The sequence below is a fragment of the Micromonospora acroterricola genome (assembly GCF_003172955.1).
GTDB lineage: Bacteria > Actinomycetota > Actinomycetes > Mycobacteriales > Micromonosporaceae > Micromonospora > Micromonospora acroterricola.
On the sequence record NZ_QGKR01000158.1, the window covers coordinates 1 to 56216 of the forward strand.

The following is a 56216-nucleotide window of genomic DNA, read 5'->3' on the forward strand; positions in this document are numbered from 1 at the left end:
CGGCCAGCCCGCGGGCGGCGGGTTCGTCGGCGGGGGCGTGGTGGGCGGCGGGGTGGTCGGAGGCGTCGTGCCGCCGTTGCAGGTCACCCCGTTGAGGGTGAACGACGTCGGCTTGGGGTTGCTGCCGCTCCACGCGCCGTTGAACCCGAGGCTGATGGACGCTCCGGTGGCGAGGCTGCCGTTGTAGGACAGGCTGCGCGCGGTGACCTGGCTGCCGGACTGGGTGAACTCGGCCGACCAGCCCTGCTGCACCCGCTGGCCGGAGTTCGGGAAGGTCCAGCCGAGGGTCCAGCCGTTGACCGGGTCGCCGAGGTTCTTGAGGGTGATGCTCGCGGTGAAGCCACCGGGCCACTCGTTCGTCGAGTAGGCGACGTCGCACTGGGTCGCGGCCTGTGCCGCGGTGACGGGGATCGTCACCAACCCGCCGGCGACCAGGACGCCCGCGCCGGCGAGCGCGAGGGTCCGGCGTGGGCCGGACAGCCTTCTCCACACATTCATGCCACTGATCTCCTTGGGCGAGACCGGGCCTGCGTACGGCCCGGCGAGACGGCCCGGTGGGCGTCCTGTACGGACGGCCGCCGGCGCCAACGGGATTCTTCGGGGGTGCCCGACCCGGACGGGCGGTGGTGGTGGACGACCAGCACGCGGCCGGTCGGTCGGCGGCGGGAACGTCGACCGGCGGACCGGTTGCCCTCGACTCCCTGCCTGCGCGGTGTGGCTCCCCGAACCGCGTGCGCCGATTCTTGCATGGGAGCGCTTCCATGGCAATGGCTCGATGCGTCGTGGCGTCGGACCTGGTCACCGGAGTCGGACGATACCTCCGAGTCGGCGCGAGCGACACGAGCGGACCGAGGCCGCCGGTACCGGACGAGCACAGCGGGCCGGCACGGTGAGCGCGTAACGCCCCGGGCCGCGTGGAACGCCGTGGCCCGCGCTCGACGCGGCGAAAGCCACGTACCACCCGTTCACCGCTTACCAGTGGTAAAGGTCAAAACGCGAATCTTTCCCTTCATAGTTCATGAAACGGTCTAACGTCGGTCTTAGCTCGGTTGTCGCCGGGCTCAGGACAACAGGGATGGAGTGACGCAGGTCATGGCTAAGAAGATGCTGGGGAAGGTCGTTGCGGGCGCCGCGCTGGGCGGCGCGTCGCTCCTGGTGTTCACGCCGGGGATCGCGTTCGCCGATGGGCACCACGACGGTGGCAAGGACCGTGACGGCAAGGTTTTCGCCAAGCCGCACGTCGTCAAGGCCGGCGAAGAGGTCAAGCTCCTCGAGATCTGCCCGGATCGCCAGGAGCACGCGTTCGTGTGGTCCAAGGTCACCGGCAAGGTCAAGCTCAAGCCGGTGCACGACGACCGTGGCGACGACCGTGGCGAGTGGCGCGAGGAGGAGAACTCCGGCCACGACGAGAACGGCAAGGACGAGCACGGCAAGGACGAGAACGGCAAGGACGAGCACGGCAAGGACGAGAACGGCAAGGACGAGAACGGCAAGGACCACAACGGCAAGGACGAGAACGGCAAGGACGAGAACGGCAAGGACCACAACGGCAAGGACGAGAACAGCAAGGACGAGAACGGCAAGGACGAGAACGGCAAGGACGACAAGGGCAAGGACGAGAACGGCAAGGACGAGAACGGCGGCCAGGGTGGCGGCGCTGCCGCCGACGCCTACGGCGACGAGAACCGCAAGGACGAGGACCGCAAGGACGAGGACCGCAAGGACGAGGACCGCAAGGACTGGAAGGCCGACGAGCACGGCCAGGAAGGCCGTGACGGCAAGGACGAGGACAAGAAGGACTGGGAGTCCAAGGACAACGGCTCGCACGAGTACGGGGACGAGCGCGGCTCGGACTCCAAGGACCACGACGAGTACGGCTCGGACGAGTACGGCTCGGACGAGTACGGCTCGGACAAGGGCTGGGAGTCCAAGGACAACGGCTCCGACGAGTACGGGGACGAGCGCGGCTCGGACTCCAAGGACCACGACGAGTACGGCTCGGACGAGCGCGGCTCCGACGAGTACGGCTCGGACAAGTACGGCTCGGACGAGTACGGCTCCGACGAGAACGGCTCCGACGAGAACGGCTCGGACAAGGGCTGGGAGTCCAAGGACAACGGCTCCGACGAGTACGGCTCGGACAACGGCAAGGACCGTGACGAGTACGGCTCGGACGAGCGCGGCGAGCAGGGCAAGGACCGCGAGGAGCGCGGCGACCACGGCAAGGACCGTGACGAGGACCGCTGGGAGCACAAGCGGGACTTCGTCTACTACGGCGAGGCCAAGGTCGACAAGGACGCCCGCCCGGGTCGCTACGAGCTCAAGGGCTCGTGCGGCGAGGGTGAGCTCGTCGTGCTGCCGCACGGCGGGGTCGACGGTGGTGACGGTGGCGCCAGCACCGGCACCGACCGTGGCCTGGCCACCGGTGGGGCGAGCCTGCTCGGCGCTGCCGCGCTGGGCGGGATCGTGCTGATGCGTCGTCGGCGGACCGATGGTTCGCTCGTCTGACGTGACGACGACACGGGCCGGCGGCCGTCACGGGAAACCGTGGCGCGCCGCCGGCGCGGTCGTCGTCGTCACCCTGGCCATGGTCGGCGCCGGCATGATCGGCGCCTCATTGCAGGACACGCCCGCCCCCCGCCCGCCGCAGCCGCTGGCTCAGGCCGGACCCGAGGTGACGGGCCCGGCGGCCACCGACGCCGACATCCCTCCGACCGGCGGGGAGGGAAACGTGCCGGCCGGGCTGGCGCGGTCCGCCCCGACCAGCATCGAGATTCCCCGGATCGGCGTCGACGCGACGATCATGTCGCTGGGCACCAACCCGGACGGCACCGTCCAGGTCCCCCCGCTGGAGCAGGCCGACCAGGCTGGCTGGTACGAGCCGGGCGCGAGCCCCGGCGAGACCGGCAACGCGGTCATCGTCGGGCACGTGGACTCGGCGAAGCTCGGCCCGGCCGTGTTCTTCGACCTCGGTTCCCTCGTTCCCGGCGACACCATCACGGTGCGCCGGGCGGACGGCCGGGCGGTCGCCTTCCGGGTCGACTCGGTGAAGTCGTACCCGAAGACGTCCTTCCCCACCGAGCTGGTGTACGGGCCGAACGACCGGCCCGGCCTACGGGTGGTCACCTGCGGCGGTCAGTTCGACCAGGCCGCCAAGAGCTACCCGGACAACGTGGTCGTCTTCGCCACCCTGGTGGAGTGACCCGCGATCACGAACGCGGTCCGGCCGGTCGGGGAAACCCGACCGGCCGGACCGCGTGCGGCGTGCCTCAGGCGGCGGCGGAGGTCCGTACCAGGGTGCGGATCTGGCGCAGCAGCACGGACAGGGCGGCGAGATCCGCCCGCGACTCGTCGAACTCCCCCATCGCCCGGCGGGCCCGGTGGATGGACGTGGCGTTCGACTGCTCCCACTGCTGCACCCGCTCGTGCGGCGGCAGGTCGTTCGGGGTGGAGTCGAGCACCTCCGCGGTGAGCGCGGCCAGCGCGGCGTACAGGTCGTAGCGCAGCGCCATCCGGGCCAGCGTCTGCCAGCGGTCCTCCCGCGGCAACAGGGAGATCTTCGACAGCAGCGAGTCGACCCGGAACAGGTCGGAGAGCACGAAGTAGACCGAGGCCACCTCGCCGACGTCCCGACCGCTGCGGGTCGCCGTCTCCACCACGTCCAGCAGGCCGAAGCTGTACATGAGCCGGGTCGCCCGCTCCGCGAGCTCCCGGGGCAGCCCGCGCCCGGTCATCGAGTCGATGTGCGCCGCGATGGCCTGTCGCTCGCTGCCGTAGAACAGGTCCTCCAGCCCCGGCAGCAGCCGGGCCACGCCGTCCCGCAGCCGGGCGATCTCGGCCGGCACGTCGATCGGCGAGCGCCGGTTGGTCACCAGCCAGCGCACCGCGCGGTCGAGCAGCCGGCGGGTGTCCAGGTAGACGTTGGTCTGCAGCTCCGGGGAGACCTTGTTGTCGAGCGCCTCCACCGCGTCCCACAGCTCGCGCAGCCCGAACACCTCGCGGACCACCACGTACGCCCGGATCACGTCGGCGGCGCTGGCCGCCGTCTCCTCGACCACCCGGAAGACGAACGAGATGCCGCCCCGGTTGATCGCCTCGTTGACCAGGACGGTGGTGACGATGTCCCGGCGCAGCCGGTGCCGGCCCATCCGGTCGGCGAACCGCTCACGCATGGGCGTCGGGAAGTAGTTGACCAGGACCTCGGTCGTCCACTCCTCGTCGGCCAACCCCTCGGTGAGGATCTCCCGCTCAAGGACGATCTTCACGTACGCGAGCAGCACCGCAAACTCCGGCGCGGTCAGCCCGGACTCGCTGCGGACCGCCAGCTCCTCGTCCGGTGGCAGCGCCTCCAGCGCCCGGTCCAACGCACCGGAGCGCTCCAGATCGTTGATCATCCGCCGGTGCACCGGGAGCAGCGAGGCGGCCTGGGCCTGGGCGTTGTTGATCGCCCGAGCCTGGTCGTAGTTGTCCCGCAGCACCAGCTCCGCGACCTCGTCGGTCATCTCGGCCAGCAGCTTGTCCCGGTCGGCCGTGGTCAGTTCCCCGTCGGCGACCGCGGTGTTCAGCAGGATCTTGATGTTCACCTCGTGGTCGGAGGTGTCCACCCCGGCCGCGTTGTCGATGAAGTCGGTGTAGATCCGACCACCGGTCAACGCGTACTCGATCCGGCCGAGCTGCGTCCAGCCCAGGTTGCCGCCCTCGCCGGCCACCCGGCAGCGCAGGCTGCGCCCGTCCACCCGGATCGCGTCGTTGGACTTGTCGCCCACCTCGGCGTTGGTCTGGCTGGACGCCTTGACGTAGGTGCCGATGCCGCCGTTCCAGAACAGGTCGACCGGCGCGGTCACGATCGCCTTCATCAACTCCTGCGGCGACATCTGCGTGACGTCGTCGTCCAGACCGATCGCCGCCCGGACCTGCGGCGTGATCGGGATGGACTTGGCGGTACGCGGGAAGATGCCGCCACCGGCCGAGATCAGCTCCGGGTTGTAGTCCTCCCAGGAGGAGCGGGGCAGGTCGAACAGCCGCCGACGCTCCGCGTACGAGGTCGCCGCGTCCGGGTCCGGGTCGAGGAAGATGTGCCGGTGGTCGAAGGCGGCCACCAGCCGGATGTGCTCGGAGAGCAGCATCCCGTTGCCGAACACGTCGCCGGACATGTCGCCGACGCCGACCACGGTGAAGTCCTGGGTCTGGGTGTCCAGGCCCAACTCCCGGAAGTGCCGCTTGACCGACTCCCAGGCGCCCCGGGCGGTGATGCCCATCCTCTTGTGGTCGTAGCCGGCCGATCCGCCGGAGGCGAACGCGTCACCGAGCCAGAAGTTGTGGGCCACCGAGATCTCGTTGGCGATGTCGGAGAACGTGGCCGTGCCCTTGTCCGCCGCCACCACCAGGTACGGGTCGTCGCTGTCGTGCCGGACCACGTCGTCGGGCGGCACGATCTGCCCGCTGACGATGTTGTCCGTGACGTCCAGCATCGCGCCGACGAACTCCTGGTAGCAGGCGACCGCCTCGTCCCGGTCGCCCGGCTTCTGCTTGAGCACGAAGCCGCCCTTGGCGCCCACCGGCACGATGACGGTGTTCTTCACCATCTGCGCCTTGACCAGGCCGAGCACCTCGGTGCGGAAGTCCTCCCGGCGGTCGGACCAGCGCAGCCCGCCCCGGGCCACCGGCCCGAACCGCAGGTGCACGCCCTCGAACCGGGGCGAGTAGACGAAGATCTCGAACTTCGGCCGCGGGGCCGGCAGGTCCGGGATGGCCTGCGGGTCGAGCTTGAACGCCACGTACGCCTTCGGCCGTCCGTCGGCGCGCCTCTGGTAGAAGCTGGTCCGCAGGGTGGCCTCGATCAGCGTCAGGTACGAGCGCAGGATCCGGTCCTGGTCGAGGCTGGCCACGTCGTCCAGCGCGCCCCGGATCGTCTCCACCAGCTCACCGCTGCGCTGCTGACGCTGCTCGGTGCTCATCTCGCCCGGCGCGAACCGGGTCTCGAAGAGCTCCACCAGCAGCGCCGCGAGCTTCGGGTACGCGATGAAGGTCTGCTCCATGTAGTCCTGCGAGAAGACCGTGCCGGCCTGCCGCAGGTACTTCGCGTACGCCCGCAGCACCACGACCTGTCGCCAGGTCAGCCCACCGCGCAGCACCAGCTCGTTGAGCCGGTCCACCTCGGCCTCGCCTCGCCAGGCCGCCGCGAACGCGTTCTCCACGTGCGGGCGCACCTCGGCCAGCTCGTGGTGCCCCTCGGGCAGCATCAGGCCGAAGTCGTAGAGGTACACCCGGCCGTCGATCCGGTCCACCTCGTACGGGTGCTCGTCGACCACCCGGACGCCGAGCGAGTGCAGCACCGGCAGCACGGCGGAGAGCATCATCGGCTCGCCGTACCGGTAGACCTTGAACCGGACGTCCATCGCCTCGGCCAGGTCCGCACCGGGCACCCGGGTGCCGGGCCGGGGCGCCAGCTGCTTGCGGAACAGGTGCATCTCGAGCTGGCCGGGCTCCTCCAGCAGCTCCAGCTTGGCCAGGTCCTTCATCGCCTCGTACGGCGTGTGCCCGTCCTTGTAGCCCTCCGGGAACGCGTCGGCGTACCGGGCGAAGAGGTGCTTGGCCTGCTCGTCGCCGAGCTTGCGCTCCAGCACCAGCCGGTAGTCGTCGTCCCAGAGCCGGGTCGCGTCGGCCAGCTCCTCGGCCAGCAGGTCGGCGTCGATGTCGCCGGGCGGCCGGGTGGGGTCGGTGCGGACGATGAAGTGGACCCGGGCCAGCATCGACTCGGTGACCCGGGTGGTGTAGTCCACCCCGACACCGTTCAGCTCACGCAGCAGGATGTCCTGCATCCGTAGCCGGTTCTGTGTGGTGAACCGGTCCCGGGGCAGGTAGATCAGGCAGGAGATGAACCGCCCGTACGCGTCGCGGCGCAGGAACACCCGCAGCTGCCGGCGGCCGGCCATCCGCAGCACGCCGATCACCGCGTGGTACAGGTCGTCGGTCTTGATCTGGAACAGCTCGTCGCGCGGGTACGTCTCCAGGATCTGGATGAGATCCTTGCCCGAGTGGCTGCGCCGGCTCAGGCCGGAGCGGTCCAGCACCTCGGCCACCTTGCGGCGCACCACCGGCAGCTCCCGGACGCTGGTCCGGTACGCGGCGGTGGAGAACAGCCCCAGGAAGCGCCGCTCGCCGATCACCTCGCCGGCCTCGTTGAAGATCTTGAAGCCGATGTAGTCCAGGTACGCGGAGCGGTGCACGGTGGCCCGCGAGTTGGCCTTGGTGATGATGAGCAGGCGCTTCTCCAGCACCTTCTCGTGGGCCTCCGGCGTCATCGACGACAGCGACCGGGCCTCCGGGGAGTCCGAGCGCAGGATGCCCAGACCGGTGCCGAGCACCGCCTCCAGCGCCTTGCCGTCGACCGGGGCGGCGCCTTCCGGGCCGGGGGCGTCCACCAACCGGTACTCCCGGTAGCCCAGGAAGGTGAAGTGGTCCTGGGCGAGCCAGCGCAGCAGCTCCACCGAGTCGGTGATGTCCTTCTCCGGCACCGGTGGACGGTTGTCCGAGGTGCGTGCGGCGGCCAGCTCGTCGGCCAGGGCCAGGGCACGCTGGCGCATCTTCGGCCAGTCCTCCACGGCCTCCCGCACGTCGGTGAGCACCCGCTGCAACTCGCGGCGCAGACGCTCCCGCTCGGCGGCGTCCCGGACCGGGTCGATCTCGATCCGCATCCAGCTCTCGACGATGTCGCCGGCGATCGCGTCGTCCGGCTCCACGTCCGCGGAGACCTCGGTGAGGCGGCCCAGCGGCTCGCGCCGGACGACCACCAGCGGGTGCACCAGCAGGTGCACGTCCAGGTGGTACGAGTTGAGCAGCGCGGTCACCGAGTCGACCAGGAACGGCATGTCGTCGGTGACGATCTCGACGACCGTGTGGTGCTGGTCCGCGTGCGGCTCGTGGATCCGCAGCTTCAGCTCGCCGGGCACCCGCTGCTGGGCGAGGTCCCGGTGGGCGCGGGCCGCGTCGAGCATCTCCTCCGCCGTGAAGCCGACCAGTTCCTCGTCCGGGGCGAACCGCCAGAAACGGCCGACCAGGGTCGCCACGTCGTGGTCGTCCCCGGCGAGCGCGACGGCCTGGGCCACCAGACGCTCCGCGTTGGGCACCGGCTCGTCGAGCTCGGCGTCCTCCACGTCGTCGGCCAACGCCTCTGTCGGCAGGCCCAGATCGTAGATTGTGTCGATGCTCGACCCGGTCAGCCCGGTGACTCCCGTGTCGAGCCGGCCGTAGCCGTCCCCGTCGGTCGCCGAATCGAAGCTGTCGTCGTCCCGGCCGGAGTCATCCTGCCGGAGGTCGGGTTCCGGTTTGATCGCCGGACGCCGGTCCATCGGTGCCACTCCCCTCGACCCACCGCGTTGTGGGTCACTCTGCCGCCCAGCCTAGGCCTACCGATCTGCGCCTTCGTCGGTGGACCACTGGCCGGACGTCCGGATCGGGACTTTGTCCTTTCACCCGTTGCGGGTCCGAGGTTGGCCGGTTGCGGGATACCCCGCCTCGCGATGTTCATCACACCGGCCTGGTCCGTCTTTCCGCACGTCGGGCGGCAGCACGGGACGTTGGGGACGGCCTTCGCGTACTACCGTTGCGGGGCAGTTCCGAGATCGGAAGGACCCGTCCATGCTCCTGTCGTACCCCCGGCCCCACCGGCCGAACCATCGGCGGTGGGTCGCCGCCCTCACCGCGAGCGTGCTCACCGCCGGCGTCCTGGCCGGCTGCTCGGGCGACGACGGGCCGCAGCGTGACGTCGACGCCTTCCTCGCCGGCTGGCGCGGCGGCGACCTCCAGGCCGTCGGCCTGGTCGACACGACCGGCGGCAAGCTGCCGTCCGCCGACGTGATGCGCGAGATCAAGGAGCTGTCCGGCGAGCTGGCCGCCACCCCGCCCACGCTGACCCGCCGGGGCGAGCCCAAGGTCACCGCCGACACGGCGACCGCGACCGTCCACGTGGAGTGGACGCTGCCCGGCGACACCCGCTGGGCGTACGACCGGGAGGTGCGGCTCACCCAGGGCGACGACGACCAGTGGCAGGTCATCTGGGAGCCCCGGGTGGTGCACGAACAGCTCACCAAGGGCGATCGGATGGCGCTGCGCCGCGACACCGGCCCCCGGGCCGGGCTGCTGGACGCCGCCGGAAAGCCTATCGTGGCACCCCGCCCGGTGATCCGGGTCGGCGTGCAGCCGAGCGAGGTCACCGACATCAGGAAGCTGGTCAAGGACCTGGACGCGGCCTTCAAGGCGATCCGCCCGGCGCTGGTCCCGGCGGTCGACCTGACCGACCTGCCCCAGCGGGTCTCCAAGGCCGAGCCGGGCGCCTTCGTCGAGGTGGTGACGCTGCGCGAGGACGCGTACCGGCAGATCAAGCCCCGGATCTACGACCTGCCCGGCACCAAGTTCCAGGCCGACAAGCTCGACCTGGCACCGACCCGGGAGTTCGCCCGCGCGCTGCTCGGCTCGGTCGACCCGGCGCAGGCCGACGACCTCGCCGCGCACCCGGACCGGTACGCCGCGGGTGACCTGGTCGGGCACGGCGGTCTGCAGGGCCGATACGACGAGCGGCTGCGCGGCGCCCCGGGCCTGACCGTGCTGGTCGAGCGCCCCGCCGAGGACGGCAAGCTGGCGCCCACCGGCACCGAACTCTTCCGCCGGGAGCCGCAGCCGGGTCAGCCGTTGAAGACCACCCTGGACGTGGCCGCCCAGAACGCGGCCGACGGGGCGCTGCGCGCCGAGCCGCGCCGGTCCGCGCTGGTGGCCGTGCGGATCAGCGACGGTGCGGTGCTCGCCGCCGCGAACGGCCCCGGGCCCGCCGGGGAGAACCTGGCCTTCAACGCCCAGGTGCCGCCGGGTTCGACGTTCAAGATGGTCAGCACGCTGGGCCTGCTGGACCGGGGCGCGGTCACCCTGGACGGCCCGGTGGCCTGCCCCAAGACCTTCACCGTGGACGGTCGGTCGTTCAAGAACTCGGACAACTTCGAACTCGGCTCGGTGCCGTTCCGCACCGACTTCGCGAAGTCCTGCAACACGGCGTTCGCCGCGCTGGCGCCGAAGCTCGGTGGCGACGGTCTGGCGGCCGCCGGCCGGGCGCTGGGCCTGGAGGGGCAGTGGGACCTCGGCACGGACGCCTTCACCGGCAAGGTGTCGACGGGTGGCAGCCCCGCCGAACAGGCCGCCGCCTCGTTCGGGCAGGGCACCACGCTGGTCAGCCCGCTGGCAATGGCCGGTGCCACCGCCACGGTAGCCCGGGGTGCCTTCATCCAGCCGAAGCTGCTGATCGACCCGGCGCCGGCCAAGCCGGCCACGACCGACGGACCGCTCAAGCCGCAGTCGGTCGAGGCGCTGCGGACGATGATGCGCGAGGTGGTCACCGCCGGCACCGGCAGCGCGCTCAGGGACGTGCCGGGCGGCGAGGTGTACGGCAAGACCGGCACCGCCGAGTACGACAACAACCCGGCCCACACGCACGCCTGGTTCGTGGGCTGGCGGGGCGACGTGGCGTTCGCCGTGTTCGTGGAGAAGGGCGGCGCCAGCACCGCCTCGGCCGTCCCGATCGCCGAACGGTTCCTGCGGGCCCTCCCGGCCCGCTGACCGCTGATCCGCCCCGAGCCCACTCTCCCCACCCTCTCCGGCTCCGGTGAGGGTGGGGTGGGGTTAGGCCGTGTCGGCGTTGGGGTGGTCGGTGGTGTCCGCGGGTCGGCGCAGCAGGCCGGGGCCGGCCGATGCGGGTGGGCCGACCGGTTCCCGTTCGACCGGGGTCGCGACGCCCACCGGCTCCGAGTGCACCGGCGCGAGGGTCCCGCCGGGCTCAGGGTGCACCGGGGAGAGCGTGCCGAGCGGGTCCGGGTGCGTCGGGGCGAGCGTGCCGGGCGGCTCCGGCTCGGTAGGGGCAGGGACGACGCGTGGCAGCCGGCCCGCCGACGGGCGGACGCCGGACGGCCCGGTGTCGGCGGGCGAACCGGCGGCGACCGGGATGTCGAGCGCGGCCGCACCACGGAACTGCGCCTCGTCGCGGGACGCCGGACGCGATCGGTCGGGCTGTTCCGGGGCGACCGCGGGGCGGCCGTTGCCGCGGCGCGCGGTGGGTGTCGGCCGGGCCGACAGCAGGCGGGGCGGCACCGCCTCCGGGGCGGTGACCGGGGCCAGGCCGGCCACGACGGTGTTGACGATCTCGGCGGCGTAGGAGCCGTCCGGGTCGTAGTCGGGGTCGAAGACGGTCAGCTCGACGCCGAGGCAGTGCGGGGTGTCCACCAGGCCGGCGAGCAGGATCTCCAGCTCGGCGAAGGCGATCCCGCCCGGGTCCGGCGCGTCCACGGCGGGCATCACCGCCGGGTCCAGCACGTCCACGTCGATGTGCACCCAGTAGCCCGCGCAGTCGGCGAGCTGCTCGTGCGCCCACTGGGCCGTCCGGGCGGCGCCCTCGGCACGCAGCGCCGGCACCGGCCGGGTGACGATCCCGGCCGCCTGGAGGTCGAGGCGGTACTCGTCCTGCGCCCGGATGCCGAGCACCACCACGTCGATGTCGCGGAAGTAGGGCCGGCGCCCCTCCAGCGCGGCCAGGTCGGCCTGCCCACGCCCGGTGACCAGGGCCAGGTCCTCGCCGGCCGCCGCGCCCACGTAGGAGGCGTTGCCGGGGTGCCGGAAGTCGGAGTGCCCGTCCACGAAGACCAGCCCGATGCGCCCGCCGACCGCCTCCCCGAGGCGGTGCATGGCCAGCGCCGAGCCGAGCAGCACCGAACAGTCGCCGCCCAGCACGACCGGGAACTCGCCCCGGTCGATGATCGAGCCGATCCGCTCGGCGAGCGCCAGCGAGTAGTCGGCGATCTCCCGGGCGTGGCACACCCCGTCGCCGGGCCGCCAGTCGCCCGGGTCGTACCGGGGTGCGGTCAGGCAGCCGGCGTCACGGGCCCGCAGCCGGGCCAGCAGGTCGTGGTCGCGCAGCGCGCCGGGCGCCTTGGCGCAGCCGGGGACCGAGGTGGACGTCGGCGGCCGCAGACCGAGATTTGTCGGCGCGTCGAGGACGGCGATCCGGCGCATCATGAGCTCCCGTCCTCGGTGGTCGGGCGGGCCGGCCGGAACGCCGGCCCGCGCTGGCGTGCTACGAACTCAGAACAGGGCGCTGGCCAGGGCCCGGCGCGCCGAGGCGACCGCCGGGTCGTCCGGCCCGGCGATGCTGAACAGCGAGACCAGGTGCTGGCGGACCGTCTCGCGGTCCTCGCCGGCGGTGCGCCGGACCAGACCGACGAGCCGGGAGTACGCCTGCTCGGCCATGCCGCTGAGCACCTCGATGTCGGCGGCCAGCAACTGGGCCGCCACGTCGTCCGGGGCGCTCTCGGCGGCGGCCAGCGCGGCAGCCGGGTCGGCGCCGGCGACCCGGCGGGCCACCCCGACCTGGGCCAGGCCCGCCTCGGCGGCGGCGTCCGCCGGGGAGTCGGCCAGGATCTTGCGGTACGCCCGCTCGGCGGCGTCCAGGTCACCGCTCATCAGCGCGTCGTCGGCCTCGTCGAGGCGCGGGTCCTCCGGCTCGGCGACGGCCACGCCACCGGCCTTGAGCACCGCCTGGATCCACTGGCGCAGCTGGGCCTCGGGGACCACGCCGGAGAAGGCGTCGATCGGCTGGCCGCCGACCACCGCGTAGACCATGGGGATGCCCTGGACCCGGAACATCTGGGCGATCCGCGGGTTTTCCTGCACGTCCACCCGCGCCAGCACCCACGTGCCGCCGCTCTCGGCGGCCAGCCGCTCCAGCACCGGGGCGAAGTCGTCGCTCTCCGGGAAGCCGGCCGCGCCGAAGAAGACGATGACGGGCATGGCCATCGACCGTTCGAGGACGTCGGCCTGGATGGTGGCCTCGGTGACGTCGACGATGGCGGCGTTGGCGCCGGCGCTCGGCGCGCCCGGACTGCCGGCGGCCGGGCCGCCCTGCGGGGGTGTGCCGGGGCGGGTACTGGCTGGTGCGGGGCCGCGCAGCGTGCTGAGGTCGACCGCGCCGCGGGTGAAGATCGACGAGGTGATCCGTGGGTCGCTCATGGTTACCTAGTCTCGCACGTGAGCCCGCGATCTCCGCTCACCCGCAACTCCGACGTTGCAACTCTCACCCCCACCGTCCGGCGGCGTCCCCGACCCCGCGACCGTGCGCTTTCTGCCTCCGTGAGGCGCCTCTGCGGCGTCTGTCGGGGCAGCGAGCGCACGATCGACGGGAGGGTCGGGGGACGGGCTCAGAAGCGGGCCGGTTCCCGGTAGGTGCCCCACTCGGCGCGGAGGGCGTCGCAGACCTCGCCGAGGGTGGCTTCCGCGCGGACGGCGTCGAGCATGGCCGGGATCATGTTCTCGTCGGTACGGCTGACGTCGACCATCCGGGCGACCGCCGCGCGGACGGCGGCCTCGTCCCGGGCGCTCTTGCGCTCGGCCAGCACCCGGCGCTGCTCCAGCTCCACCTCGTGCGAGATGCGCAGGATCTCCAGCTCCTTGGCGACCGTCCCGGTGTGGCAGTTGACGCCGACGATCTTCTTGTCGCCCTTTTCGAGGGCCTGCTGGTAGACGAAGGCCGACTCGGCGATGTGCCCGGTGAACCACCCGTCCTCGATGCCGCGCAGGATGCCGGACGTCATCGGGCCGATCTGGTGCGGCCCCTCGCCGCCGAGCTGCCTGATCCGGGCGAAGATCTCCTCCGCCTCGGCCTCGATCTTGTCGGTCAGCGCCTCCACGTACCAGGAGCCGCCGAGCGGGTCGGCTACGTTGACCACGCCGGTCTCCTCCATCAGCACCTGCTGCGTACGCAGGGCGATCTCGGCGGACTCGTCGGTGGGCAGCGCCAGGGTCTCGTCCAGCGCGTTGGTGTGCAGCGAGTTGGTCCCGCCGAGCACCGCCGCGAGGGCCTCGACGGCGGTGCGTACGACGTTGTTGACCGGCTGCTGGGCGGTCAGCGACACCCCGGCGGTCTGCGTGTGGAACCGCAGCCAGAGGGCCTTCTCACTGGTGGCGCCGTAGACGTCGCGCAGCCAGCGGGCCCAGATCCGGCGGGCGGCGCGGAACTTGGCGATCTCCTCGAAGAAGTCGAGGTGCGAGTCGAAGAAGAAGCTCAGGCCGGGCGCGAAGACGTTGACGTCCAGCCCGCGGCTCAACCCCAGCTCCACGTAGCCGAAACCGTCGGCCAGGGTGTACGCCAGCTCCTGGGCGGCGGTCGAGCCGGCCTCGCGGATGTGGTAGCCAGAGACCGACAGCGGCTTGTAGCGCGGGATCTCCCGGGCGCAGTACTCCATCAGGTCGCCGATCAGGCGCAGGTGCGGCTCGGGGTCGAAGAGCCACTCCTTCTGCGCGATGTACTCCTTGAAGATGTCGGTCTGCAATGTGCCGTCCAGCTTGGACAGGTCGGCGCCCTGCCGCTCGGCGGCGACCAGGTACATGCAGAAGACCGGCACGGCCGGGCCGGAGATGGTCATCGAGGTGGTGACGCCGGCCAGGTCGATGCCGTCGAAGAGCGCCTCCATGTCGGTGGCGGTGTCGATCGCGACGCCGCAGTGGCCGACCTCGCCGAGCGCCTGGGGGTCGTCGGAGTCGCGGCCCATCAGGGTCGGCATGTCGAACGCGACCGAGAGGCCACCGCCGCCGGCGCCGAGGATCATCTTGTAGCGCTCGTTGGTCTGCTGGGCGTTGCCGAAGCCGGCGAACTGCCGGATCGTCCAGGTCCGCCCGCGGTAGCCGGTCGGGTGCAGACCCCGGGTGTACGGGTACTCGCCCGGCCAGCCGATCCGTTCGAAGCCCGGGTACGCGCTGCCCTCCGGCGGCCCGTAGACCGGGTCGACCGGCATCCCGGAGAGCGTGGTGAAGTCCGCGTCGCGCTTGCGCGCGGCGTCGTACCGGGCCTGCCAGCGTGCCCGTCCGGCGTCGATCTCGTCGGCGTCCATGCGCAGGGCTCCTCCTTGGGTCCTCGACTGCACGTCGAGTGTAGAGCCCTGGCCTGAACGATCGCTAAGTAACGTCGTACCGGTGGGTAACCTGAGCTGCGCCGACGGTCAGCCGACCGGCGCCGCCGGCCCGCCCATCGCCACGTCGTCGACCCGGATGTTGACCTCGTCCACCCGCAGCCCGTACGCCTCGACCGCCTCGGTGACCCGGGCCCGCACCTGCCCGGTGATCTCCGGCACCGGCTGACCGGCCTGGATCACCAGCACCAGGTTGACCACGGCGGCGTCCCCGGTCACGTGGGCCGAGCAGCCCCGCCGCGCGTCGCCCACCTGGTCCAGCCCGACCCTGTCGAGGACCGAGTTGAAGAACCGGGCGACGTCCCCACCCAGCTCGGCCACCCCGGGCACCGCGCGCGCCGCCGCCACGGCGATCTTCTCGATCACCTCGTCGGAGACCTGGGTCGTCCCGCCGGCCACCGCCGACACCGTGGTCAGCTCCCGCGTCGCCTCGTCACTCACGTCCCGCTCCCCGCCCTCATCCACGCTGCCGTCCTCCGGCCGGCCCCCACCGCCGTGGGGCGGTGCGAGCCTAGAGGATGCCGGGGTGCCGGGGTGTCCCCGGTGGAGGGTCAGCGGGCGAGCTGGGCCAGCAGGGTGTCCGCCGCCGCGTAGGGATCCTGGGCGCCTTCGGCGACCCTGGCGGCCAACGTCTGCAGCTCGGTGCCGTCGCGTAGTGAGCCGATCCGGGCGCGGAGCACACCGAGCGCGATCGCCTCGATCTCGGCCGCGGCTCGTGCCTCCTGGCGGCGGCGCAGCTCACCGTGCTCGACCAGCCAGCCGCGGTGCTTGTCGATCGCGGCGGCGATGTCGTCGATGCCCTCGCCCCGCGTGGCGACGGAGCGGACCACCTGCGGCCGCCACTGCCCCGGGCCGCGCTCACCGAGGGCGATCATGCCCTGGATGTCGCGGACGGTGGCGTCGGCGCCGTCCCGGTCGGCCTTGTTGACCACGAACACGTCGGCGATCTCCAGGATGCCGGCCTTGACCGCCTGGATCGCGTCGCCCATGCCGGGGGCGAGCAGCACCAGCGTGGTGTCCGCCAGCGAGGCGACCTCCACCTCGGCCTGCCCGACGCCGACGGTCTCCACCAGCACCACGTCGCAGCCGGCGCCCTCCAGCACCCGGACCGCCTGCGGCGTCGCCGCGGACAACCCACCGAGGTGCCCTCGGCTCGACATGGACCGGATGTAGACGCCAGGGTCGGTCGCGTGGTCCTGCATCCGGACCCGGTCGCCGAGGATCGCCCCACCGGTGAACGGGCTGGACGGGTCGATCGCCAGCACGCCGACCCGATGCCCGCGTGCCCGCAGCGCCCGGACCAGCTCGTTGGTGGTGGTCGACTTGCCAACCCCGGGCGAACCGGTCAGCCCGACGACCTGGGCCTGCCCGGCGTACGGCGCGAGCGCGGCCGCGATGTCCGGCAGCAGCTCGTCACCGTTCTCCACCAGCGTGATCAGCCGGGCCACCGCGCGGGGGTCGCCCGCGCGGGCCCGCTCGACCAGCAGGGGTACGTCCCGGGTCCGGCGCACCGATGGCGCGCCGGCTGCCGGAACGTGCTCGACCGCTTCGCTCACTGGTTGGTCTCAGCCTTACCCGGAACGTGGATGATCAGCGCGTCGCCCTGGCCGCCACCGCCGCAGAGCGCGGCCGCGCCGGTGCCGCCGCCGCGGCGCTTCAGCTCCAGCGCGAGGGTCAGCACCAGCCGGGCGCCGGACATGCCGATCGGGTGCCCCAGCGCGATCGCGCCGCCGTTGACGTTGACCCTGTCCGGACTGATGCCCAGGTCACGGGTCGACTGCACGCCGACCTGGGCGAACGCCTCGTTGATCTCGATGAGGTCCAGGTCCTCCACGCTCAGGCCGCCCTTCTTCAGGGCGTGGTTGATCGCGTTGGACGGCTGCGAGTGCAGGGAGTTGTCCGGGCCGGCCACGTTGCCGTGCGCGCCGATCTCGGCGAGCCAGGTCAGACCCAGCTCCTTGGCCTTGGCCATGCTCATCACGACCACGGCGGCCGCGCCGTCGGAGATCGGCGAGGAGCTGCCGGCGGTGATGGTGCCGTCCTTGGCGAAGGCGGGACGCAGCTTGGCCAGCGACTCGACGGTGGTGTCCGGGCGGATGCCCTCGTCCTCGCTGATCACCAGCGGGTCACCCTTGCGCTGCGGGATCACGACGGGGGTGATCTCGTCGGCGAAGTGCCCGTTCTTCTGGGCGGCGGCGGCCCGCTGGTGGCTGGCCGCGGCGAAGGCGTCCTGCTCCTCGCGGGAGATGCCGTGCCGGGCGCCGAGCCGCTCGGTGGACTCGCCCATGGAGCAGCAGTCCCAGGCGTCGCTGAGCCCGTCGTGCGCCATGTGGTCCTTGATCACCACGTCGCCGTACTTGTAACCGGTGCGCTGACCGAGCAGCAGGTGCGGGGCGTTGGTCATCGACTCCATGCCGCCGGCCACCACGATGTCGAACTCGCCGGCCCGGATCAGCTGGTCGGCCAGGGCGATCGCGTCCAGGCCGGAGAGGCAGACCTTGTTGATGGTCAGCGCCGGCACGGACATCGGCACGCCGGCCTCGACCGCCGCCTGCCGGGCCGGGATCTGGCCGGCGCCGGCCTGGAGCACCTGCCCCATGATCACGTACTGGACCTGGTCCGGGCTGACGCCGGCGCGCTCCAGCGCCGCCTTGATCGCGATCCCGCCGAGCTTCGTGGCCGGGAGGTCCTTGAGGTTGCCCAGCAGCCGCCCCATCGGGGTCCGCGCGCCGCTGACGATCACCGAAGCCATGCCTGCCTCCGAGGGGGGTGCCGAGCTGTACGCCTTAACGATTGTTCGGTCAGACTAGCGCCATGACTGAGAACTCCCCCGCCGAGCCCGGTGCGGACTACGTCACAGACATCGGCCTTCGCAAGATTGACCACGTCGGGATCGCCGTGGCCGACCTGGACGCCGCGATCGACTTCTACCAGCGGACCTTCGGCATGCGGTGCGTACACACCGAGACCAACGCTGAGCAGGGCGTCCGGGAAGCGATGCTGGCCGTCGGGCCGACCACCGAGGGTGGCTGCGTGCAGCTGCTCGCCCCGCTCACCCCGGAGTCGACGATCGCCAGGTTCCTGGACCGCAACGGGCCGGGCTTGCAGCAGGTCGCGTACACCGTGACGGACATCGACGCGGCGTGCGCCGCGCTGCGGGCGCGGGGGATGCGGCTGCTCTACGAGACCCCACGGCGCGGCACGGCGGACTCCCGGATCAACTTCGTGCACCCGAAGGACGCCGGCGGCGTCCTTGTCGAACTCGTCGAACCCGCCGCCGCCCACTGACCCGCCGAACGCCCGCACCACCCCGCATCGCCACGCACCACCCCACAGCGCCGCGCGCCCGCGCCCGCGCCCGCCGTGCACCGTCAAGATCCGCACAACATCAGGGTTGTAGTGGCCTCCGCCGCCCGCGAGGCCACTACAACCCTGTTATTGCTGCCACCGCGCATCGCCCAGCGCGCGCCCGCGCACCGCACCGCCCACCGCGCTGCCCGGGCCCCGCGCTGCGCCGCGTGACCCCCTGGGCCGGTCAGGCGAGCGCGTGTCTGCGCGGTTGACGGGGTGGCCGGACACCTTCACGCATCGGCGGATGCAGTTTTTCACAGAGGGCTTCCCGGCCTAGCTACCGTTCAGTAACGTCCCGGCCCACAGGAGCGCGACCGGTGCCGGATGTGTCGAATGCCGACATGGCGGTCGTGCCCACCGGCGCCGACGATGGCAGCACCCGGGCCCGTGCGGGTGCGGACGAACCGGAGGTCACCGTGCAGGACATCCTCGAAGCGATCATGGCGGCGGAGGAATCGAACGATCCGGACCGCGAGCTGGCCGGCGTGGCCGGGCTGCCCGTGCCAGAGACCTACCGGGGCGTGGTCGTCCGCGCCGAAGAGGCACGGATGTTCGACGGCATGGCCACCCGGGACAAGGATCCCCGCAAGGCGTTGCACGTGCAGGAGGTGCCGACGCCGGAGCTGGGGCCGGGCGAGGCGCTGGTCGCGGTGATGGCGAGCGCGATCAACTACAACACGGTGTGGACCAGCATCTTCGAGCCGCTGCCCACCTTCAAGTTCCTCCAGCGCTACGGCCGGGTCTCCGAGCTGACCCGCCGGCACGACCTGCCGTACCACGTGGTCGGCTCGGACGCGGCCGGCGTGGTGCTGCGCACCGGCCCCGGGGTGACCCGCTGGGCCGCCGGCGACGAGGTCGTCGCGCACTGCCTCTCCGTCGAGCTGGAGGACGCGGCCGGGCACGACGACACGATGCTCGACCCGCAGCAGCGGATCTGGGGCTTCGAGACGAACTTCGGCGGGCTGGCCGAGCTGGCCGTCGTCAAGGCCAACCAGCTGATGCCGAAGCCGCGGCACCTGACCTGGGAGGAGGCGGCCAGCCCGGGGCTGGTCAACTCCACCGCGTACCGGCAGCTCGTCTCGCACCACGGCGCCAACATGAAGCAGGGCGACGTGGTGCTGATCTGGGGCGCGTCGGGTGGCCTCGGCGGGTACGCCACCCAGATGGCGCTGAACGGCGGCGCGATCCCGGTCTGCGTCGTGTCCTCCCCCGAGAAGGCCGAGCTGTGCCGCCGGATGGGCGCGGAGCTGGTCATCGACCGGGCGGCGGAGGGCTTCCGGTTCTGGAAGGACGAGGAGACCCAGGACCCGGACGAGTGGAAGCGCTTCGGCGAGCGGATCCGCGAGCTGACCGGTGGCGAGGACCCGGACATCGTCTTCGAGCACCCGGGGCGGGAGACGTTCGGCGCGAGCGTCTACGTGGCGCGGCGCGGCGGCACCATCGTCACCTGCGCGTCCACGAGTGGTTTCCAGCACCAGTACGACAACCGCTACCTGTGGATGCACCTCAAGCGGATCGTCGGCAGCCACTTCGCCAACTACCACGAGGCGTGGCAGGCCAACCGTCTGGTCGCGCTCGGCAAGGTGCACCCGACGGTGTCGCGCACCTACCCGCTGGAGCAGACCGGGCAGGCCGCGTACGAGGTGCACCGCAACGCCCACCAGGGCAAGGTCGGGGTGCGCTGCCTCGCCCCGACCGACGGTCTGGGCGTACGTGACGGGGAGTTGCGGGCCCGGCACGAGGACGCGATCAACCGGTTCCGGGGGCACTGACCGGGCCGCCGGCCGGACGGGCGAGCCTCGGACGGCCAATGCGGTGAACGGCCATTCTTCTTCCGACGCCAATTGCGGGATACCCACCAGGATCGAACAAAGGGCCACGGGCGCGTCCCGTGGCCCTTTTCCGCGTCACGCTGCGTGGCGTCCGACCCGCCCGGGACCTGCCAAGATCGCCGATTGGTCCGGCCTCGCCGAGAGCGGGAGTTGACCATGTAAAGAGGACACGAAAGCTTCGTACCGCTCTTGCGAAGCACCCTGGGGCGTCTGCCAGTATGTCCCAATGCCCCAGCAGCAGTCCTCCCCTCTCGCGTTCTTCGATAACGCGAACTCGCAGCCAGATTTCACCGTTGGCCTGCGCGGATACAACACCCACCAGGTCGATGACTTCATCGGCCGGATGACGGCCGCGCTGACCCAGTCCGAGCAGGCCCGTGCCGAGGCCGAGCAGCGGATGAACGACGCCCAGCGTCGGCTCCGCCAGGCAGAACAGCGCATGAGTGCGCTGGAGCAGAAGCTCACCGACACGAACAAGCAGCTCGAGGAGAACAGCCGGCCCACCCTCTCGGGGCTCGGCACCCGCGTCGAGCAGATCCTCCGGCTCGCCGAGGAGCAGGCCAACGACCACCGCAACGAGGCCAAGCGCGAGTCGGAGGGCATCCTCTCCGCCGCCCGCCTCGAGGCCCGTGAGATCACCGACAAGGCCCGCGCCGAGGCCGCCGCGATGAAGGCCAGCGCCGAGCGCGAGGCCGGCAACCTGCGCACCGCCGCCGAGCGCGAGGCCGCCGAGGTCCGGGTGCAGGCCCGCCGCGAGGCCGACACGCTGCGCGCCGACGCCGACCGCGAGACCAAGCAGCTGCGTACCGTCACCGCGCACGAGGTGGCCGAGCTGAAGTCGACCGTGGAGCGGGAGGTGGCCACCCTCCGGGCCACCGCCGAGCGGGAGATCACCCAGCAGCGGGCCAAGGCGGCCCGTGAGGCCGAGGAGAAGCGCGCCGAGGCGACCAAGCTGCTCACCGACGCGCGGGACAAGCGCGACAAGGACCTCCAGGCCCTGGAGCTCCAGCTGGCCGAGCGGCGCGAGAAGTCCGAGCGCGAGGAGTCCGAGCGGCACGCCGCCCAGGTGGCGCAGACCCAGAAGATGGTCAGCGAGGCCGAGCAGCGGGCCCGCGCCGCGCAGGAGCGCGCCAAGGAGATCGAGCAGCGCGCCGAGGCCCGCCGGGTCGAGTCGGAGCGCAGCGCCAACGAGACGATCGACAAGGCCAAGGCCCTGTCGGAGAAGACGCTCCACGAGGCCAAGGCCGAGTCGCAGCGCCTGCTCACCGAGGCCCGCACCGAGGCGGAGCTGACCACCCAGGCCGCCCGCCGCGAGGTCGAGGACCTCACTCGGCAGAAGGACGCGGTCACCTCGCAGCTCGGTCAGATGCTCTCCGGGCTCGCCGGCATCGTCCCCGGCGTTCCGGCGGCAGCGAAGTCGGAGACCAAGCCGGAGGCCAAGAAGGCCGACGGCGGTCAGGAGCGGGTGACCGCGGAGACCGCCGGCTGACGCGAGGCGTCAGGTCGGGGCATCGACGGCGCGAGGTGACACCGGGTGACCGGTGTGACCTCGCGCCGTATGCGTTTCCCACCTCGTGACATCCGGTGTTCCAAACCGAGTGAAGTAGGTCCCACAAGGGGCGTCCGTATCGCCCCAGCAGGGGCCGATGCGTGTGAGGATGGGGGCATGTCGCACGGCGAGGAACTGTTCGCACTCGGCGGGGACGTGACCACGGAGCCCAGCTTCGAGTCCGCTCTGCGGGGTTACGAGAAACGACAGGTCGACCGGTACGTGGCGCGTGCCGAGCACGAGATCGCCACCCTCGCCGCCGAACGAGAGCAGGCCTACACACAGATCCACAAGCTCGCGGGTCAGGTCGAGGTGCTCCAGCGCGACCTCGCCCAGGTGCGCAAGCAGATGAACGTGGTCGACCGGGCCTCGTTCCGGCACCTCGGCCCGCGGGTCGAGTCGATCCTCACCCTCGCCGAGGAGCAGGCCGAGCAGATCGTCTCCGCCGCCAACGAGGAGATCGACGCCCGTCGCGCCGCCGCCGAGCACATCATCGAGGAGGCGCGGGAGCAGGCCGCCCGGGCACTGAAGGACTTCGAGATCGCCCTCGCCGCGCGGCGCGCGGAGGAGGAGCGGCACACCACCGCCCGGCGCGCCGAGGCGGAAGCGGCGCTGCGGTCGGCCAAGGAAGAGTCGGCGAAGCTGCGCAAGACGGCGCAGGACGCGCTGGAGAGGGCCCAGCAGGAGGCCACCCAGCTGCGGGACACCGCCAAGGAGATCCACACCCGGGCCCAGCAGGAGTCCACCAAGCTGCGCGAGTCGGCCCGCGAGGCGCTGGCCACCGCCCGGCAGGAGGCCGGCGAGCTGCGCGAGGCCGCCAAGGAGGTGCACGCCAAGGCCCTCCAGGAGGCCAAGCGGCTCACCGACACCGCGACCGAGGCGGGCCGGGCCACGCACGCCAAGGCGCAGCAGGAGGCCAAGCAGATCATCGACGACGCGTCGATGGCGGGCCGGGCCACCCGCGCCAAGGCACAGCAGGAGGCGGAGCGGCTGGCCACGCAGGCCGCCGAGTCCGCCAAGCGCAACCGCGCCGAGACCGAGTCGTACGTGCAGCGGATGCGCAGCGAGACCGAGGCGTACGTGCAGCACGCGCGGGCGCAGACCCAGCAGGAGCTGGGCGCGTGGCGGGCCGGGGTCGAGCAGGAGGTCAACTCCCGTCGGGAGACGGCCGACCGGGAGCTGGCCCAGCGGCGGTCCGCCGCCGAGCAGGAGTTCGCCAAGCGCCGCGACGAGCTGGAGAAGCAGTACAAGGCCCGCCTGCAGGAGTTGGAGACCGGGTTCACCAGCCGTCAGGAGGAGCTGGAGAGCACCTTCAGCGGTCGCCAGCAGGAGTTGGAGACGGGCTTCACCTCGCGCCGCGACCAGTTGGAGAGCGAGTACACCACTCGCAAGAACGAGCTGGAGACCGAGTACACGACCCGCAAGACCGAGATCGAGCAGGGCGCCGAAGCGATTCGCCAGGCGGCCGAGCAGGACGCGCTGACCATGCGACGGCTGGCCGAGGAGGAGGCCGCCGAGCTGCTGAGCCGGGCCGAGACCGAGTCGGGCGACAAGCGCCGCAAGGCCGACGAGCACGTGGCGGCTTCCCGCCGCCAGTTCGAGGAGTACGCGGCCACCACCCAGCAGCACCTCGCCACGACCCAGCAGCACCTGGCGGCCACCCAGCAGGAGGCGGCGGCCGGCCGGCAGCAACTCGCCCAGGTGATGCTGGAGATCGCCCAGGCCCAGCAGCAGCTCGCCGACCTGCGGCAGGAGACCTGGAAGTCGCGGCAGGAGTCCGACGAGCTCCAGCGGCAGATGGCCGAGCTGCGGTTGCAGAGCACCGCTGGCCCGACCGTCAGCGCGCCGGTCGCTGACGGCGGCCCGGCGGCGAGCGCGCCGGCCGCGGGGGCCGACGGCCCGACCGCGCCTGCCGAGGCGACCTCCGAGGAGGATACGGCGGCTGCCGGCGCGGGCGCGGCGACCGGCCTCAAGGCACGCCCCGCCGACGCCCCGCAGCCGGCGAACGCCGAGGCGGAGGGCGCCGGCCAGCCGACGACCCGGCCGGTCGCCGAGCGGGTGACCACTGTCGACGGCGGGACGGCCAGTGCCGGGGTGGACGGTGAGCCGACCGTGGCCGCCGTTCCGGGCGAGGGTGGCCGGGGGGCCAAGCCGACCAAGATCACCAGCACCGGCGAGAGCGGTAAGCGGCCCACCAAGCCGACCACCGACGAGCGCAGCGCCAAGCCCAGCAAGGTCACCGTCGAGAAGGAATGACGGCACCGGCGCCGGCCCGCGCGCACGAGCCACAGCAATCTTGGACAGTTTCCGTTCGCCGGTGACGGCAACTGTCCAAGATTCTCAGTGCCGCGCGACGTCACGGGTCACGGTGGGGGCGGGTCGATGATCGGGCGGCGGAACGGACCCCACGCCACGAAGCGTTCGAACAGCTCCCGGGGCGTCGGCCCGTCATAGGGGTTGAGCTGGTACAGGTCGTGCGCCGCCTCGTGGTACAACCCGGCGAGGTAGATGGTGAGCGCCGCCGGGTCCGCGTCGAACTCCGCCTTCAGCAGCAGCCGGGCCTCCGCGCACGGCCACGGCCGGCCGTCCGCCCGGCAGCACCACATCGGCCGCAGCGGGGTGTGCGGCGTCCGGTCACCACAGGGTCGGGGATGCGCGGGGTACGGCCCGAGCCGCGGCTGCGGCAGCCCGGACCATGGAGTACGCGCCCGCCCGGGTGGACTGGCGCCCGGTGAGCAGCCGGTGGACGACCTCGGCGGCGACCCGACAACCAGGGACGACCGGCGGCCGGCACGGCTGGAGCTGGGCATGGGTTACCTCCTCGACGGGAAACGGGCGCACGCCGGGTGACGGCGGGACGGGCGCGTGGACCGGAACAACCGGCCACGGACCCGGTACGTGACAGTCTGCTGAAGTCACCACTACGGTCGGAAGGCGTCGGCGCGTATGGCGGCGTGGCTGCGTTGGTGGCCCGACCCGCCGGGCCGGCCGGTGGAGACGAATCCCGATCTGCGGAGGCACTGTGGAAGGCGACGCCGCGCCGACGGCCGACATGATCCGCGCCCAGCTACGCCGGTTGCGGACCGCCGCCGGGATGAGCCAGGAGGAGTTCGGCCGGCTGGTGCACTACTCCGGCTCCATGGTTTCCGCGCTGGAGCTGGGGCAGCGCCCACTGGACCGGCTCTTCCTGGCCCGCGCCGACGAGGTGCTGACCACCGGCGGTCTGCTGGTCCACCTGCTCAGGCTCGCCGAGCGGGACGGCCAACCGAGCTGGTTCCGGCCCTGGCTCGACGCCGAGCGCAGCGCCCGCCAACTGCGCTGCTTCCAGCCCACGCTGATCCCCGGCCTGCTCCAGACCGAGAACTACGCCCGCGCGGTCATCCGCTGCGACGACATGCTGAGCGACGACGAGGTGGAGCGCCGCGTACACGCCCGGCTGGACCGACAGTCGCTGCTGGCCCAGCCGGATCCGCCGCAGTTCGTCGCGGTCGTCGACGAGTTGGTGCTACGGCGGGCCGCGGAAGACGTCCGGGGCCTGATGGTCGAGCAGATCACCCACCTGGTCGCCAGCCTGGAACGGCCGCACGTCAGCTTGCACGTCATTCCGGCCGAGGTCGGGCTGCACGTCGGCCTGTCGGGGCCGTTCAATCTCGCCCGGGGTGCGGACGGCGGTTGGGTGGGGCACATGGAGCACCAGATTGACGGCCTCGTAGTCGATGGCGACCATGAGGTGGCCACGCTGCTGGCTCGCTGGGAGATGATCAGGAATGGCGCCCTGTCCCGCCGGCAGTCGACCGAGCTGATGAAGGAAGTTGTGACCTCATGGACCTGACCGGTGCTCGTTGGCGCACGTCCAGCCGCAGTGGCAACGGGGAGTGTGTCGAGGTGGCGGACAATCTGCCCGGGGTGGTGGGCGTGCGGGACAGCAAGGATGCGACCGGCCCGGTGCTGGTCTTCGCGCCGGCCGCCTGGCGGGCGTTCGTCGCCGTCGCCCGTCGACCCACCGCCTGAGCCGGGAGGTCCCTGGTGCCGCAGCAGGGCCCGCCGGCCGACGACCCGGACGCGACAACGGGTCCCCCGCCGACCGATCCCCCACCGACCGATCCCCGGCCAGCCGAGACGCCACCAGCCGAGACGCCACGCCCCGTGCCGATCCCGGACGCGGACGTCGACCCGGACGAGCCGCCGGCCGTCCCGTCCGGGAAGTTCGGCACGCCGGGGCGTCCACTGCGGCGCAGCAGCTTCCTGCTCGGCTTCACCGGCGCGCTCGGCGTGCTGCTGGCGTACACCCTCTATCTGGGGATTCGCAACGCCGGCGGCATCCTGGTGCTGGTGGTGATCGCGCTCTTCCTCGCGGTCGGCCTCTACCCGGCGGTGGCCCGGCTGCGCCGCTGGGGGCTGCCCCACGGCCTGGCGGTGGCGGTCGTGGCGCTGACCGTGGTGCTGCTGCTCTGCGGCGGCGTGGTGGCGCTGGTCCCGCCGATCGTGACCCAGTCCGGGGAGTTCGTCGACCAGCTGCCCCGCTACGTCGAGGAGCTGCAACGCAACCCGACGGTCAACGACCTGGTGGAGCGGTACGACCTGGTGGAACGGGCGCAGGGGGCGGCCAACGCCGACACCGTGGGCCGGGCGCTCGGTGGGGTGCTCGGCGGCGCCCAACTGATCTTCGGCACGGTGTTCCGGACGCTGACCGTGCTGGTGCTGACCATCTACTTCCTGGCCTACTTCAACCGATTGCGCTCCCTGGGCTACGCCCTGGTGCCGCGGTCGCGGCGCGAGCGGGTGCAGCTGATCGGCGACGAGATCCTGGCGAAGGTCGGGGCGTACATGGTGGGCGCGCTGAGCATCGCGGTGCTGGCCGGCGCGACCACGTTCGTCTTCGCGCTGATCGTCGGGCTGCCGTACCCGTTCGCGCTGGCCGTGGTGGTCGCGGTGACCGACCTGATCCCGCAGATCGGCGCCACCCTGGGCGCGGTGGTCGTGAGTCTGGTCGGCTTCGCCACCGACCTGCCCACCGGCATCGCCTGCGCGGTCTTCTTCCTCATCTACCAGCAGGTGGAGAACTACCTGATCTACCCGAAGGTGATGCGGCGCTCCGTCGAGGTCAACGAGGTGGCCGCCCTGCTGGCCGCGCTGCTCGGGGTGGCGCTGCTGGGCGTGGTGGGCGCGCTGATCGCGATCCCCACGGTCGCCGCGCTGCAACTGATCCTGCGCGAGGTGGTGCTGCCCCGCCAGGAGACCCGCTGACCGCCCCTCGGGTCAGTCGGCCTGGCCGGCGAGCGGGCCGGGGACGGGTGTGTCAGCGAACGACGCCACCGTCCGGTCGGCGTACGCGCTGACGTCACCGGTCTCCATCGGGCCGTCCCAGGTCGTCGGCAGCGGCACCGTGACGGTCGGGTTCACCCGGCGGACGATCTCGTCGAGCACCGTCTCCGCGTCGCCCACCCAGAGGTGCTTGGCGTCCGGCACACCCACCACCTCGGCCTGCGGCACCGCGGCGAAGCGCTCCCGGGCCTCGGCCGGGCGCAGGTAGTCGTCGAACTCCGGCACCAGCGCCACCAGCGGGCGACCGGAGCCGGCCCAGGTGGCCAGGTCCTCCGGCGCCGAGAAGCGCAGCGGCGGGGAGAGCAGGATCGCGCCGGCGATGGCCGGGTCGCAGCCGTACTTGAGCGCCAGGTCGGTGCCGAAGGACCAGCCGACCAGCCAGATGTTGGGCAGCTCGGCGAACTCCGCGTACTCGATGGCGGCGGCCACGTCGTAGCGTTCGCCGACGGCCGCGTCGAAGGCGCCCTCGCTGGTGCCGCGCAGGCTGCTGGTCCCCCGGGTGTTGAACCGGAGCACGGCCAGGTCGGCCAGCGCCGGCAGCCGCCAGGCCGCCTTGCGGAACACGTGGCTGTCCATCATCCCGCCGTGGGTGGGCAGCGGGTGCAGGCAGACCAGGGTGGCCACCGGCGGCCGGTCGGCCGGCAGGGCCAGCTCGCCGACCAGCCGCAGACCGTCGGCGGTGTGCAGCTCGATGTCCTCCCGGCGACCGGGCAGGATCGACGACGCGCGGATCGGTGTGCTCACCCCTCAAGTCTGTCCCGAAGTCGCCGCCGCCGCCCGCCCGGGCGCGAACAGCGTGATCCAGGTCGCTCAGCCGTGCCGCGGGGCGCCCCGGCCGCGCTGCACCGCCGGGCCGCGCCGCTCCCGGGCGCGCCAGCAGCCGCTGTGCCAGTGCCGCCGGTCGGTCAGGTCGCCCAGGCCGTCCGCCGGCCAGGCCACCAGGTGCGCCACCCCGGGCCGGATCTCCTGGTCACAACCCGGGCAGCGGTACGTCTTGACCGACGCGCCCGCGCCGATCCCGCGTACCTGCCAGGCGCCGTCGGTCCACTGCTGCACCGAGGCGACGCCCTGCCGGACCCGGTCGGCGTCCAGGTTGGCGTTCTCGTCCCGGCGAGGGCGGTTACGACGGGGGCTCACAGTCACCAAGCGTACGGTCCGCCGGGCGGGACGGGCCGGGGCGGTCACCAGCGCAGCACGAGGACCGCCCCGGTGCGGCCGGTCGGCGACGTTGTCGGTGGCCAGTTCCCGGTTCGACCGGGGCGCCGCCAGGAGATGCAGACGCCGTCGGCACCCTCCGGCGTTGACCGGTCAGCGGTGCGAGTGGTCGCGGAAGCCCCGGCGGGTCTTGCGGCCCAGGTAGCCGGCGGTGACCAGGTGCTCCAGCAGCGGCGCGGGCGCGAAGCCCGGCTCGCGCAGCTCCAGGTACAGCTCCCGCTGGATGGCCAGCGCGACGTCCAACCCGACGACGTCGAGCAGCTCGAACGGGCCCATCGGGTAGCCGCAGCCCAGCTTCATCGCGTGGTCGATGTCGTCGGCCGTGGAGTAACTGGCCTCCAGCATCTTCACCGCGTCGTTCAGGTACGGGAAGAGCAGCGCGTTGACGATGAACCCCGACCGGTCGCCGCAGACCACGCCGGTCTTGCCCAGCGCGGCGCAGACCGCCCGGGCGGTCGCGGTGGTCTCCGGGGAGGTGCGGATGGTGCGCACCACCTCGACCAACGGCATGATCGGCGCGGGGTTGAAGAAGTGCAGTCCCACCACGTCGGCCGGCCGCTGGGTGGCCATCGCCACGTCGATCACCGGCAGCGACGAGGTGGTGGTCGCCAGCACCACGCCCGGCTTGCAGATCTCGTCGAGGCTGGCGAAGAGGGCCTTCTTCACGCTCAGCTCCTCGACGACCGCCTCGACCACCAGGTCGACGTCGGCGAGGTGGTCGAGCGTGGCCGACCAGCTGATCCGGCCCAGCGCGGCGTCCCGGTCGGCCTCGGCGAGCTTGCCGCGCACCACGCCCTTGTTCAGCGAGGTCTTCACCGCCTCGCAGACCTTCGCGGACTTCTCCGCGCCCCGGGTCACCGAGACGACCTCGTAGCCGGCCTTCGCGAAGACCTCGATGATCCCGGTGGCCATCGTCCCGGAGCCGACCACGCCGACCTTCGCGATGGCCCGCGCGCCGTCGGCGAGCGCAGCCTCCGTGGCCAGCGGCGTCGCCTCATCCGGTACGACCACCGGGGAACCCGGCCGCTCGTAGGTGTAGAAACCCCGACCGGACTTCCGGCCGAGCAGCCCCGCCGTCACCATCTGCTTGAGCAGCGGCACCGGCGCGTGCCGGCGGTCCCGCCCGCCGCGCCGGTACATGGTGTCCAGGATCTCGTACGCGGTGTCCAGGCCGATCAGGTCCATCAGCGCCAGCGGGCCCATCGGCAGGCCACAGCCGAGCTTCATGGCGGCGTCGATGTCCTCCCGGGTCGCGTAGTGCGACTCGAACATGCCGACCGCGTGGTTGAGGTAGCCGAAGAGCAGCGCGTTGGCGATGAAGCCGGCCCGGTCGTTGATGGTGACGTCGACCTTGCCGAGCCGGGCGCAGAGCGCCTCCACGTCGGCGACCACCTCGGGGGCGGTGACCACGGTGCGGACCACCTCGACCAGCTTCATCACCGGCGCCGGATTGAAGAAGTGGATGCCGATCACCTGGTTGGGCCGGTGCGTGGCCACCGAGATCTCGGTGACGCTCAGCGACGAGGTGTTGGTGGCCAGGATCGCCTCGGGCTTGCAGACCCGGTCGAGCTCGGCGAAGATCCGCTGCTTCAGGTCCAGGTGCTCGGGCACCGCCTCGATCACCAGGTCGACCGAGTGCAGGGCGTCGAGCCCGACCGCGAAGTGCACCCGGCTGAGCAGCGCGTCGCGGTCCGCCGGGTCGAGCTTGCCCTTGGCGACCGCCCGGTCGGTGGAGCCGGTCAGGGTCACCCGTCCGCGCTCCACGGCCGGCTCGGAGATCTCGACCGCCACCACGTCGATGCCGTTGCGGGCGAAGACCTCCACGATGCCGGCACCCATGGTGCCCAGCCCCACCACACCCACGGTGCTGAACTCGCGCGCCACGACCGGCCTCCCCAGACACTCCGCACGGCCACTGAACGGCCGCTAAGGTTATGCGCGCGAGTCTGCCACGTGACGTTCGGTTGTCGAGACGCCGTGGCATATTTCACCCACGACGCCGCCGGGTGCCGGGCTGGCCAAGCCCGCCGGTCAGCTGGCCGGGACGGTGGTCAGGGCCAGCAGCTCCGCGACGAACTCCGCCGGGCGCTCCAGGTGCGGGCTGTGCCCGCAGCCGGGCAGCACCACCTCGTGGTACGCGCCGCCGGCCTCCGCGTACCGCTCCAGCACCGCCCGGGTCTGGCCGACCATCGGCTGTGGCGGGCAGTCCGCCTCGCCGGGCCATCCCGGCACGACACCCAACGAGCCCAGGTACGCCAGGTCGAACAGCGAGGTGTCCGACACGATCACGTCGGCGTCGCCGCGTACCCAGGTGACCGGGGGCTTGTCGGCGACGGCCACCAGCTCGTCGGCGAGCCGGAACCACGTCGGCGCGAGCGCGTTGAGCACTCCCCGCTCCCCCGGCGCCATGCCCGGCCAGTTCGGCGAGGACGTGGCGGTGCCCGGGTAGTTGTCGTCCCCGGTGGCCGTGGAGAGCAGGCTGTCCAGCAGCAGCTCCTCGTCCTCGCTCAGCGAGGCCGGATCGGCCACATAGGCCGCCCGCAGGACGGCGCGCGGGCTGGTCTGCGCATCGCTGCCGCGGTCACCGGCGGCGAGCCGGGCGACGAAGTCCGGGTTGGCCGTGCCGGCGCCGGTGCCGGCGAAGTCGGGCGTCGTCGGCGTACCGGCGAGGTCGCGGGTGCCGCCGAAGCCGTACGGGGAGACCGGCGCGGCGAGCAACAGCGCACCCACCCGGTGCGGGTGGTCGACCAGCAGTCGCATCGCCACACCCCCGCCGAGGGAGTGCCCCACCACCACCGGGCGGGCGTCGGCGGCGCCGAAGAGTGTCGGGTCGTCCAGGAGGGCGGCCACGTCGTCGGAGAAGTCCCGAAGGCCCCGGGTCGCGTCCACCGGGGCGGCTTCGGAGGCGCCGTAGCCGCGCAGATCCGGGGCGATCACCCGCAGCGTCGGCGGCAGCCGCCGGACCAGCGGCTCCCAGAACAGCGCGGACGAGCAGTTGCCGTGGATCAGCAGCACCGGAGTGCCGTCCGGCGGGCCGGCCACCCGTACCCCCTGGGTGATGCCGTTCGCCGTCACCGTGCGCTGCTCGGTCTCCATCCGCGGCATGCTGCCACGCCGGGCCGCGCCGGTCCAGGTGCCCGGCAGCCACCCGGTGTGAGGCCCGATGTGGTCGACCGCCAGGAGATCTGTCCCCGCGTCCGGCGCCCGGCCACCTGCCGGACGCCGGCGGTGGGTCAGCGCCGCGCGGTGGGCGGCGTGGCCAGCGGCAGCGGCAGCGTCGGCCGGACGTCACGCCGGGACGGGCCGAAAAGGAGCCCGACCGGGTCGGTGTGGGCCAACCCGGGGTCGAACAGGCGCAGCTCGGTACGGCCGAGGCGGATCACGTCACCGTCGGAGAGCCGTTCCACCTCGATGATGCGGCGGTCGTTGAGCCACGTGCCGTTGGTCGAGCCCAGATCGCGCAGCGACGCGCCCTCCGGTGCCAGCCACACCTCCGCGTGCTGCCGGCTCAGATGCGGGTCGTTGATGACCACGTGGCCGGTCGGCGCCCTGCCGATCACCTGCGGCTCGGCCCGCAGCCGAAAGCTCGCTCCGCGCATCGGCCCACCCGCGACCGTCAACAGCGGCATCAGTTCCGGATGTTCCTCCATGGACAGTCGCCCCTCCACCCCACACCGTCACTCCGCGCGTCAGCCTGCCATCAGACGGTAATCGTCAATACCGACCGGCCGGTCAGCTCCTCGCCACCTCCCGGCCACCTCCCGTTCGACGGTTCGGGCGGACGGAATCCGGCGCAGAGCCCTGACCTGCCCTGATCAACGAGTGGGCGGGCCGGAGCGACTTCCGTCCTGGCGGCCCGAATAGCTCCCTACCGGCGAGTAATCTTCGGGTCTAGACTTCCGCCATGACGGCTGTGCATGTCCCGGGCAACCCGATCATCGAGGCGGGCCGACTGGTGTCCACCAGCCCGGCCACCGGCGCCGAGGCCGGTCGCCTCCCGATCGCCACCGACGCCGACGTACGGCAGGCCGTCGACACCGCCCGCGCCGCCGGCGAGTGGTGGGCCGGGCTCGGCTTTACCGGCCGTCGCGCGCGGCTCCTGCGCTGGCGGGCCCTGCTCGCCAAGCGGATCGAGCAGCTCGCCGAGCTGGTGCACGTCGAGGGCGGCAAGCCGGTCGCCGACGCCATCGTCGAGATCGTCACCGCGATCGAGCACATCGACTGGGCAGCCCGCAACGCCGGCCGGGTGCTCGGCCCCCGCCGGGTGCGGTCCCGGCTCATCCTCGCCGAGTTCTCCGCGAACCTCGAATACCAGCCGTACGGCGTCGTCGGCGTGATCGGGCCGTGGAACTATCCGGTCTTCACCCCGATCGGCTCCGTCGCGTACGCGCTGGCCGCCGGCAACGCCGTCGTGCTCAAGCCCAGCGAGTACACGCCCGCGGTCGGCCAGTGGCTGGTGGACAGCTTCGCCGAGGTCGTACCCGAGCACCCGGTGTTCACCGCCGTGCACGGGCTGGGCGACGTGGGCGCGGCGCTGTGCCGTTCCGGGGTGAACAAGCTGGCCTTCACGGGCTCCACCGCCACCGCCCGCAAGGTGATGGCCGCCTGCGCCGAGACGCTGACCCCGGTGCTGATCGAGGGCGGCGGCAAGGACGCCATGATCGTCGACAGCGACGCGGACCTGGACGCCGCCGCCGAGGCGTGCGTCTGGGGCGGCATGACCAACGCCGGCCAGACCTGCATCGGCATCGAGCGGGTGTACGCCGTCGAGCCGGTCTTCGACGCGTTCGTCGACAGGGTGGTGGCTCGCGCCGGCCGGCTGACCGTCGGGGCGGAGGGCGCCGACATCGGCCCCATCACCATGCCCGGCCAGGTCGACGTGATCCGCCGCCACATCGAGGCCGCGGTCAGCTCCGGCGGGCGCGCCGTGCTCGGTGGCCCCGGCGCGGTGCAGCCGCCCTACGTGCACCCGACCGTGCTGGTGGACGTACCGGAGGAGTCGGCCGCCGTCCGCGAGGAGACCTTCGGGCCGACGCTGACCATCAGCCGGGTCCGCGACGCCGACGAGGCCGTCGCCCGCGCCAACGCGCTGTCGTACGGCCTGGGTGGTTCGGTCTTCGGCCGGCGACGTGCAGTGGCCATCGCCCGGCGGCTCCGCTCCGGGATGACCTCGGTCAACTCCACCCTGACCTTCGCCGGGATGTCGACCCTGCCGTTCGGCGGGGTGGGCGACTCCGGCTTCGGGCGGATCCACGGCGAGGACGGCTTGCGCGAGTTCGCCCGGTCCAAGGCGATCACCCGCCGGCGGGCCCGGTCGCTGCTGCCGTCGATGACCTTCGAGCGGACCCCGGCCGACGTCGCCCGGCTCGTGAAGGCCATCAAGGTCATGTACGGAAGGTGAGTGTCGGATAACCGATCTCCAGGCGGATAGGCGCATCCACATGTTTATACGCAGTGTTCGCGGCGGTACATTGCGTTAAATGGGCCCTAATCGATTGCGCTACCGGCTTGTCGACAGTGACCAGTCGTGGAGCGCTCGGCAGCGGCGGCGTCGCTCCGACTGGCTGGCCAGCACGTTCCCCGAGATCGGGGGCATGCACGTGGTCGACCTCGGCGGCCGCCTCGGCACCTGGACCCGCGCCACCATCCGCCCCGCCCGGGTGACCGTCGTCAACCTGGAGCAGCCGCCCGCCGTCGTGCCGGACTGGGCACGCGTCGAACGGGCCGACGCCTGCGACCTGCCGCCGCACATCGTCAAGGGTGACTACGACCTGGTCTTCTCCAACTCGGTGCTGGAGCACGTGGGCGGGCACGAACGCCGGCTGCGCTTCGCCGCCTCCGTCCGCTCGCTGGCCGACCGGCACTGGGTGCAGACGCCCTACCGCTACTTCCCCATCGAGCCACACTGGATCGCGCCCGGAATGCAGTTCCTGCCGGTCCGGCTCCGCACCGCGCTCGCCCGGCGCTGGCCGCTGGGCCACAAACCGACCCGCAGCCACGACGCCGCCATCCACCAGGTGCTCTGGACCGAACTGCTGGACCGCTCGCAGATGCGCCACTACTTCCCCGACTCGCGGATGCTCATCGAGCGGGTGGCCGGCCTGCCCAAGTCGCTGATCGCGGTGCGGACCGGGGCGTGAACCGTCAGAAGAGGGTCAGCTCGTCCTTCTCGATGCCGCGCAGCTTGTCGTAGTCCACGACCACGCACCGGATGCCCCGGTCGGCGGCGAGCACCCGGGCCTGCGGCTTGATCTCCTGCGCGGCGAAGACGCCGGTGACCGGGCTGAGCAGCGGGTCACGGTTCATCAGCTCGAGATAGCGGGTGAGCTGCTCCACCCCGTCGATCTCACCGCGGCGCTTGACCTCGACCGCCACCGCGCCGGCGTTCGCGTCCCGGCAGAGCAGGTCGACCGGGCCGATCGCCGTCATGTACTCACGGCGGACCAGCGTGTACCCGTCACCCAGGACGCCCGGGTTGGCCGCCAGCAACTCCTGGAGGTGCGCCTCCACCCCGTCCTTGCGCAGGCCGGGATCCACACCCAGCTCGTACGAGGTGTCCTGGAAGATCTCCTCCAGGGTGATCCGCAGCTCCTCGCCAGCCTTGTTGACCACCCGCCACACGCCGGGGGCCTCCTCCAGCCGACACGGCGGGCTCATCCAGTTCAACGGCTTGTACGCCCGGTCGTCGGCATGAATGGACACCGACCCGTCCGCCTTCACCATCAACAACCGGGTGGCCGGCGGCAGGTGAGCCGAGAGCCGTCCGACATAGTCCACCGAGCACTTCGCAATGACCAACCGCACCCGACGAGGGTAGCCGAGCACCCACCGCTGGCCAGCGAGCGGCACTGGCGCGTCGATGCGATGCTGAGACGGTGTTCGAAGTCCTCACCGGCACGGGTCTCGCCGCCTCGGCGGGCCTGAACGCCTACATACCCCTGCTCACCCTCGGTCTGCTCGCCCGCTACACCGACCTGATCGACCTGCCCGGCGGCTGGACGTGGCTCGGCAACGGCTGGATCATCGCCATCCTGGCCGTGCTGCTCGCCGTCGAGATGGTGGCCGACAAGGTGCCGGTCGTCGACCACATCAACGACATGGTGCAGACCGTGGTCCGACCGACCGCCGGAGGGCTGGCCTTCGGCGCTGGATCGTCGTCCGAGACGGTCACGGTCAGCGACCCAGGAAGCTTCTTCTCGTCCCACCAGTGGGTGCCGGTGGTCGCCGGCGTTCTCCTGGCCTTCGGCGTACACCTGCTCAAGTCCGCCGCGCGGCCTGTCATCAACGCCACCACCGCCGGGTTCGGCGCCCCGGTGGCCAGCACCGCCGAGGACGCCACCAGCGTGGTGGTCTCCCTGGCGGCGATCATCCTGCCGGTGCTGGTGCTCGCCTTCCTGGTCGGCCTGGTGGTGTTCGTGTACTGGTTCCTGCGCCGGCGCTCCGAACGTCGCCGGGAACGCGAGGCAGCCCGGGCCGCCGGCTTCCGCGTCTGAGAATCCGCTGGCGAGCGGCCCGCCGGCCGATCTCGCCAAATATGCCGCTGGCCGGCACCCCGGGTGAGGGGTGCCGGCCAGTGGCTGTGCTGCGGTTTTTGTGGGTCAGCTGTTCCAGTGCTGGGCGACGAGGTCGGCAGCCTGCTGCTCCCACTGGGCGTAGGCGTCGGGGTAGGCCGAGACCTGCACGGTCTGCGCGGCGTCGGTCAGGGCCATGTCCTGCCACCCGTCAACCTGCTTCAGGCCCTTGAGGAACGCGGTCGTCGAGTACTCGGGGTCGGTGATCTGCTCCGGCGTACCCCAACCCGAACTCGGCCGCTGCTGGAACAGGCCCAGCGAGTCGTGGTCGTTGCTGTCGCCGAGGTGGCCCAGGTTCTCCAGCTTCGACTCCTGCAGGCTCGTCGCGATCGAGATCACCGCGGCCCGCTCGGGCAGGCCGGCCTTCTTCGTCGCGGCGATGATCGCCTTGACATTCGCGGTCTGCTCGTCGTTGAGGTCGATGTGCGACTGCGCACCCTGCGTGCCGTGCGGAATCAGCTTGCCCATGTCCGGTTTGTCAGCCTGCACCGCCACGGCGACGGGCTTGCCCTCGACCGTAGGGGTGGCGGCGTGGGCGGCGACCGGACCGGCGAAGACACCACCGGCGAACGCCAGACCAGCAACAGACAGCATGCTCTTACGAATAAACGTGTTCATGGGGGTTGCTCCTTCGGGGGTAGACACCCACACGCCTGTTCAGGGGAACGGCGTCGCGGATGTGAGCACCTCGTCCGGCGCTTCCAAACAAAAGGGAAAGTCTTCGGGGTCGGCGGCCTACGGGCGGGGGCCTCGTGGCGCCGGGTCCATGTGTAACGACCTGCGGGCCGGGCTCATTCCGGGGTTGGCCCGTCCATCGGCAGCCGGTCGAGCGGGCGTTGGCGCGGTCGGTCAGGGATCTGCAACGACCGCCGGGCCGGGGTCATTCCGGGGGTCAGCCCGTCATCAGCACCCGTCGGGCGGCTGCTGGTGCGGTCGGTCAGGGATCTGCACCGACCGGGCGGCCGGGGTCATTCCGGGATCGGCCCTTGTGCGGTCGTTCGGGGATCTGCAACGACCGTGTGCGGCTCGCATTGCAACCCTGGGGGGCGGCTGGCGAGGCGCCGTGGTCCTGCGATCGTCAGGGTATGTAACGACCCCGCGCCGGCCACGATTCCACCGCAGGGGTGCAGCCAGTCACAGGCCAAGAACACCGATACCAGACACCGGTCACCGATCACGGGACCGGTCAGCGATCACCGATCACCGGCCAGCGATCACGGACCGGGACGGCCGGACCGCCGGACGACGGACCGACCGCCGATACCGGTCACCGGGCAGCGGGCAGCGGGCAGCGGACACCGGACACCGGACACCGGGCAGCGGGCAGCGGGCAGCGGGCACCGGGCACCGGGCAGCGGACACCGGACACCGGACACCGGACACCGGGCAGCAATACCGGACATCATGGGCCGGACCGCCCCCGGTCCCGATGCGACACCTAGCCGGCTCGGCGGCGATCGACTCGGTATCCCTGCGGGGTATCCCCCGACGCCCGGGGACACCGCGACTTCACGGAAACCGCGTCGATCACCGCGAACAGGTACTCCGGGCCCGAGGTCGACAACCGCCCGATACCTCACAGGCATATTTATGCCTCACAGGTATCACAACAACAACCGGAACATGCCCAGCACCTCGGCACCGGTCAGTCGGGTCAGGCGGGAGCGAACCCTTGCCGGCACGGCACAGGAGCGCCCGGAGCCGGGCACGGCCGACCCCACCCCGCAGGAACCCCCGAACCGAACCCCGCAAACCCAACGACCCGGGCGCGCCGACGTCGCGTCGATGGTCGCGCTCGACCCTTCGAGGGCCCGCGCAGCAGCCCGCCACCCGACCGGACGGCACCAACGAACCCCACCAAAGGAAGCAACAACAGCATCGAAGGCGGCCCGCCGCAGAGCCGGAGGGAACGCAGTGAGCGACACCGGCACCGGCGGGAGTTACCCTGACACCATGCAGGCCGTCTCCCCCAGCACGACCGGCGTGGCTTTCCTGGCCCGCCCGGGTCGTCCTGCCGTGGTGGCGCGGACGCTCGCCGAGCTGGCCGGCCCCACCCGGGGCGTCGTGGAGCTGCCGGTACGGCTGATGTGGAACGCCGAGCGCACCTTCGACCTCGGTGACCCCGATCAGCTGCTCTGGATGTACGAGAACGTGCTGCGGGAGACGAATCGCGCCGAGGATCTGCGCGCCCTGATCAACGGGCGGACGTTGCGCCGAGTGTGGCGGCTGCTGAACCTGCCTCGGGGCGTACGCCAGGCGTGGGAGAGCCGGCACCGGGGCCTGCGCGCGGCGTGACGGCACCGCACCTGCACGAGTTCTACCGCGAGGTGGCGCGGGTGGCGCTCGGCGCGGCCGGGCCGTACCGGTTCGTGCTGGGCGGCGGGGTGGCGTGGGCCGCGCACGGGTTGGTCGCCCGCCCCACCGAGGATGTGGACCTTTTCGCCGACGTGGAGGGTGCCGCCGCGGCGGCTTCGACCGGGGTACGCGTCGCGTTGGAGCGCGCCGGGTTCACCGTCACGGACGCGGACCCGGACAACGACCTCGCCGACCTGTTCGACGGGTACGGCCGGGACATGAAGGACTTCGTGGTGAGCCGCGACGGGCGGCTGATCCGGCTCAGCCTGGCCCGGCTGGACCGGCAGCAGAGCCCGGTGGTGATGGACCTCGGCCCGGTGATGGACGTGCGTGACCTCGTGGCCAACAAGGTCGCGGCGCTGGTCAACCGGCGGGAGGTTCGGGACTTCATCGACGTGGCGGCAGCCCTGGAGCACTACGACGTGACCGAACTGCTGGAGCTGGCCCGGCAGGTCGATCCCGCCCTGGATCCGGCGGACGTGCGGGCCGCCGGGCGGTACCTGGACCGGCTGTCCGACCAGCGCTTCGGCCGCTACGGACTGAGCCCCGTCGACGTCGCCCGGGTCCGCCAGCGCCTGGCGACCTGGCCGCGCTGACCCGTCCGCTGAGCGCGCGGGTCGACCGGTGCGGAGCGGAACCTCCGGGGCTGGCGTGGCAGGCGTGACGTTAGGTGGTTATGGTGCGCGAGCGCCCACGAGGTGCGTCCACCCCCATGGAAAGGCACGTCATGACCTCTCCCTCCGGCCCGTCGCGTCGTCAGGTGCTCGTCGCCGCGGCCGCGGCGGCGACCGCCCCGCTGATCGCCGCCGCTCCCGCGCAGGCGGCCGGCGCGGCCCGGTCACGCACCTGGGACCTCACCCTCCTGGGCACGTCGGACACCCACGGCAACGTCTACAACTGGGACTACTACCGGGACGCCGAGTACGACGACAGCAAGCACAACGACATCGGCGTCGCGAAGCTGGCCACCCTGATCAACCAGATCCGCGCCGAGCGGCGTGGCAAGGCGACGCTGGTGCTCGACGCCGGCGACACCATCCAGGGCACGCCCCTGGCCACGTACTACGCCAAGCAGGAGCCGATCACCGCAACCGGGGAGAAGCACCCGATGGCGCGGGCGATGAACGTCATCGACTACGACGCCGTGACGCTCGGCAACCACGAGTTCAACTACGGGCTGCCGCTGCTGGACCTGTGGATCCGCCAGCTCGGCTTCCCCGCGCTGGCCGCCAACGCCATCAACGCGAAGACCGGCAAGCCGGCCTTCCTGCCGTACGTCATCAAGAAGGTCTCCCTCGGCTTCGCCGCGCCGACCCTGCGGGTCGGCATCCTCGGCCTGACCAACCCCGGCGTGGCCATCTGGGACAAGGGCAACGTCGAGGGCCGGCTGCGCTTCGACGACATGGTCGCCACCGCCGCGAAGTGGGTGCCGATCATGCGGGCGCGCGGCGCCGACATCGTGCTGATCTCCGCGCACGGCGGGGACAGCGGCACCTCCAGCTACGGCCCGGAGCTGCCCAACGAGAACCCGGTGACGCTCATCGCCCAGCAGGTGCCGGGGATCGACGCGATCCTGTTCGGCCACGCGCACAACGAGGTGGTCGAGCGGTTCGTCACCAACGAGCGGACCGGCGCGCAGGTGCTGCTCTCCGAGCCGTCGAAGTGGGGCCAGCGGCTCACCCGGATGGACTTCACCCTCGCCCGGGAGCACGGCCGGTGGACCATCACCAAGAAGGCCGCCAGCATGCTGAACACCAACACGGTGGTCGAGGACCCGAAGGTGCTCGCCGCCGTCCGGGCCCAGCACCAGAAGACCGTGGCGTACGTCAACCAGATCGTGGCCCAGGCCACCGAGGAGATGTCCACCGTCGAGTCGCGGTACAAGGACACCCCGATCCTGGACTTCATCAACCACGTCCAGGCCGAGGTGGTCACCACGGCGCTGGCCGGCACGCAGTACGCCGACCTCCCGGTGCTGTCGCAGGCCTCGCCGTTCAGCCGTACCGCCGTCTTCCCCGCCGGGGACGTGAAGATCCGCGACGTGGCCGGGCTGTACGTGTTCGACAACACCCTCGAGGCGGTCGTGCTCAGCGGCGCCGAGGTGCGCGCGTACCTGGAGTACTCGGCGAAGTACTTCCGCACCCTCGCGCCGGGCGCCCCGGTGGACCCGGAGCAGATCAGCGACCCGTCGGTGCCGGACTACAACTACGACGCGATCTCCGGCCTGGACTACGACATCGACATCTCCAAGCCGGTGGGGCAGCGGATCACCCGGCTGGTCCTGCCGGGCACCGACACGCCGGTCGCGGACAACGCGCAGTTCGTGGTGGCGGTGAACAACTACCGGCGCAGCGGCGGCGGCAACTTCCCCGGCATCGTGAAGACGCAGGTCTACAACGAGCAGCAGGAGATCCGCCAGCTGCTCATCGACTGGGCGCAGGCCAAGGGGACGATCAACCCGGCCGACTTCTTCCAGCCCAACTGGCGGTTGGTGCGCGAGGGCGTGCCGGTCTTCTGACCGACGGGTGCCGGTCAGCGGACCGGCCCGTACCGGGACGGGCCGTGGGTGGCGACACCCGCGGCCCGTTCCGCGTTCTCAGCCCTGAACGTTCCAGCGGACCGGATCCTCAACCTTCTCCGGGCGGTCACGCCCCGGGTCGGTCTCGGTCAGCTCGACCCGCTCCTCGGGAGGGACGGCGGTCGGCAACTCCCCGAACCGGATGTGGCGCAGGAACGCGTACTCGTCATCGGTGAACGGCTGCTCGGCCATCGGCTCACCCCCTGCTCCCCCTCATTGTCCGACGACCGGGCCACCGAGCGCCACCGGTCCGGTGCGGCGTTCTCGTTTCGTGCGGACGTCACGTCGCGTAGAGCATCCTAGGATCCTGGGCGAAAGAAAGATCGGGGCTGGACCGCAAGCTCCGACGCGGGTCGGGGTGGGCTACCGGCGGGGGTCGGGCAGCCTATTCAGCACCGCGAGCGCCGCCCGGATCACTCGCCGCGACAGCATCTCGTCGAAGCTCGCCCGGCCCTGGCAGAACTGGACGAACATCCGCCACCCGAGCGGGGTCGCCAACAGGGCATGGAAGGCCTCGGGGCGGCGGCTGAACACGTCGAGCAGCCGATATCCCGCCCGCATCGACGGCACCAGACGCTCGGCCACCGCCCGCTCGTACCCGGCCAGGTCGCCGTCGGCGACCGCCGCCCCGGCCAGCTCACCGGAGCGCAGCGCGAAGCTGATGCCCTCCCGGCTCCACGGCTCCAGCAGGCCGGCCGCGTCCCCCACGACCAGCACCCGCCCGTGCCGCAACGGCGAATCCTCCTCGCGGCAGCGGGTCAGGTGACCCGAGTCGTGCTCCGCCGGCAGCCCGCTGAGTCCCAACCGGTCGACGAAACGCCGCAGGTAGTCCCGCGTCCCCTCCCCCGCGCCCCGGCCGGCGATCACGCCGACGGTCAACCGGTCGCCCTTCGGGAAGACCCACGCGTAGGAGCCAGGCATGGCGCCCCAGTCCAGCAGCAGCCGCCCCCGCCAACGCTCCTGCTCGGCGGGCGGCACCGGCACCTCCAGCTCCAACCCCAGGTCCACCTGCCGGTACCGGACACCCACGTGCCGGGCCGTCACCCCCGAGGAGCCGTCCGCGCCGATCACCGCGCGGGCGGTGAGCGTCGTACCGTCGGCCAGCCGCAGGCGTACCCCCTCGGGATCCTGTTCGATCGCGCGGACCGCGACCCGCTCGCGCATCCGCGCGCCGGCGGCGACCGCCGCCGCGCGCAGCCGATCGTCGAACTCCTCGCGGCGCACCATGGTCACCACCGGACTGTCGTGCCGGCGGGTGAACTCACGGCGCCCGTCCCGGGTGAACGTCACCCGGTTCACCCGGTCGTGCGCGGGCACCTCGATCCGGTCCCGCACGGCGGCCAGCGAGGTGCCGATCAGACCACCGCCGCAGGTCTTGTAACGCGGGTGCTCGGCCCGCTCGACGACGAGGGTGCGGACGCCGGCACTGGCGGCGGCGTGTGCGGCGGAGAGCCCGGCGGGGCCGGCGCCGACGACGACGAGATCCCAGACGATCACTGGTGCAGCCTAGGGCACCGCCCGGCCGCCGGCCCTGTCGCGACGCGTGCTCCGGGCCTGCTCGACCCCCCGATCGGGTGGGCATCTTCGGTCACACAGGGGGTAACCGGCGCAGCGCAGCCGCCTGCGTGGAGGCGGACGAGCGAAGGAGGACGTCATGCAGCAGGTGCAACTGTCGGAGGTCGAGCAACGGGTGTACCAGGCGGTCACCGCGCTCGAAGCACGCGGACAGGTGCCGTATCCCGACGTGATCGCGGAAGAGTCCGGGCTGACCGAGGAGCAGATGGACGCCCCGCTGCACCTGCTCACCGAGAAGGGCCTGCTGCACCGCGAAGACTCGCCGATGGCGGGCCTCGACTTCGGTCCCCGGTTCTGCGCCCGCCAGATGGCGTGACGCGCGGCACGACGCGCGACGATTCGCCTCCCGGCGGCCGGGGTAGCGGTCAGACATGATGATCGACGGTCAACGGGGGGCACGATGAGTGCGGCGCGCTCGTCGCAGCCGGTTGACGCGGCGGAGAACCGGCGACGCTGGCAGGCCGTCGGCGTCGGGCTGGTCGCCGCGTTCATGACGCTGCTGGACGTGAGCATCGTCAACGTCGCCGTGCCGTCCATCGACCGTGCGCTGCACGCCTCACCGAGCGATCTGCAGTGGATCCTCTCGGGGTACGCGCTGACGTTCGGCCTGGCGCTGGTGCCGGCGGGTCGCTTCGGCGACGCGCGTGGCCGGCGCAACGCCTTCGTCTTCGGCATCGCGCTGTTCACCGTGACCAGCGCGCTCGCCGGTCTGGCCAGCTCCCCCACGTGGCTGGTCGCCGCCCGCCTGCTTCAGGGCGCCGCCGCCGGCGTGGTCAACCCCCAGGTGATCGGGCTGATCCAGCAACTGTTCCGCGGGCCGGAGCGGGCCCGCCCGTTCGGGCTGCTCGGCGCCACCATCGGCATCTCCACCGCCATCGGGCCGCTGCTCGGCGGTCTGCTCATCGCCATCGGCGGCGAGGAGCACGGGTGGCGGTGGGTCTTCTTCGTCAACGTGCCGGTGGGCATCCTCGCGGCGATCCTCGGCTGGCGGCTGCTGCCCGGCCGCCCCGAGGGCCGTCCAGACCAACGCCGGCTCGACCCGATGGGCGTCCTGCTGCTCGGCGTGGGTGTGGTGCTGATCCTGCTGCCGCTGGTGCAGGAGCAGCAGTGGCGGACCCCGTGGAAGTGGGCGCTGATCCCCGCCGGCCTGGCGGTGCTGGTCGCCTTCGGGCTCTGGGAGCGGTGGTACGGGCGACACAACGAACCGCTGTTCGACCTGCGGCTCTTCACGTTCCAGTCGTACACCCTGGGGTCGCTCATCGCGCTGGTCTACTTCGGCGGCTTCACCGCGATCTTCTTCATCTTCACGCTGTTCCTGCAGAACGGCCTCGGCTACAGCGCGCTCGTCGCCGGCCTGGCCGTCACCCCGTTCGCCCTGGGCTCGGCCGCCGCCTCCGTACTGGGCGGACGGATCGTCAACCGCTTCGGCCGGCCGCTGGTCGCCGTCGGCCTGCTCGCCGTGGTCATCGGTCTGGCCGGAACAGTGGTCGCGCTGCGCCTCGCCCCGGACGTTCCAGCGCCCTGGGTCACCGCCGGCCCTCTGCTCGTCGCCGGCATCGGCAGCGGGCTGGTGATCGCCCCCAACCAGACGCTCACCCTCGCGGAGGTGCCCATTCCGCAGGCGGGCAGCGGCGCCGGCATGCTCCAGACCGGTCAGCGAATCGGGGCCGCCGCCGGCATCGCCGCCGTCGGCTCGATGTTCTTCTCCTCGCTGGCCGACAACCACGGCAACTGGACCAGGGCCTTCGAACAGTCACTCACGCTCGCCGCCGCGATCATCGCGCTCGCGCTGATCGCCGCGCTGATCGACATCCTGCGTACCCGCAATCACAACCGGGCCACCCCCGGTCGCGACGCGACACCAGGCGGCGGGGCCTGATCGACTCGGTATCCCTGAAAGCCGGGTATCCCCCGCCCCGGGACACCGCGACTTCACGGGAACCGAGTCGACCACCGCGAGATGGCGCTCCCGGGCCGAGGTCGACAATCAGCCTGATACCTCACAGGCATCTTTATGCCTGTGAGGTATCGCGACAACAACCGAGACATGCGCGGCGCCCCGGACCGGTCAGGGTGCTACGGCGTCGTCGGCGCCGGCGAGGTAACCGGCGGCCTGGAGCTCGAACAGCTCCCGGTAGAGGCCGCCGGCGGCCATCAGGTCGTCATGGGCGCCGTGCTGGACGAGCCGACCCCGCTCCAGGACGAAGATCCGGTCGGCGTGCCGGACGTTGGCCAGCCGGTGGGTGATCAGGACGACCGCCCGGTCCGGTCGGCGGCGCAGATGCTGGAACAGGGCGTGTTCCGCGCGGGCGTCCAGAGCCGCTGACGGCTCGTCACAGATCAGCAGGGCGGCGTCGCGGTAGAGGCCGCGGGCGGCGACCAGCCGCTGCCACTGCCCCCCGGACAACTCGTGGCCGTCCTTGAACTCCCGGTCGAGCAGGGTCTCGTAGCCGTGCGGAAGGCCGGCGATCATGTCGTGGGCGGCGGCCGCCGCGGCCGCGTCCTGCACACTGGGACCGGACCGCTCCGGCGGGCGGTCGTGCCGGCCAACGCGGATGTTCTGCCCGGCGGTGAACGGAAACTTCCACCACTCCTGCGTCATCACGGCCACCTGCGCGCCGACGGCACGCGGGTCCAGCTCGGCGGCGTCGACACCGTCCCAACGGATCACCCCGCCGGTCGGCCGGTACAGCCCCGCGATCAGCTTGGCGAGGGTGGTCTTGCCGGAGCCGTTCTCGCCGACGAGCGCGATCACCTCGCCCCGCCGGACGGAAAGGCTGACCCGGTCCACCGCCGGCGCGTCGGTGTCCGGGTAGCGCAGGCTCACCTCGTCCAGCTCGATCACGTCGACACCGTCGACCGTCTGGTCGCCGCCGATCGACGCCCGGGTCCGGGCGCGCTCCAGGAAGTCCCGGTAGTCCTGGTAGTAGAGGGCATCCTCGTACAGCGAGTTGGTGGCGACGACCGCCACGCCCAGGCTGGTCCGCGCGGACTGCAGGGCCAGCATCGCGGTCGCCGCGGCGGCGAGGGCCACCATGCCGCCCAGCAGCAGGCCGCCGAGGACCGCGTACACCCCGAAGGTGGCCAGGCCCGCGACGGACGCGCCCACGACCCGCGTGCCGGTCTGCGCGCGGACCAGCCGGAGCTGGGCGCGGGTCTCCACGGCCATCACCGCCCGGTACTCGGCCAGCAGGAAGCCACGCATCTGGTACGCGCGGACCTCGGCGGCGGTGTGCCGGTTGGCCATCAGGTGGGCGAGCATCCACATCCGACGCTGCCGGGTGATCCGGGCGAGCATCGCCAGATACTCCCGGCGGGCGATCCGAACCGCGGTGGCCGCCTGCGGCACCGCCGCGAGCAGCAGGAACGGCAGCAGCAACGGCTGGATGACGGTCACCGCGACCGCGGTGGCGAGCATGCCGACCACGCCGGTGACGAGGTTGACGGTGTGGTCGACGATGTACGCCGCCTCGCCCATCCCCCGGTCGCGCACCCGGTCCATCTCCTCGGCGAACCCGGCGTCGTCGAACGCGGCCAGGTCGACCGCGGTGGTCGCCTCGAACAGCCGCAGCTCCACCTGGTAGTTGATCTGCGGAATCAACCGGGCCTGGGCCCAGCCGGCCGCGATCGTCAGGCCGCCCCGTGCCGACACCGCCGCGGCGGCCACGATCAGCGCCGGCAGGGCCGACCGGATCCGGTCCGGGGTGGGACCACCGGCGAACAGCTCGCGCAGCACGCTGGTCGTGGCGAGCAGGCCGAAGGTGGTCATCACGCCGGCGGCGACGTTCAGGCCGATGGAGGCGACGGTGTCCCGGCGGCTGGTGGCCCAGGCGAGCGACACCGCCTCGCGCACCAGCCGGGGCAGCCGGCGGGCCACCGCCCAGAAGCTGGTGTGCGCGAACTGCCTCGCGTGGTGCATTCAGACCGGGTCCTCGAGCTCCGGCAGCATCGTGCCGGAGCTGGGCTCGCCCGGCTGGTCGTCGGCCTGGGCAGCGGTGCGCTGGCGGGCCATGGACTCCACGGGCCCTCCTCCGGGACGGATGCACGGACGCCGCCCGACAATACTTGCCGCGACCGGCCGGTGTCTGCACGTAATCGGCGCGTCGCGACGCCACCACGGTCAGGGCGACGGTCACGGCACCGGCCGCCAGAACGGCTGGGCAGAACCCGGCGTCAGGACGGCTCCTGGCCTTCGGCGACCGGCAGCAGCACCCGGAAGGTGGTCCGGCCGGGCTCCGTCTCCACCCGGATGTCGCCGTGGTGCTTGTGCACCACGATCCGGTACGAGATGTCCAGCCCCAGCCCGGTGCCCGCGCCCACCGGCTTGGTGGTGAAGAACGGCTCGAAGATGCGCGGACGTACCTCCGGGGGGATGCCGGGACCGGTGTCGGTGATCTCGACCGCCAGCAGCTCGCCGACGCGCCCGGTGCGGACGGTCAGCACGCCCTTCTCCCCCATGGCGCCCAGCGCGTTGTCGATCAGGTTCGTCCACACCTGGTTCAGCTCGGCGGCGTACGCCGGGACCGGTGGGAGGCCGCGGTCGTACTCGCGGACCAGCTTGACCTCGGCGGGGATCTTCCCCTTGAACATCACCAGCGTGGCGTCGAGCAGGTCGTGCACGTCCACCACGCGGTGCGGCGCCCGGTCCAGCTGGGAGTACTGCTTGGCAGCGCCGACCAGCCCGGAGATCCGGGTCACCGCGTCGCCGATCTCGCGCATCAGCAGCTCGGTGTCGACGGTGTAGGTGAGCCAGCGCACCGCCGCCTCCAGGTCCGCCGGGCCGACCGCCTCCTTCACCCGCCCCAGCCAGGCCGCGTCGAGGCCGCCGCCCACCAGGATGGGCGCCAGGTCCCAGGCGCCGCCCACGCCGTGCTCCTCCAGCCAGTCGGTGAGGGTGTCCTCGGCGTCGGCCGTGGCCATCGGGGTCAGCTTCGGCGCGGTGGCCACCCGGGCGACGGCCTCCTCCTGCAACGCGACGAGTCCGTGCAGCGCCCGACCGTCCAGCCGACCGTCGGCGATCATGGCGAGCTTGTGCCGCATCCCGGCGACCCGGTCGCGCAGCACCGAGGTGGCCCGTACCGCCGCCGCGGCCGGGTTGTTCAGCTCGTGGGTCAGCCCCGCCGAGAGCGAGCCGAGGGCCAGCAGCCGCTCCCGTTCGCCGACGATGGTCTGGCTGTCCCGCATCCCAAAGAACAGCCCCTCCAGCAGGTGCATGGGCATCGGGAACCAGGTCCGCAGGGCGTGCGCGAAGTCCTCCGCCGGCAGCACGAAGAAGTCCGCGTCGGTCACCGCCCGCAGGCTGTTGCGGTACGTCTGCTCGACCTGGTCTCCGAGGTACGCCTGCGTGGCGCCGCCGTACACCCCACGCTGGTCGGTCCGGCTGACCTCGACGTCGTCGCCGCGCACCTGCCGGCTCAACGCCACCGCGCCCCGCAGCAGCACGAAGAAGCAGGTCGCGGCCTCGCCCTCGCCGTACACCAGGGTGCCGCCCGCGCGCTGCTCGACCCGGCCGTGCTCGGCCAGCCAGTCCAGCTGCCCGTCGTCGAGGGCCTCGAACAGGAACAGGGTGCGCAGCTGCGCGGCTGTCAGCCGATCGGTGGTCACTGGGCCTCCAGGTAGCGGTGCACGAGCGACACGGCCATGGCGCCCTCGCCGACGGCCGACGCGACCCGTTTGACCGATTCGGCGCGTACGTCGCCGGCGGCGAACACCCCCGGCAGGCTGGTCTCCAGGTGGTACGGGTCGCGCGACAGGGACCAGCCGGCCGGCCGCCGCCCGCCGCTGATCAGATCCGGGCCGGTGACGATGAAGCCGCGCCCGTCGCGGACCAGCACCCCGTCCAGCCAGTCGGTCCGCGGCTCGGCGCCGATGAAGATGAACAGCCAGGAGGTGTCCACCGAGCGGGCCTCCCCCGTGCGAGTGTCGCAGAGGGTGAGGCGTTGCAGGTGGTCCTGCCCGGCGCCGCCGACCACAGCGGTGTGCGGGTGGACCGTGATCCGGTCGATGCGCTCCAACTGGTCGATCAGGTATCGCGACATCGAGGCGGTCAGGTCGGCGCCCCGGATCAACAGGTGCACCCGGGCCGCGTACCGGGAGAAGTGCACGGCGGCCTGGCCGGCCGAGTTGGCCCCGCCGACGATGTAGACGTCCTGGTCGACGCAGCTCGGCGCCTCGGTGGCCGTGGAGCCGTAGAACACCCCCCGGCCGGTGAAGTCGGCCAGCCCGGGGGCGTCGAGCACCCGGTAGGAGACCCCGGTGGCCAGCACCACCGTGTGCGCGGCGATCTCGGTGCCGTCGCCGAAGCGCAGCAGCCGGGCGCCGCCGGCCTCGCTCAACCCGACGACCTCGCGGGCGCTGAGCAGCTCGGCGCCGAACTTCACCGCCTGCCGCCGGGCACGGTCGGTCAGCTGGGCGCCGGAGACGCCGTCGGGAAAGCCCAGGTAGTTCTCGATGCGGCTGCTCTGCCCGGCCTGCCCGCCGGTCGCCCGCCGCTCGACCAGCACGGTGCGCAGCCCCTCGGAGGCGCCGTACACCGCCGAGCCGAGGCCGGCCGGGCCGCCGCCGATCACCACCAGGTCGTAGAAGTCGGACGCCGGCACGACCGTCAACCCGGCCAGCCCGGCCAGCTCGGCCTCGCTCGGAGCGATCAGCGCCTTGCCCTCGGCGGTCACCACGAGCGGTACGTCCGCCTCGGTGGCCCCCGCCGCGTCGAGCAGCCGGGCGCCCTCCGGGTCGTCGGCGAGCAACCAGCGGTACGGCACCAGGTTGCGGGCCAGGAAGTCACGGACCTTGAACGACGGCGCCGACCAGCGGTGCCCGACGACCCGGATCTCGGTGCTCGCCGCGTCCGGCGTGACCGCCCACGCCTCCAGCAGGCCGTCCACCACCGGGTACAGCTTCTCCTCCGGCGGGTGCCAGGGCTTGAGCAGGTAGTGGTCCAGGTCGACCACGTTGATCGCCTCGATCGCGGCGTCGGTGTCGGCGTAGGCGGTGAGCAGCACCCGGCGCGCGGCCGGGAAGATGTCCATCGCCGCCTCGAGGAACTCGACACCGGTCATCTCCGGCATCCGGTGGTCGGCCAGCAGCAACGCCACCTGCTCGCCGCGCAGCTTGACCTCGCGCAGGGCGTCCAGCGCCTCCGGCCCCGAGGAGGCCCGCAGCACCCGGTAGCGGTCGCCGTAGCGGCGGCGGATGTCCCGTGCCACCGCCCGGGAGACCACCGGGTCGTCGTCGACGGTCAGGATCACCGGGTTCGCCATGGCGCCCATGAAACCACCTGCCCGGGTTCGGCCGCACGGGGCAGGGGCGGCCAGCGCGCCGGGGCGGGGTTGGTTGGCCACGGGACGGGTAAGCCGGGTCGCCGCGCGGGCTGGCCAGACATCGACGACCCGCCGGACTGCCGCGCACACTCGGGGGGCCCATGGCGGACGCGTCGCCGACCGGACCGACCACGGACCGGGTCGTGGAGCTGCGGGTGCACGGCGTCTCCGGCGCGGGGGCCGACCAGGTGCTGGACCGGCCGCACGTCGAACAGGTCGCCGGGGACCGCAACGGCGGGTTCTACCGCACGCGGCCGGGCTATCCCGGCGAAACGGGGACGGCCGGGGTGACGCTGGAGGCGTACCGCTGGAGCGACCTGCCGTCCGGCACGGCCGTGCGGACGCTGTCGCTGGTGTTCCTGCTGCCGTTCATGCTCTGCAACGTGGCGCTCTGGATGCGCCCGGCGACCCACGCCTCGAAGCACGGCATCGTCGCGCTGTGCCGGCTGCTCGCGCTCACCCTCACCATGCTGTACGTGCTCTCCATCGTCGGGGTGGCGCTGGACCTGATCGCCTGGCGGTGCATGGGCAGCCCGTCCTGCATGGCGGGGCGGAGCTGGTTGTCCTGGCTCGGAGGGCGCTCGCCGGGCCTGCGCCTGGGCGTGATGTCGCTGGTGCCGGCCGGCGCCGTCGGGCTCGTGTGGTGGCTGGGGGCACGTCCGGGCCGCCCGTTCGAGGCGTTCCGGAACCCGGCGCCGGCGGCCTCGGAGCACCGGTTGAGCGGCGTCGGCCAGTGGGACGCCGCGCCCCTGGTGGGCAGGCTGCGCTCGGTGCACGTCGCCGCCGCGTTCGCCACCCTGGACGGCAGCCTGCTCGCCGCCCGAGCCAGCCAGGGCCCCTCGTGGGAGATGGTGGTGCTGCTCGTGGCCACCGGGGCGGTACTGCTCGCCTGCCTCGTCCTGCTCGCCACGGTGCGGACCCTCGACCGGCCCGGTCAGGGGACCCGGGTGGACCAGGTCACCCGGGGACTGCGCACGCTCACCTGCGGTCTGACCATCCTGGTGGTGGTGCACACCATCAGAAGTCCGAAACCGTGGCCGCAGGGCGGGGAGCTGCCCGGCTACGGCGCCATCGTGGCCTGGCTCTTCGTCAGCCAGACCGCGCTGCTGGCCGTACTCGCCGCGGTGGTGATCTGGCGACGCGGTGGGCCGCCGGGCAGCTCCCCGCTGCGCGCGCTCGGCGCGCCGGTGTTCGTCACGATCGCCGCCGGGCTCGCCGTGGCGTTCTCCGCCGAGCTGGACTACCGGGTTGCGGACCTGCTGGACCGGAACGGGGCGACCGCGGACCGGCTGGCCACCAGCCCGCCCCTGCCGTACAAGTGGGCGATCTTCGGGTTCTTCATCGCGGTGCTGACCGCGGTGCTCGTCGGCGGCGTGGTCACGGTGCTGACCCGGCGGCGGCGGTGGCGGGCCGCGCGGGCGATCGTGGCCGCCGACTTCCCGCACGCGCCGCCGGAGGCGTCGGCCCGGCTGCGCCAGGTCGAGCGGTCGGTGGCCCGCGCCCGGTTCACCGAACGACTGGAGCCGCTCGCCATCGCCTACGCCGGACTGGCCGCGCTCGGCCTGGCCACGAGCGTGCTCGGCCTGCTCCAGCTCTACCCCGGCGACGTCATCCAGCGCTACGTCGGGGTGCCCGCCGACATGGTCAACTTCCTGATCGGAATGGGCAGCTACGCGATCGCCGTGATCATCCTCGGGCTGGTGATCGGCGGCATCTTTGCGTACCGGACGGCGCAGTTCCGCCGGTACGTGGGCGTGCTGTGGGACCTGGGCACCTTCTGGCCCCGGGCGGCGCACCCCTTCGCCCCGCCCTGCTACGCGGAGCGGGCCGTGCCGGAGCTGACCCGGCGAATCACCTACCTGGTCGATCAGGGCGAGTCCGTGCTGCTGGCCGGACACAGCCACGGCTCGGTGCTGCTCGCCGCCACGGTGCTGCAACTGCCGTCCCGGGTCACCGACCGGCTGGCCCTGCTGACCTACGGGTCGCCGCTGCATCGGATGTACTCGCGGCTGTTCCCCGCCTACGTCGACGACGAGGTGTTGCGCGAGATCGGCGAGCGGGTCGGCTGGCGCTGGAGGAACCTGTGGCGCGACACCGACCAGCTCGGCGGCTGGATCTTCGCTGCGCACCGGCCCGGGAGTCGCGAGACGCCGACCGGGCCGGAGGCGACGGTGGACCGCCGGCTGACCGACCCGCGCGACGTGGTGACGCCGCCGTACGACAGTGTGCCGCCGCCGATCGTGTCGCACCTGCCGTGCGAGTCGGACGAGGCGTTCACGGCGGCGGAGCGGGACCTGACGGAGCGGCTGCGCGCGGACCGGCGGCGGTCCGGCTGAGCCGCCGGCCGGATATCGTCGCCGGGTGACCCCGTCCAGGCAGCCCGAACGCCGACTGATCGCCTCGAACAAGAAGGCCCGGCACGACTACACCGTGCTGCGCACGTACGAGGCGGGCATCGTGCTGGTCGGCACCGAGGTGAAGTCGCTGCGCGAGGGGCGGGCGTCGCTGGTGGACGCGTTCGCCCACGAGCGCGACGGCGAGCTCATGCTGTACGGCCTGCACATCGCGGAGTACGCGTACGGCACGTGGACCAACCACGCCCCCCGGCGCAACCGGAAGCTGCTGCTGCGCCGGGCCGAGATCGACCGGATCCTGGAGAAGGTCCGCGAGGGCGGGGTGACCCTGGTGCCGTTGTCGATGTACTTCGACAACGGCTGGGCCAAGGTCGAGCTGGCCCTCGCCAAGGGCAAGCGCACCTACGACAAACGGCAGTCGCTGGCCGAGCGGGACGCGAACCGCGAGATCGCCCGCGAGCTGGGCCGACACCTCAAGGGCCACCCCCGCCGCGCCTGACCTTCGCCTGATCGCCCGGAAACCGCGGGACGGCGGTGTGGCGCGCCCGGACATCGTTGACGTCGTCCAGAGGACGTGGTGTGCTCAGTGCGCGCCGTTAACGACAACGGCTTTCATTGCCAAAGCGAAGGAGAACCATGTCGCTCACCGTCTCGCCCGCCCTGCTCGACGCCGCCGAACGTGGCCCCGTCGATGACGACGCCTTCATCGCCTGCGTCCGCGACTCACTGCCGTACGCCTGGGCCACCGTCAGCCGGGTGGTCGCCGAACTGGAGTCCAGCGGGGCCGACCGCGCCGACAACCTCATCCCACCCCCGACCGACGCCGACCGGGGGCAACTGCTCCGGGCGCTGGCGAGCGACGCGATCCGGGCCGGCCTGGAGCGGCACTTCGGGGTTCGCCTGGCCTTCCAGAACTGCCACCGGGTGGCGGCCTTCCGCCCCGACACGGTGGACGGGCCGGCCTACCGCCGCTTCGTCTCACCGCGCGGTCAACTGCTCAACCAGTCGCCCGAGCTGCGCAACTGCTGAACCCCCGCGATGAGCCCGCCCCATCCGCGGCCGTGCCCGGGTGGGGCGGGCCCACGGTCTGGGCGACCACAGGGAGAGTGCCATCGACGCGGCCGCGGGCCTCGGAGGCGGTCGCCGCAGATCGCACCTGCGGCCCCGAAGAGCGCTTCGAGTACGTAGAAGCTGGCCTCTCGGTCCTTTCGCGCTGGCAGATGCGGCCGCTAGGGTGAGCCGGTGACGATGTTCCGGATCGGTGAGGCGGCCGACCTGCTCGGCGTCAGCGCCGACACGATGCGCCGCTGGGTGGACGCCGGGCGGCTGGCCGCCGGGCGGGACGAGCACGGCCACCGGGTCATCGACGGCGTCGACCTGGCCGGCTTCGCGCGCGCCCAGGCCGCCGACCCGGACGCGGGCGCCGAGCGCTCCTCCGCCCGCAACCGGCTGCGCGGCATCGTCGTCGACGTGCGCAAGGACACGGTGATGGCGCAGGTCGACATCCAGGCGGGCCCGTTCCGGGTCGTGTCGCTGATGAGCCGGGAAGCGGTCGACGAGCTCGGCCTGCGGGTCGGCTCGGTGGCCGTCGCGGTGATCAAATCGACCACGGTGGTGGTGGAACGCGCCGCACCCGCCACCCCGTCGAGGGCGAGGGCCGGCGGATGAACGGGCGAGGGCCGCGTACGACGGCTGCCGCGCTGGTGGTGGTGGCCGCACTGGCGGCGGCCGGCTGCGGCGGGGGCGACGACCCGGCGACGGGCGGCGGCGCGGACGGCCGGGTCACCGGCACGGTGACGGTCTTCGCCGCCGCCTCGCTGACCGAGTCGTTCACCCGCATCGGGCGGGACTTCGAGGCCGCGAACCCGGGCAGCACCGTCACCCTCAACCTGGCGGGCAGCTCCGCCCTGGCCAACCAGATCAACCAGGGCGCGCCGGCGGACGTGTTCGCCTCGGCCGCCCCCCGCAACATGACCACGGTGACCGAGGCCGGCAACGCCGACGGCATGCCGAGCATCTTCGCCCGCAACCAGCTGGTGATCGCGGTGCCCCGGGGCAACCCGAAGGGCGTGACCGGGCTGGCCGACCTGACGCGGCCGGGCGCGAAGGTGGCGCTCTGCGCCGACCAGGTGCCCTGTGGCGCGGCCGCCCGCACCGCCCTGGACGCCGCCGGCGTCGCGCTGACGCCGGTCACCCTGGAGCAGGACGTGAAGGGCGCCCTGGCCAAGGTGAAGCTCGGCGAGGTCGACGCGGCCCTGGTCTACCGCACCGACGCCCGCGCGGCGGCGGCCGACGTGACCGGCGTCGAGTTTCCCGAGTCGGCGCGGGCGGTCAACGGCTACCCGATCGTCGCGCTCAAGGACGCCCCCAACCAGGCTGGCGCGCGGGCCTTCGTCGCGTACGTCCACTCGGCGCCGGCGCAGGCGGTCCTCGCCGAGGCGGGGTTCCAGGCGCCGTGAGCCGGGCCCTCGACATCGCCGCGCCCCGGCGGCGCGGCCGGGTGCCGGCGGCGCTGCTGATCCCGGCCGGGCTGGGGCTGATCTTCCTCGTCCTGCCGCTGGCCGGGCTGGTCCTCCGGGCGCCGTGGACGACGCTGCCGCAGCGGCTCACCGAGCCGGGGGCGCTGACCGCGCTGCGGCTGTCGGTGCAGACCGCGACCCTCGCCACCGTGCTGTGCCTGCTGCTCGGGGTGCCGTTGGCGTGGCTGCTGGCCCGGGTGGAGTTCCCCGGCCGCCGACTCGTCCGCGCGCTGGTCACCGTGCCGCTGGTGCTGCCGCCGGTGGTCGGCGGGGTGGCGCTGTTGCTGGTCTTCGGCCGCCGTGGGCTGCTCGGCGGCTGGCTCGACGCCACGTTCGGCGTCACGCTGCCGTTCACCACCGCGGGCGTCGTGCTGGCCGAGTCGTTCGTCGCCATGCCGTTCCTGGTCATTGCCGTGGAGGGTGCGCTGCGCGCCGCCGACCACCGCTACGAGGAGGCCGCCGCGACGCTGGGCGCCGGCCGGTGGACCACGTTCACCCACGTCACGCTGCCGCTGGTGGCGCCGGGGCTGGCCGCCGGGGCGGTGCTCTGCTGGGCCCGGGCGCTCGGGGAGTTCGGTGCCACCATCACCTTCGCCGGCAACTATCCGGGCCGGACGCAGACCATGCCGCTCGCCGTCTACCTGGCGTTGGAGACCGACCTGGAATCCGCGATCGTGCTCAGCCTGGTGCTGCTCGCCGTCTCGGTGGGCATCCTGGTCGCCCTGCGGGACCGCTGGATGGCCGGCCCGTGACCGCGTCGCTGCTCGACGCCCGGCTCGTCGTCGACCGGGGCGCCTTCCGGCTGGACGTGCCGCTGCGGGTCGCGCCGGGCGAGGTGGTCGCGCTGCTCGGGCCGAACGGCGCCGGCAAGACCACTGCGCTGCGCGCCCTGGCGGGGCTGCACCCGCTCACCGCCGGGCACGTCAGCCTCGACGGCGTGGACCTGGACCGGCCGGCGAACGGAGGCTGGGTGCCCACCGAGCGGCGGCCGATCGGCGTGGTCTTCCAGGACTACCTGCTCTTTCCGCACCTGAGCGCGTTGGACAACGTGGCCTTCGGGCCGCGCCGGCACGGCGTCGACCGGCGGGCGGCGCGGGCCACGGCCCGGGGCTGGCTGGGCCGGGTGGGGCTGGCCGAGCACGCGCACCGCCGACCCCGGCAGCTCTCCGGCGGCCAGGCGCAGCGGGTGGCGCTGGCCCGCGCGCTGGCCGTCACGCCGTCGCTGTTGCTGCTGGACGAGCCGCTCGCCGCGCTGGACGCCCGTACCCGGTTGGACACCCGCGCCGAGCTGTACCGCCACCTGTCCGCGCACCCGGGCGCGACGGTGCTCGTCACCCACGATCCGCTGGACGCGCTGGCGCTGGCCGACCGGCTGGTCATCGTGGAGGACGGCCGCGTGGTGCAGGAGGGCGACGGCCCGAGCGTGACAGCCCGCCCCCGCACCGACTACGTGGCCCGGCTGGTCGGGCTCAACCTCTACCGGGGGCGGGCCGACGGGCACGGGGTACGGGTCGCGCCGGAGCTGACCCTCACCGTCGCCGACCGGCTGGACGGCGAGGCGTTCGTGGCGTTCCGGCCGGCGGCGGTGGCCCTGCACCCGGCGCGACCGGAGGGCAGCCCGCGCAACACCTGGGCGGGCACGGTGGCCGGTGTGCAGCGGCACGGCGACAACGG

General features: G+C 72.3%; 46 protein-coding genes. 24 read left to right on the top strand and 22 right to left on the bottom strand.

Annotated features, from left to right (window positions below; all coding sequences use genetic code 11):
• Together DKT68_RS09040 and DKT68_RS32630 are read right to left on the bottom strand one after the other, a co-directional pair.
• Positions 1 to 498: cellulose-binding domain-containing protein (locus tag DKT68_RS09040; protein ID WP_201748967.1), on the bottom strand; the 498-nt coding region annotated here is incomplete at its 3' end.
• 474 nt (positions 499 to 972) lie between these two features.
• Positions 973 to 2364, bottom strand: a complete 1392-nt coding sequence (locus tag DKT68_RS32630; protein WP_407940713.1) for a pentapeptide repeat-containing protein — start codon at positions 2362 to 2364, stop codon at positions 973 to 975.
• Positions 2365 to 2509: 145 nt separating this feature from the next.
• Here DKT68_RS32630 and DKT68_RS09050 point away from each other — a divergent pair, with 145 nt between their 5' ends.
• Positions 2510 to 3202 carry a class F sortase gene (locus DKT68_RS09050; RefSeq protein WP_109816970.1) on the top strand — a complete coding sequence of 231 codons (693 nt, stop codon included), beginning with the start codon at positions 2510 to 2512 and terminating at the stop codon, positions 3200 to 3202.
• Positions 3203 to 3269: 67 nt separating this feature from the next.
• On the opposite strand, the gene DKT68_RS09055 is transcribed toward DKT68_RS09050, so the two are convergent.
• Positions 3270 to 8351 carry an NAD-glutamate dehydrogenase gene (locus DKT68_RS09055; protein WP_109816971.1) on the bottom strand — a complete coding sequence of 1694 codons (5082 nt, stop codon included), beginning with the start codon at positions 8349 to 8351 and terminating at the stop codon, positions 3270 to 3272.
• A gap of 289 nt (positions 8352 to 8640) precedes the next feature.
• Here DKT68_RS09055 and DKT68_RS09060 point away from each other — a divergent pair, with 289 nt between their 5' ends.
• Positions 8641 to 10605, top strand: a complete 1965-nt coding sequence (locus DKT68_RS09060) for a penicillin-binding transpeptidase domain-containing protein (protein ID WP_109816972.1) — start codon at positions 8641 to 8643, stop codon at positions 10603 to 10605.
• A gap of 63 nt (positions 10606 to 10668) precedes the next feature.
• Here the strand turns inward: DKT68_RS09060 and DKT68_RS09065 are convergent, their stop codons facing one another.
• From DKT68_RS09065 to DKT68_RS09090, 6 genes are all read right to left on the bottom strand, one after another.
• Positions 10669 to 12054: an arginase family protein gene (locus DKT68_RS09065; RefSeq protein WP_109816973.1), complete on the bottom strand. Its 1386-nt coding sequence runs from the start codon at positions 12052 to 12054 to the stop codon at positions 10669 to 10671.
• 66 nt (positions 12055 to 12120) lie between these two features.
• On the bottom strand, positions 12121 to 13044 hold the full coding sequence (locus tag DKT68_RS09070; RefSeq protein WP_109816974.1) for a tetratricopeptide repeat protein: 924 nt from the start codon (positions 13042 to 13044) through the stop codon (positions 12121 to 12123).
• A 188-nt stretch (positions 13045 to 13232) separates the two neighbouring features.
• Positions 13233 to 14921, bottom strand: coding sequence for an acyl-CoA mutase large subunit family protein (locus DKT68_RS09075; protein ID WP_109816975.1), 1689 nt, complete (start codon positions 14919 to 14921; stop codon positions 13233 to 13235).
• 108 nt (positions 14922 to 15029) lie between these two features.
• Positions 15030 to 15440, bottom strand: a complete 411-nt coding sequence (locus DKT68_RS09080; RefSeq protein ID WP_109817004.1) for an Asp23/Gls24 family envelope stress response protein — start codon at positions 15438 to 15440, stop codon at positions 15030 to 15032.
• Positions 15441 to 15550: 110 nt separating this feature from the next.
• Complete coding sequence (meaB, locus tag DKT68_RS09085) at positions 15551 to 16555, bottom strand: methylmalonyl Co-A mutase-associated GTPase MeaB (protein ID WP_109816976.1); 1005 nt, start codon at positions 16553 to 16555, stop codon at positions 15551 to 15553.
• Complete coding sequence (locus tag DKT68_RS09090) at positions 16552 to 17751, bottom strand: acetyl-CoA C-acetyltransferase (RefSeq protein ID WP_109816977.1); 1200 nt, start codon at positions 17749 to 17751, stop codon at positions 16552 to 16554. Before DKT68_RS09090 ends, meaB begins: the two co-directional genes overlap by 4 nt.
• Before the next feature lie 62 nt (positions 17752 to 17813).
• Here DKT68_RS09090 and mce point away from each other — a divergent pair, with 62 nt between their 5' ends.
• The 4 genes from mce to DKT68_RS09110 all read left to right on the top strand — a co-directional run bounded on the left by mce (position 17814) and on the right by DKT68_RS09110 (position 23987).
• Positions 17814 to 18287 carry a methylmalonyl-CoA epimerase gene (gene mce, locus DKT68_RS09095; RefSeq protein ID WP_109816978.1) on the top strand — a complete coding sequence of 158 codons (474 nt, stop codon included), beginning with the start codon at positions 17814 to 17816 and terminating at the stop codon, positions 18285 to 18287.
• A 479-nt stretch (positions 18288 to 18766) separates the two neighbouring features.
• Entirely contained in the window at positions 18767 to 20122 is a 1356-nt protein-coding gene (gene ccrA / locus DKT68_RS09100) for a crotonyl-CoA carboxylase/reductase (protein WP_109817005.1), read from the top strand.
• A gap of 286 nt (positions 20123 to 20408) precedes the next feature.
• Positions 20409 to 21671 (top strand): cell division protein DivIVA, encoded by a 1263-nt coding sequence (locus DKT68_RS09105; protein WP_109816979.1) that lies wholly within the window; start codon positions 20409 to 20411, stop codon positions 21669 to 21671.
• 177 nt (positions 21672 to 21848) lie between these two features.
• Entirely contained in the window at positions 21849 to 23987 is a 2139-nt protein-coding gene (locus tag DKT68_RS09110; protein WP_109816980.1) for a coiled-coil domain-containing protein, read from the top strand.
• 107 nt (positions 23988 to 24094) lie between these two features.
• Here the strand turns inward: DKT68_RS09110 and DKT68_RS09115 are convergent, their stop codons facing one another.
• Entirely contained in the window at positions 24095 to 24418 is a 324-nt protein-coding gene (locus DKT68_RS09115; protein WP_109817006.1) for a hypothetical protein, read from the bottom strand.
• A gap of 365 nt (positions 24419 to 24783) precedes the next feature.
• On the opposite strand from DKT68_RS09115, the gene DKT68_RS09120 reads away from it, so the two are divergent.
• From DKT68_RS09120 to DKT68_RS09130, 3 genes are read left to right on the top strand one after another with little or no spacing between them, the layout of a single operon-like run.
• Positions 24784 to 25563: a helix-turn-helix domain-containing protein gene (locus tag DKT68_RS09120; RefSeq protein ID WP_109817007.1), complete on the top strand. Its 780-nt coding sequence runs from the start codon at positions 24784 to 24786 to the stop codon at positions 25561 to 25563.
• Positions 25554 to 25742, top strand: coding sequence for a DUF397 domain-containing protein (locus DKT68_RS09125; RefSeq protein ID WP_109816981.1), 189 nt, complete (start codon positions 25554 to 25556; stop codon positions 25740 to 25742). Before DKT68_RS09120 ends, DKT68_RS09125 begins: the two co-directional genes overlap by 10 nt.
• 15 nt (positions 25743 to 25757) lie before the next feature.
• A complete protein-coding gene (locus DKT68_RS09130) occupies positions 25758 to 26978 on the top strand; it encodes an AI-2E family transporter (RefSeq protein ID WP_109816982.1) in 1221 nt (406 codons plus the stop codon).
• A 12-nt stretch (positions 26979 to 26990) separates the two neighbouring features.
• Here DKT68_RS09130 and DKT68_RS09135 read toward each other — a convergent pair whose 3' ends face one another.
• The 5 genes from DKT68_RS09135 to DKT68_RS09155 form a co-directional block, all read right to left on the bottom strand.
• Entirely contained in the window at positions 26991 to 27800 is an 810-nt protein-coding gene (locus DKT68_RS09135) for an alpha/beta hydrolase (protein ID WP_109816983.1), read from the bottom strand.
• A 66-nt stretch (positions 27801 to 27866) separates the two neighbouring features.
• Complete coding sequence (locus tag DKT68_RS09140) at positions 27867 to 28193, bottom strand: hypothetical protein (RefSeq protein WP_172899056.1); 327 nt, start codon at positions 28191 to 28193, stop codon at positions 27867 to 27869.
• Positions 28194 to 28364: 171 nt separating this feature from the next.
• Positions 28365 to 30155 carry a 3-hydroxyacyl-CoA dehydrogenase family protein gene (locus DKT68_RS09145; RefSeq protein WP_109816984.1) on the bottom strand — a complete coding sequence of 597 codons (1791 nt, stop codon included), beginning with the start codon at positions 30153 to 30155 and terminating at the stop codon, positions 28365 to 28367.
• Between the two features lie 147 nt (positions 30156 to 30302).
• Positions 30303 to 31376 (bottom strand): alpha/beta fold hydrolase, encoded by a 1074-nt coding sequence (locus DKT68_RS09150; protein ID WP_407940711.1) that lies wholly within the window; start codon positions 31374 to 31376, stop codon positions 30303 to 30305.
• Between the two features lie 128 nt (positions 31377 to 31504).
• Positions 31505 to 31900: an FHA domain-containing protein gene (locus tag DKT68_RS09155; RefSeq protein WP_236646801.1), complete on the bottom strand. Its 396-nt coding sequence runs from the start codon at positions 31898 to 31900 to the stop codon at positions 31505 to 31507.
• Positions 31901 to 32175: 275 nt separating this feature from the next.
• Here DKT68_RS09155 and DKT68_RS09160 point away from each other — a divergent pair, with 275 nt between their 5' ends.
• Together DKT68_RS09160 and DKT68_RS09165 are read left to right on the top strand one after the other, a co-directional pair.
• Positions 32176 to 33672 (top strand): aldehyde dehydrogenase family protein, encoded by a 1497-nt coding sequence (locus tag DKT68_RS09160; RefSeq protein WP_109816987.1) that lies wholly within the window; start codon positions 32176 to 32178, stop codon positions 33670 to 33672.
• A 79-nt stretch (positions 33673 to 33751) separates the two neighbouring features.
• Positions 33752 to 34411: a class I SAM-dependent methyltransferase gene (locus DKT68_RS09165; protein ID WP_109816988.1), complete on the top strand. Its 660-nt coding sequence runs from the start codon at positions 33752 to 33754 to the stop codon at positions 34409 to 34411.
• Between the two features lie 4 nt (positions 34412 to 34415).
• Here the strand turns inward: DKT68_RS09165 and nucS are convergent, their stop codons facing one another.
• Positions 34416 to 35075 carry an endonuclease NucS gene (gene nucS, locus DKT68_RS09170; protein WP_109817008.1) on the bottom strand — a complete coding sequence of 220 codons (660 nt, stop codon included), beginning with the start codon at positions 35073 to 35075 and terminating at the stop codon, positions 34416 to 34418.
• A 71-nt stretch (positions 35076 to 35146) separates the two neighbouring features.
• On the opposite strand from nucS, the gene DKT68_RS09175 reads away from it, so the two are divergent.
• Positions 35147 to 35764 (top strand): DUF4126 domain-containing protein, encoded by a 618-nt coding sequence (locus DKT68_RS09175; protein WP_109816989.1) that lies wholly within the window; start codon positions 35147 to 35149, stop codon positions 35762 to 35764.
• Between the two features lie 105 nt (positions 35765 to 35869).
• Here the strand turns inward: DKT68_RS09175 and DKT68_RS09180 are convergent, their stop codons facing one another.
• A complete protein-coding gene (locus tag DKT68_RS09180) occupies positions 35870 to 36460 on the bottom strand; it encodes a hypothetical protein (protein ID WP_109816990.1) in 591 nt (196 codons plus the stop codon).
• 1335 nt (positions 36461 to 37795) lie between these two features.
• Here DKT68_RS09180 and DKT68_RS09190 point away from each other — a divergent pair.
• From DKT68_RS09190 to DKT68_RS09200, 3 genes are all read left to right on the top strand, one after another.
• The gene (locus DKT68_RS09190) at positions 37796 to 38137 is read left to right on the top strand and encodes a hypothetical protein (protein WP_109817009.1); all 342 of its coding nucleotides are present in this window, start codon (positions 37796 to 37798) and stop codon (positions 38135 to 38137) included.
• On the top strand, positions 38134 to 38793 hold the full coding sequence (locus DKT68_RS09195) for a nucleotidyl transferase AbiEii/AbiGii toxin family protein (RefSeq protein WP_109816992.1): 660 nt from the start codon (positions 38134 to 38136) through the stop codon (positions 38791 to 38793). Before DKT68_RS09190 ends, DKT68_RS09195 begins: the two co-directional genes overlap by 4 nt.
• Positions 38794 to 38924: 131 nt before the next feature.
• Complete coding sequence (locus tag DKT68_RS09200; RefSeq protein WP_109816993.1) at positions 38925 to 40715, top strand: bifunctional metallophosphatase/5'-nucleotidase; 1791 nt, start codon at positions 38925 to 38927, stop codon at positions 40713 to 40715.
• Positions 40716 to 40793: 78 nt separating this feature from the next.
• On the opposite strand, the gene DKT68_RS31390 is transcribed toward DKT68_RS09200, so the two are convergent.
• Together DKT68_RS31390 and DKT68_RS09205 are read right to left on the bottom strand one after the other, a co-directional pair.
• Positions 40794 to 40967: a hypothetical protein gene (locus tag DKT68_RS31390; protein WP_201748968.1), complete on the bottom strand. Its 174-nt coding sequence runs from the start codon at positions 40965 to 40967 to the stop codon at positions 40794 to 40796.
• Between the two features lie 171 nt (positions 40968 to 41138).
• The gene (locus tag DKT68_RS09205; protein ID WP_109816994.1) at positions 41139 to 42272 is read right to left on the bottom strand and encodes a geranylgeranyl reductase family protein; all 1134 of its coding nucleotides are present in this window, start codon (positions 42270 to 42272) and stop codon (positions 41139 to 41141) included.
• Positions 42273 to 42429: 157 nt separating this feature from the next.
• Here DKT68_RS09205 and DKT68_RS09210 point away from each other — a divergent pair, with 157 nt between their 5' ends.
• Together DKT68_RS09210 and DKT68_RS09215 are read left to right on the top strand one after the other, a co-directional pair.
• Positions 42430 to 42666 (top strand): hypothetical protein, encoded by a 237-nt coding sequence (locus DKT68_RS09210; RefSeq protein WP_109816995.1) that lies wholly within the window; start codon positions 42430 to 42432, stop codon positions 42664 to 42666.
• A gap of 84 nt (positions 42667 to 42750) precedes the next feature.
• Positions 42751 to 44229, top strand: coding sequence for an MFS transporter (locus DKT68_RS09215; protein ID WP_109816996.1), 1479 nt, complete (start codon positions 42751 to 42753; stop codon positions 44227 to 44229).
• A gap of 189 nt (positions 44230 to 44418) precedes the next feature.
• On the opposite strand, the gene DKT68_RS09220 is transcribed toward DKT68_RS09215, so the two are convergent.
• The 3 genes from DKT68_RS09220 to DKT68_RS09230 form a co-directional block, all read right to left on the bottom strand.
• Complete coding sequence (locus DKT68_RS09220) at positions 44419 to 46269, bottom strand: ABC transporter ATP-binding protein (RefSeq protein ID WP_201748969.1); 1851 nt, start codon at positions 46267 to 46269, stop codon at positions 44419 to 44421.
• A 254-nt stretch (positions 46270 to 46523) separates the two neighbouring features.
• Positions 46524 to 47954 carry an ATP-binding protein gene (locus DKT68_RS09225; RefSeq protein WP_109816997.1) on the bottom strand — a complete coding sequence of 477 codons (1431 nt, stop codon included), beginning with the start codon at positions 47952 to 47954 and terminating at the stop codon, positions 46524 to 46526.
• Positions 47951 to 49618: an FAD-dependent oxidoreductase gene (locus DKT68_RS09230; RefSeq protein WP_236646802.1), complete on the bottom strand. Its 1668-nt coding sequence runs from the start codon at positions 49616 to 49618 to the stop codon at positions 47951 to 47953. Before DKT68_RS09230 ends, DKT68_RS09225 begins: the two co-directional genes overlap by 4 nt.
• A 152-nt stretch (positions 49619 to 49770) precedes the next feature.
• Between DKT68_RS09230 and DKT68_RS09235 the strand changes: the two genes are divergently transcribed.
• The 7 genes from DKT68_RS09235 to DKT68_RS09265 form a co-directional block, all read left to right on the top strand.
• The gene (locus tag DKT68_RS09235) at positions 49771 to 52005 is read left to right on the top strand and encodes a hypothetical protein (RefSeq protein ID WP_109816998.1); all 2235 of its coding nucleotides are present in this window, start codon (positions 49771 to 49773) and stop codon (positions 52003 to 52005) included.
• A gap of 25 nt (positions 52006 to 52030) precedes the next feature.
• A complete protein-coding gene (gene smpB / locus DKT68_RS09240; protein WP_109816999.1) occupies positions 52031 to 52522 on the top strand; it encodes an SsrA-binding protein SmpB in 492 nt (163 codons plus the stop codon).
• Between the two features lie 137 nt (positions 52523 to 52659).
• A complete protein-coding gene (locus tag DKT68_RS09245; protein ID WP_109817000.1) occupies positions 52660 to 53052 on the top strand; it encodes an SCO5389 family protein in 393 nt (130 codons plus the stop codon).
• Between the two features lie 213 nt (positions 53053 to 53265).
• Entirely contained in the window at positions 53266 to 53691 is a 426-nt protein-coding gene (locus DKT68_RS09250) for a TOBE domain-containing protein (RefSeq protein WP_109817001.1), read from the top strand.
• The gene (modA, locus tag DKT68_RS09255) at positions 53688 to 54482 is read left to right on the top strand and encodes a molybdate ABC transporter substrate-binding protein (RefSeq protein WP_109817002.1); all 795 of its coding nucleotides are present in this window, start codon (positions 53688 to 53690) and stop codon (positions 54480 to 54482) included. The genes DKT68_RS09250 and modA overlap by 4 nt, the downstream gene beginning before the upstream one ends.
• Positions 54479 to 55294 carry an ABC transporter permease gene (locus DKT68_RS09260; RefSeq protein WP_407940712.1) on the top strand — a complete coding sequence of 272 codons (816 nt, stop codon included), beginning with the start codon at positions 54479 to 54481 and terminating at the stop codon, positions 55292 to 55294. Before modA ends, DKT68_RS09260 begins: the two co-directional genes overlap by 4 nt.
• On the top strand, positions 55291 to 56216 hold a 926-nt coding region (locus DKT68_RS09265; RefSeq protein ID WP_109817003.1), incomplete at its 3' end, for an ABC transporter ATP-binding protein. The genes DKT68_RS09260 and DKT68_RS09265, both read left to right, overlap by 4 nt.

What these genes read in the sequence shown, in the direction of transcription:
- modA (WP_109817002.1), top strand. Translation starts at nt 53,688, where the DNA reads ATGAACGGGCGAGGGCCGCGTACGACGGCTGCCGCGCTGGTGGTGGTG.
- DKT68_RS09110 (WP_109816980.1), top strand. Translation starts at nt 21,849, where the DNA reads ATGTCGCACGGCGAGGAACTGTTCGCACTCGGCGGGGACGTGACCACG.
- DKT68_RS09230 (WP_236646802.1), bottom strand. Translation starts at nt 49,618, where the DNA reads ATGGGCGCCATGGCGAACCCGGTGATCCTGACCGTCGACGACGACCCG.
- DKT68_RS09075 (WP_109816975.1), bottom strand. Translation starts at nt 14,921, where the DNA reads ATGGACGCCGACGAGATCGACGCCGGACGGGCACGCTGGCAGGCCCGG.
- DKT68_RS09245 (WP_109817000.1), top strand. Translation starts at nt 52,660, where the DNA reads ATGTCGCTCACCGTCTCGCCCGCCCTGCTCGACGCCGCCGAACGTGGC.
- DKT68_RS09105 (WP_109816979.1), top strand. Translation starts at nt 20,409, where the DNA reads ATGCCCCAGCAGCAGTCCTCCCCTCTCGCGTTCTTCGATAACGCGAAC.
- DKT68_RS09215 (WP_109816996.1), top strand. Translation starts at nt 42,751, where the DNA reads ATGAGTGCGGCGCGCTCGTCGCAGCCGGTTGACGCGGCGGAGAACCGG.
- DKT68_RS09065 (WP_109816973.1), bottom strand. Translation starts at nt 12,054, where the DNA reads ATGATGCGCCGGATCGCCGTCCTCGACGCGCCGACAAATCTCGGTCTG.
- DKT68_RS09160 (WP_109816987.1), top strand. Translation starts at nt 32,176, where the DNA reads ATGACGGCTGTGCATGTCCCGGGCAACCCGATCATCGAGGCGGGCCGA.
- DKT68_RS09210 (WP_109816995.1), top strand. Translation starts at nt 42,430, where the DNA reads ATGCAGCAGGTGCAACTGTCGGAGGTCGAGCAACGGGTGTACCAGGCG.
- DKT68_RS09060 (WP_109816972.1), top strand. Translation starts at nt 8,641, where the DNA reads ATGCTCCTGTCGTACCCCCGGCCCCACCGGCCGAACCATCGGCGGTGG.
- DKT68_RS09150 (WP_407940711.1), bottom strand. Translation starts at nt 31,376, where the DNA reads ATGCCGCGGATGGAGACCGAGCAGCGCACGGTGACGGCGAACGGCATC.
- DKT68_RS09190 (WP_109817009.1), top strand. Translation starts at nt 37,796, where the DNA reads ATGCAGGCCGTCTCCCCCAGCACGACCGGCGTGGCTTTCCTGGCCCGC.
- DKT68_RS09055 (WP_109816971.1), bottom strand. Translation starts at nt 8,351, where the DNA reads ATGGACCGGCGTCCGGCGATCAAACCGGAACCCGACCTCCGGCAGGAT.
- DKT68_RS09125 (WP_109816981.1), top strand. Translation starts at nt 25,554, where the DNA reads ATGGACCTGACCGGTGCTCGTTGGCGCACGTCCAGCCGCAGTGGCAAC.
- DKT68_RS09165 (WP_109816988.1), top strand. Translation starts at nt 33,752, where the DNA reads ATGGGCCCTAATCGATTGCGCTACCGGCTTGTCGACAGTGACCAGTCG.
- DKT68_RS31390 (WP_201748968.1), bottom strand. Translation starts at nt 40,967, where the DNA reads ATGGCCGAGCAGCCGTTCACCGATGACGAGTACGCGTTCCTGCGCCAC.
- DKT68_RS09120 (WP_109817007.1), top strand. Translation starts at nt 24,784, where the DNA reads ATGATCCGCGCCCAGCTACGCCGGTTGCGGACCGCCGCCGGGATGAGC.
- DKT68_RS09070 (WP_109816974.1), bottom strand. Translation starts at nt 13,044, where the DNA reads ATGAGCGACCCACGGATCACCTCGTCGATCTTCACCCGCGGCGCGGTC.
- DKT68_RS09235 (WP_109816998.1), top strand. Translation starts at nt 49,771, where the DNA reads ATGGCGGACGCGTCGCCGACCGGACCGACCACGGACCGGGTCGTGGAG.
- DKT68_RS09200 (WP_109816993.1), top strand. Translation starts at nt 38,925, where the DNA reads ATGACCTCTCCCTCCGGCCCGTCGCGTCGTCAGGTGCTCGTCGCCGCG.
- DKT68_RS09180 (WP_109816990.1), bottom strand. Translation starts at nt 36,460, where the DNA reads ATGAACACGTTTATTCGTAAGAGCATGCTGTCTGTTGCTGGTCTGGCG.
- DKT68_RS09090 (WP_109816977.1), bottom strand. Translation starts at nt 17,751, where the DNA reads ATGGCTTCGGTGATCGTCAGCGGCGCGCGGACCCCGATGGGGCGGCTG.
- mce (WP_109816978.1), top strand. Translation starts at nt 17,814, where the DNA reads ATGACTGAGAACTCCCCCGCCGAGCCCGGTGCGGACTACGTCACAGAC.
- DKT68_RS09155 (WP_236646801.1), bottom strand. Translation starts at nt 31,900, where the DNA reads ATGCCGCTGTTGACGGTCGCGGGTGGGCCGATGCGCGGAGCGAGCTTT.
- DKT68_RS09220 (WP_201748969.1), bottom strand. Translation starts at nt 46,269, where the DNA reads ATGCACCACGCGAGGCAGTTCGCGCACACCAGCTTCTGGGCGGTGGCC.